Source organism: Micromonospora sp. NPDC023956 (assembly GCF_040639195.1).
Classification (GTDB): domain Bacteria; phylum Actinomycetota; class Actinomycetes; order Mycobacteriales; family Micromonosporaceae; genus Micromonospora.
The window spans coordinates 57,672-115,342 of record NZ_JBEZZN010000018.1 but is presented as its reverse complement, the minus strand read 5'-3'; the positions used below and the strand labels follow the sequence as shown (position 1 = coordinate 115,342).

Here is a 57,671-nt window from a genome sequence, read left to right as displayed (position 1 = left end):
CACCGCCCGGAACCCGGCCGGGGCGGTCGTCTCGACGGCCATGCCGACCTCGGCCCAGCCGCCCCAGTTCTGCGACAGCACCGGCGCGCGCCAGCCCAGCCCGGAGCGGGCGTAGGCGTCCAGGGCGTTGTTGGCCGCGCAGTAGTCGACCTGGCCGAAGCCACCGACCACGGCGGTGATCGACGAGCAGAGCACCACGAAGTCCAGCGGCAGGTCACCGAAGACCTGGGCCAGGGCGAGGGTACCGGCGACCTTCGGGGCGAGCACCCGCTCCGCCTCGGCCCGCTCCTTGACCTCGGCCATGCCCCCGCCGGGCAGACCGGCGGCGTGCACGATGCCGTCGATCCCGCCGTACGCCTGCTCGGCGGCGGCCCGGACCCGGCGCAGGTCGGCCGGGTCGGTGACGTCGGCGGCGAGGACGAGGACCTGCGCGCCGGCCGCCTCCATCCGGCGGATCGCCGCGATCGCCCGGCCGGCCCGGTCGTCGCCGTGCACGGCGAGGTGGTCGTCCCACGCCGCACGCGGCGGCAGGCCGGAACGGGCCAGCAGCACCAGCTTCGCGCGGGCCCGGCGGGCGAAGTCCTCGGCCAGGGTGATGCCGATGCCGCCGAGGCCGCCGGTGAGGAGGTACCGGCCGCCCTCGCGGAGCACCGTGCCGGCCCCGTCCGCTTCCAGGGTGACCTGCTCGTGGTCGGTGACCCAGCGGCGGGTGCCGCGCAGCGCCACCTCGGTGGGCGCACCGGTCGGGCGGCACAGCTCGGCGGCGAGCGCGGTGACGTCGGCGGCCGCCGGGTCCGCGTCGACCAGCCGCACGGTCAACCCGGGCAGCTCGACCGGGAGGACCCGGGCCAGGCCGACCAGGGTGGCGTGCTCCGGACGGGTCAGGTCGGGGCCGGTCACGTCGCCGATGCCGGCGGTGACCAGGTCGAGGGTGCGCGGGTGCTCCTCGGTGGTCGACCCGGCCCCGGCGAGCGCCTGCGCCAGGTGCAGGGCGTCGAAGAAGCCCCGGTCCAGGGCGGCGGAGGTGGCGGCGAGATCGGTGCCGGTCGGCTCGCCGTCCAGGGTGAGGGCGTGCACCAGCCGGTCGGGCAGGTCCGCACCGAGCGCGGCGACCAGCGCGTCGTGGTCGGCGCGGACGCCGGGCCGCAGCCGGAAGCCGTCGGCGGTGGCGGCGAAGTCGGCCCCCGCGCGCACCACGACCGGGTCGGCCCCGGTCGCCCGCAGCGCCGCGACCAGCGCCTCCCCGCGCGGGCCGTCCACCAGCACCAGGCAGCGACCGAGCGGTACGCGGCGCGGTTCCGGCGCGGCCTGCCGCCACACCGGGACGGCGAACCACTCCGGCAGCGGCCGGGGGCCGGCGGGCTCCGCCTCGGCGGCCGGCTGCACCGGGTCCGCGTCGATCCAGTAGCGCCTCCGCTCGAACGGGTACGTCGGCAGCGGCACCCGCCGGGCGGCCGGGTCGCCGTCGAGGCGCACCCCGACGCCGGTGCACCAGAGCGCGCCGGCGGTGGCGAGGAAGGTGGCCAGGTCACCGGTCTCCTCGGTCGGCCCCGGCAGGCTGCCCAGCGGGGTGAGCGCCCGCTGCGCCGGCGACGCCTTCGCGACCTGCATCCGGGCCAGGTTCGCCAGCTGCTTCCCGGGCCCGCACTCCACCAGCGACCAGAGGCCCTCGGCGAGCAGGGTGGCCACGCACGCGCCGAAGCGGACCGGCTGGCGCAGGTGCGCCGCCCAGTACGCCGGATCGGTGGCCTGCGCGTCGGTGATCCAGGTGCCGGTCACGTTGGACAGGAACGGCACGGTCGGCCGGCGCAGTTCCACCGTGGCCATCAGCGCGGTGAACTCGGCGAGGATCGGGTCCATCATCGGCGAGTGGAAGGCGTGCGAGGTGCGCAGCGGCTTGCACTTGCCCCGCCGGGTCTCGGCGTACGCGGCGACCGCCTCGGTGGGGCCGGCGACCACGCAGGTGCCGGGGCCGTTGACGGTGGCGACGGCCAGCCCCTCGGGAAGGTCCTCGGCGACCACCGACTCGTCCAGGCTGACCGCGAGCATCGCGCCGGCGGGCAGCGACTGCATCAGCCGGCCCCGGGCGGCGACCACGCGCAGCGCGTCGGGGAGGGTGAGCACCCCGGCCACGGTGGCGGCGGCGTACTCGCCGATCGAGTGGCCGATCATCGCCGCCGGCCGGACCCCGGCGCGCTGCCAGAGCTGGGCCAGGGCGTACTCGACGACGAACAGGGCCGGCTGGGTGTACCGGGTCTCGGTGAGCTTCTCCGCCGCCGCCGGGTCCCGGCCGACGATCAGGTCGCGCAGGTCCAGGCCCAGCTCCGGGCGGAGCAGGTCGGCGCACTCGTCCACCACGGCGGCGAAGGCCGGCTCCTCGGCGTACAGCTGTGCGCCCATGCCCGCGTACTGGGCACCCTGGCCGGAGAGGAGGAACGCCACCCGGGGCGGGGCGCCGTCGGCCACCCCGCCCTGCCGGCGGCGCGGGGTCCGCAGGGCGGTCACCGCGTCGGGCAGGTCGGTGGCGACCACGGTGGCCCGGTGGGCGTACTGCTGCCGGCCGACGCGCAGGGTGTGCGCGACGTCGGCGAGCAGTTCCGGGCCGCCGCCGGTGGTGTGCGCCAGGTGGTCGGCGAGCCGGGCGAGGGCGGTGTCCAGCGCGGTCGGGGTCTTCGCCGAGACGTGCAGCAGGTGGGCCGGGCGGGTCCGCCGGTCGGCCCGGTACGCCGCCGGGGCCTCCTGGAGCACCACGTGGGCGTTGGTGCCGCCGATGCCGAACGAGCTGACCCCGGCCCGGCGCGGACCGGCGTCGTCGTCCCACTTGGTGAGGGTGTTGGTCACGTAGAACGGCGTGTCGGCGAAGTCGATCGCCGGGTTCGGGGTGTCGTAGTTGATGGTCGGCGGGATCAGCCCGTGCTCCATGGCCAGCACCGTCTTGATCACGCTTACGATGCCGGAGGGCTGGCTGAGGTGGCCGATGTTGGACTTGACCGAGCCGATGCCGCACCAGCCGCGCTCGTCGGTGTCCCGGCCGTAGACGGCGGAGAGGGCGGCGACCTCGATCGGGTCGCCCATCGCGGTCCCGGTGCCGTGCGCCTCGACGTAGCTGATGGTGCGCGGGTCGACGCCGGCCAGCGCGACGGCCTGGGCGACCGCCTCCATCTGCCCGTCCACGCTGGGCGCGGTGAAGCCGACCTTGCCGGCCCCGTCGTTGTTGATCGCGTTGCCGAGCACCACCGCGCGGATGGTGTCGCCGTCGGCGACGGCGTCGGAGAGACGCTTGAGGACGGTGACCCCGACACCGCTGCCCCACACCGTGCCGTTGGCGCTCGCGTCGAACGGCCGGCACCGCCCGTCCGGCGAGGTGAAGCCCTCCATGCCCATGAAGCCGACGCCGTGCGGCAGTTCGACGTTGACCCCGCCGGCCAGGGCCGTGTCGCACTCGCCGTTGCGCAGCGACTCGCAGGCCAGGTGGAACGCGACCAGTGAGGTGGAGCAGGCGGTGTGCACGGTCAGGCTCGGCCCGCGCAGGTCCAGCCGGTACGACACGTTCGTCGCCACGTAGTTCGGCGAGTTGCCGGTGGCCACCGAGACGGCCGCGTGCACCGCCCCGCCGACCCGCTTGTTCCTCGACACGTGCCGTTGCAGGTAGAGGTTGCCGCCGGTGCCGGCGTAGACGCCGATCGTGCCCTCGTAACGGGCCGGGTCGTAACCGGCGTCCTGCAACGCGGTGTAGCAGGACTCCAGGAAGATCCGGTGCTGCGGGTCGGTGATCTCGGTCTCCCGGGCGGTCATGCCGAAGAGCCCGGCGTCGAACTCGTCGAACGCCTCCAGCACCGGGGCCTTCGGCACCCAGCTCGGGTCGTCGACCTCGTCGACGGTCGCGCCCCGGGCGAGCTGCTCCTCGCGGGTGAAGGTCGTCACCGACTCCACGCCGTCGACCAGGTTGCGCCAGAACTCGTGCACGTCCGCCGCGCCGGGCAGGCGGGCGGCCAGGCCGACGATCGCGATCGGCTCGACGCCGTCGTCCTCGCCGGGAAGGGCGGATGTGAGCGGATTGTCCATGAGTTCCTTCATTCCGCGACGCCGCCGGGGCGGCGGGGTGGGGTTCGACGGGTACGACTGCGCCTGGCGGCCGCGCGGAGCGCGGCCCGAGCCAGCTCCGGCCGGTCCACGGTGCCGTCGAGGTGGGCGGCGAGCGCCCGGATGGTGGGGTGACGGAAGAGGTCGAGCAGCGCCAGCGACCGTCCGGTGGCGGCGGTCAGCCGGGCGTGCACGGCGGCCAGGGCCAGCGAGTGTCCGCCGATGTCGAAGAAGTTGTCGGTCACCCCGACCCGGTCGCGCTCCAGCACCTCCCGCCAGACTCCGGCGATCAGCTCCTCGGTGTCGGTCAGCGCGTCCGGACCGGCGGGCAGCAGCCCGCGCGGCGGTTCGCCGGTGGCCACGGTCATCGCGCCGAGCCGCGCCACCCGGACGGCCGGCCGGGGCAGGTCGACGGCGACCGTGTCGACCGGTTCGTGCGCGGCGGCGGCCAGCGCGCCGACCAGGGCGGCCAGGTCGGCCAGGAGCCCGTCGATCCGGTCGGCGTCGAACAGGTCCGGGTTGTGCACCACCTCGACACCGAACCGCCCGTCCCGCTCCAGCACGTAGACGGTGACGTCGAACGGCGAGCCGGGCTTCTCCACCCGCACCGGTTCGCCGGTCAGCCCGGCCAGCGTCAGCCGGGGCTCGGCGAAGTTGAGCACGTTGAACAGCACCTGCACCAGCGGGGCGTGGGAGGTGTCCCGGGTGAGGCCGAGCGCCTCGACGATCCGGTCCAGCGGCGCGCCGGAGTGGGCGGTGGCCTCGTGCAGCTCGGTCGCGCAGCGGTCGACCAGCTCGGCGAAGTCCACCGACCCGCCGGTGCGGACCCGGACCGGCACGGTGTCGATCAGGAAGCCGATCACATCGTCGAAGGCGGCCAGCCGCCGGTCGGCGACCACCGCGCCCAGGACGTGATCGGCACCGCCGGTGAGCCGGCCGAGCAGGACGCCGAAGCCGGCCAGCAGCACCGCCGCGCTGGTGGTGCCCCGGGCCGCGGCGAGTGCCCGGACCGCCCGGTCCGCCTCGGCGGAGAGGGTCACCCCGGCCTCCGCGCCCAGGTAGGTCTGCACCGCCGGGCGGGGCCGGTCCCGGGGCAGCTCCAGCAGGGTCGGCGCGCCGCGCAGGTGGGCGGTCCACCAGGCCACGTCGGCCGCGCCGCGCCGCCGGTCCCGCTCGACCCGCCAGACCGCGTAGTCGGCGTACGAGACGGCCAGCGGCGGCAGGACGGGCACCGTACCGGCGACCGCCTGGGCGTACGCGGCGGCGAGATCGTCGTAGAGCACCCCCTCGGACCAGCCGTCGAAGACCGCGTGGTGCAGGGTGATCGCCACCACGTGCTCCCGCTCGCCGAGGCGGTACACGGTGACCTGCCAGGACGGGCCGGTGGCCAGGTCGAAGGAGTGCCCGGCCCCGACGGCGAGCATGGTGCGCAGCTCCGCCTCGACGTCGGCGGCCCCGGTCAGGTCCACCACCGGCACCGCCACGTCGGTCGGTTCGGCACACACCGCGTACGGCACCCCGGCGGTCTGCAGGATCCGCCAGCGCAGGACGTCGTGCCGCTCGGCGACCGCCCGCAGCGCCGCCCCCAGCGCGGCGGTGTCCAGCGGGCCGTGCAGCCGCTGCGCCAGCGCGATGTTGTACGGGGCGCTGGAGGAGGCGATCTGGTCGACGAACCAGAGCCGGCGCTGCGGTGCCGACAGGGTGGGCGGGTTGCCGGTGGTCAGCCCGTCGGACTCGGCCGGGGCGGCGGCGCGGACCGCGTCGACCAACCCGGCGAAGGTCCGGGCGGCGACCACGTCCCGGGCGTCGACCTGCCGGCCCAGCTCGGCGCGGAGCGCGGCGACCAGACGCATCGCGGCCACCGAGTTGCCGCCGGCGGCGAGGAAGTCGGTGTCCGGGCCGGGGGCCGCACCGAGCAGCCGCGCCCAGAGCCGGGCCACCGCCGCGCCGACCGGGTCGGCGGAGGCGGTCGGGTCGACGGTCGGGTCGGGACGGTCGGCGACGGCCCGCTCGCGCAGGGCGGCCCGGTCGAGCTTGCCGGTGGTCGGGCTGACCGGCAGCGTGGGCAGCCGCAGCAGCCGGGCCGGCCGCATGGCCGCGGTGAGGCGGTCGGCGGTCCAGTCCCGGATCTCCTCGTCGCCGGGGGCGTCGGCGGGGGTGAGGAAGGCGACCAGCTCGGTGCCGGACGGGCCGTCGACGGCCTCCACCGCCACCCGGTCGACCGCCGGGTGCCCGGCGAGCACCGCCTCGACCTCGCCCAGCTCGACGCGCTGCCCCCGGACCTTGACCTGCCGGTCGATCCGCCCCAGGTAGACCAGCCGGCCGTCCGGGCCCTGCCGGACCAGGTCGCCGGTGCGGTAGAGCCGCTCGCCGGGCAGCCCGGAGAAGGGGTCGGGGACGAAGGCCGCCCCGGTCAGCGCCGGCCGGTCGAGGTAGCCGTCGGCCAGGCCGGGCCCCCCGACGAGCAGTTCCCCGCTCTCGCCGGCCGCGACCGGGCGCAGCTCGGCGTCGACCACGTACACCCGGTGGTTGGCCAGCGGCAACCCGATCGGCACCGGGTCGGTCTCGTCGCCGGTGAGGTCGCCGGCCACCACCGCGACGGTCGCCTCGGTCGGACCGTAGGCGTTGACGAAGCGCCGCCCCGGCGACCAGCGGGCGGCCAACTCGGCCGGGACCGCCTCGGCGCCGCAGAGCACCGTCCGCCAGCCGGGCAGGGCGGCCGGGTCGAGCAGGGCCAGCACGGTCGGGGTGAGCAGCCCCCAGTTCACGTCGTGCGCGGCGGCGAAACGCTGCAACCGGAGCGGGTCGGCCCGGTCGTCCGCCCCGACCAGCTGCACCGCGCCGCCGTGCGCCAGCGGCACGAACAGGTCGATGACGGCCGCGTCGAAGCTGAGCGCGGCGCTGGCCAGGCTCCGGGTGCCGGCGTCGACGCCGGTGCGCGCCGCCCAGCCGGTGACGAACTCGACCAGACCCCGGTGGGTGACCCGGACGCCCTTCGGACGGCCGGTGGACCCGGAGGTGAACAGCACGTACGCGGTGTCGCCGGGGCGCGCCGGGCAGGGCGTGAGCGGGGCCGCACCGGGCAGCCCGAGAGTCTCCATGCCGACGACGTCGCCGAACTCCGCCTCGGCGGCGTCGCCGACCACGATCCGCACGCCCGCGTCCCGGGCGATCTCCCGCAGCCGCGCGCGGGGGCCGCCCGGATCCAGCGGCACGTACGCCGCACCGGCCAGCAGCACGCCGAGCACGGTGACCACCAGGTCGGGCCGGCGGGTGGCGCACACGCCGACCCGGCTGCCGGGACCGGCACCCCGGGCACGCAGCGCGGCGGCCACCCCGGCGGCCCGTTCCACCAGGTCGCGGTAGCTGAGCCGGTCGTCCCACTGGCGTACCGCCGTGGCGTCCGGGGTCCGGGCGGCCTGCTCCCGGACCAGGTCGGCGAGGGTCACCTCCGGCCAGGGCAACTCCGGCCCGTGGGCGGCGGCCGACTGTGGGGTGGAGGTCATCGGGGGGCTCCGGATCCGGTGTGGAGGGCTTCGTCGTCGACCACGTGCAGCCGCAGCTCGCTGAAGTAGCGTCGGCCGGCGCGGTCGGGCACCCACGCCTGCTCGGGGGTGGGCAGCATCTCGCTCAGGGTCACCGACACCGCGTCGCCGCCCTGGCCCCGGGCGGTACGCAGCATGGAGCAGAACGTCGAGGCGTAGAACGGGCTGCTCAGGTCGAGGAAGCAGGGCTTGGTCTCGGTGCCGAGCTTCACGTACACCTGCTCGGGCAGGCCCAGCTCGCGTCGCCACCGCCGGACGGCGAGGAACCGCTCGCGTTCGCCGGTGACGTCGGCCAGCCCGGTCCCGCCCAGCGTGGTCCGCCAGGTCTCCCGGGCCACCACCAGCCGGTCCAGGGTGATCCGGGGCGTGTGCGGGGCGGCGGCCACCAGCTTGAAGCCGTCCACGGCGTGCATGGTCAGCGGGCCGGCGAAGACCTCGTCGAGGGTCCACGCCCGGCCGTCGGGGGTGACGGCGACCAGCTCCCCGTCGCGGTCGACGACGGTCAGGTCCACGGTGGGCAGCACCCGGTCCGGGTCGGCACCGGCGGCGGGGGCGAAGGCCAACTGGCGGTCGGCGGGGCCGACCAGGCTCTCCGCGACCCGGCTGGTCCGGCGCGGCCACTCGTCCGGCACCAGCAGCCGGACCCGCCGGCCGCCCAGGTCCTCGTCGAGGGCGGCGCGCAGCCGCGCCACGTCCGGGTGGGACGGGGTGAACACCTCGCAGTCGAACGAGGCCCAGGCGGCGTGCAGCTCGCCGAGGACCACGGTGTACTCGCCCCGGGCCAACGCCTCGGCGTCCGGGGCACAGATCTGGAGGTCGGGGCTGTGCAGCCGGGCGTTGGCCCAGGTCGGTGCGGCGGCCGGGAAGACCTCGGCCACCCGGTCGGCGAGCCCGGCCACCCCGACGTCGAGCCGGCGGGTGCCGGCCGGCAGCGCGTCCAGCCCGAACAGCCCGGCCCAGCGGCGGGCGAACTCGGCGGCCACCGCGTCGACCGGGCGCTCGCCGGTCCCCCAGAACAGGCCCTGGGCCAGGAACCACAGGTCGGCCAGGGACACCGGGGCGCCGCCCGCGTCGGCGCGCAGCTCCTCGTACAGCTGCCGGAAGGCGTCGGCGTAGGCGCGCCGCAGCGCCTCGACCAGCCACCGGGCCGCCTGGAGCAGCACGGCCATCGGGGCGGCGATCTCCCGCAGCAACGGACCGCCGACCACCACGTCGAGGTCCCGGCTGGTGTCCTCGTAGCAGAGGGTGCGGCCGGCGTACATCTGCCCGTCCCGGCGGCGGGGCGACTGCCCGGTCAGTTCGGTGAAGAGGGCGTCCAGCCCGGCCAGGGCACCCCGGAGCCGGTCCGGGTCGCCGGCCGCGGCGGCCACCGCCTCCCGGCCGGCGCGCAGCCGGTCCAGGCCGGCTCGGGCCCGGGTACGCACCGCCTCGTCGCCGATGGCGTCGATCCGCTCCCCGAGCACCTGCTCGGCGGCCGGACTGACCGGCAGCAGCGCGTCCCAGGTGATCAGTTCCCGTTCCACGAACCGCTCCAGCAGGGCGTACCCGTCGTCGGGTCGCCGCAGGCCGAGGTCGGGGTCGGCGACCACGTGCGCCGCGGGACGCCGACCGTCGCAGGCGGCCAGCAGCGCCGCCTCCACGGTGGAGAGTTCCAGCGGCGGGCGACCGGGCCGGCGCACCGTCCGGCCGTCCAGGCCGAGGTGGGCGGCGAGCATCGGCGGCCACCAGCGCCGCACGGCCGGGTCCCGGCCGAGCGCGTCGGCGTACGCGGCCACCGCCCAGGACTCGAAGGCCACCCAGCGGCGCCGGGTCAGCTGCGCGCCGGGGCGCGCGGTCAGCGGCGTCGTGGCGGCCGGGTCGACGGTCACCCAGCAGCTCGGCCCGAAGAACCCGACCGTCTCGTTCTTGCCGCAGTAGCGCTGCCAGTAGCGCAGCAGGGCCTTCTCCCGGTCCCGCCGCCGGACGTTGCGCGGGGCGTCCGGGGCGGCCGCGACCAGCCCGTCGAGGGCGGTGAGGACGTTCGGGTTCTGCCAGGTGACCGCTTCACGCAGCAGCGGGTCGGCGGCGATGCGCCGCAGCGTGTCGCCACCGTCGCGCAGCGCCTCGGCGAACGCGGTGTCGAAGGGGTCGGCCGGGCCGCCGTCGAGCAGGTCGTCGGCGGCAGCGGCGGCCTTCGGGGCGGCGAGCACGGTCAGCCCGTCGGCCGGGAACCCGGTGGTCCGCAGCAACGCGTCCCGCCAGACCGACCAGCCCGTGCCGTCCAGTGGCACCCGGTGCCCGCCCGGCCCGGACGACGGACCGGGCGCGGGCGCCGACGGCGGACCCGGCGCGGCGGCCGGCGGTGTCGACGCGGCGGCCGGCGCACCCGAGGCGGCGGTCGGCGACGTGGACGCGATCGGGTCGGCCTGCGCCGTCGGGGTGACGGGCGGACTCGGGGCGGTGAGCGCCGCGTGCAGATCGGCCCGGATCACCGCCAGTACGTCGGCGAGCCGGTCGTGCAGGAAGAAGTGCCCACCGTCGACGTCGTGCAGGGTGAAGCCGGCGGCGGTGTGCGACGCCCAGGCCGCGCTGTGCTCCCGGGTCACCGCCAGGTCGGTCCGGCCGCTGAACACCACGATCGGCACCGGCAGCGGCTCCTCCGGGGTGTACCGGTAGTCGTCCACCCGGCTGAAGTCGGCCCGGAGCAGGGGCAGCAGCAGCTCGACCAGCTCCGGGTGTTCGAGGATCTCCTCGGGCAGGCCGCCACCGGTGCGCAGCCGGGCCAGCAGTTCCTCGTCGTCGACCCGGGAGAGCCCGTCGAAGTGGCTGGTGTCGGTGACGTGCGGGGCACGGGCACCCCCGACGTAGAGCCGGACCGGCAGCCTCCGGCCGGTACGGCGCAGCTGGCGCACCACGTCGAAGCCGAGCCGTCCGCCCATCGAGTGCCCGTAGATGGCGTACGGCCGGTCGGCCCGCGCGGCGATGGCCTCGGCGACCTCCGCGACGTCGAAGTCCGGGTCCTCGGCGATCCGCGCCTCCCGGCCGGGCAGTTGCACCGGTTGGACCTCGACGTCCTCGCCGACGGCGTCCCGCCAGCGGCGGAACGCGCTGGCCCCGGCCCCGGCGTAGGGCAGGCAGAACAGTTGCACCGGCGCGTGGGGACGACGTCCGGTGGAGGCGAACCAGGTCACCGCTGGCCTTTCTGAGGAGGGTCGATCCAGTACCGGCGCCGCTGGAACGGGTAGGTGGGCAGACCGGTGCGCCGGCCACCGCCGTCGGGGTGCAGCGCCGTCCAGTCGACGTCCCCGCCGGCCAGCCACCCGGCGGCCCGGTCGAGCAGTTCCGCCGGTGCACCGGCCACCCGGTCGCCGGTGGCGAGCAGGTGCTCCAGCGCGGCCACCGCGTCGGCCGGGTCGGTCGCCGCGACCAGCGCCCGGCAGCCGAACGCCCGCCGCCCGGCGGCCAGCGTCCAGGCCACGTCCGCCAGCGGCGCGGCGGTGCCGGCCAGGTGGGTCCGCAGCCGGGTGAGGGCCGCCCGCAACGCCTCGGGGGTACGCGCGGACAGCGGCAAGAGGTACGCCCCGCCGGACGGTTCGTCGGCCGGCTCGTCGGGCGGCGGCTGTTCCACCACGACGTGCGCGTTGGTGCCGCCGAGGCCGAACGAGCTGACCCCGGCCACCCGGCGCGGGGCCGACGGCCAGTCGCCGGCCTTCGTCGGCACGTAGAACGGACCGGCGGCCAGGTCGATCTCCGGGTGGGCACGGGTGAAGTGCAGGTTGGGCGGGATCACCCCGTGCTGCACGGCGAGCACCGTCTTGATCAGCGAGGCGATGCCGGCGGCGGCGTCGAGGTGACCGATGTTGGTCTTGACCGAGCCGAGCGCGCAGGTTTCGGCGGGGGCCGCGCCGGAGTAGACCTCGTGCAGCGCGGCGACCTCGATGGCGTCGCCCAACGCGGTGCCGCTGCCGTGCGCCTCGACGAGCCGGACCTCGCCCGGGGCGACCTCGGCGGCGGCCAGGGCGTTGGCCACGGCGGCGGCCTGCCCGGCCGGTCCGGGCACGGCGAACCCGGCCCGGTCGGCCCCGTCGTTGGTGACCGCCCAGCCGGGCAGGATCGCGTAGATCCGGTCCCCGTCGGCCTGGGCGTCGGCGAGCCGGCGGAGCACGACCGCCCCGGCCCCGGAGCCGAACCCGGAGCCGGCGGCGGCCTCGTCGAAGGCCCGGCACCGGCCGTCCGGGGAGGCCAGCCCGCCGGCCCGGTGCCGTGGCCAGGTGACGGTGACCCCGCCGGCCAGCGCGACGTCGCACTGGTAGTCGGCGAGGCTCTGCGCGGCAAGGCAGACCGCCACCAGCGAGCTGGAGCAGGCGCTCTGGGTGGCCACCGCCGGGCCGGTCAGCCCCAGCCGGTACGCGACCTGTCCGGGCAGGTGGTCGGTGAACTGCCGGCCGACCAGCCGGGTCTCCCAGTCGTCCGGGTCGACGTCGCCGACCACCGCCGGGTTGTCCATCAGGTGAAAGAGGAAGTAGCGGTTCACGGAGGTGGCCGCGTACACGCCGATCGGGCCGGGGAACCGGGACGGGTCGCAGCCGGCGTCCTCGAGGGCCTCCCAGGCGGTCTCCAGGAAGATCCGGTGCTGCGGGTCGGTGCGGGCCGCCTCGTCCGGGCCGAAGGAGAAGAAGTCCGCGTCGAACTCGTCCACCCCGGCCAGCCGCCCGGTGGCGCGCACGTGCCGGGGGTCGGCGCGCAGCCGGGGGCCGATGCCGAGGGCGGCCAGTTCGTCGTCGGTGTGGTCGTGGACCGCGTCCACCCCGGCACAGATGTTCCACCAGAAGGTGGCCACGTCGGGCGCGCCGGGGAACCGGCCGGCCAGGCCGACCACGGCGATCTCGTCGCCGGTGGGTTCCCGGACGCCGACCGGCGGCGCGGACGGGGCCGCCAGGACACCCACCCGCTCCGGGATGGGCGAGTCCAGCAGCCGGGCCTGCGCGGCCACCGTGGGATGCGCGAACAGCCGGGGCATCGGCAGCCGCACGCCGAAGCGTTCGGCCAGCCGTTCCTGGACCAGACCGAGCAGGAGGGACTGCCCGCCCAGGTCGAAGAAGCTGTCGGTGCGGCCGACCGCCGTCCGACCGAGCACCGCGCACCAGATGTCGTGCACCGTCCGCTCGGTCGGGGTGGCCGGCTCCTCCCCCGTCGGCACGGCGACCGGCGGGTCGGGCAGCGCACGCTCGTCGACCTTGCCGGTCACGGTGAGCGGGAACGCCTCGACCACGACGACCGCCCGGGGCAGCGCGTACTCCGGCAGCCGCCGGGCCAGCGCCGCGCGCAGGGCCGCCGGGTCCAGCGGCCCGCCGACCGGGGTGGCGTACGCGAGCAACTCGCCGTCCCGGGCGATGGCGCGGGCGGCGGCCACCCCCGGCTGGTCGGCGAGGTGCGCCTCGACCTCGGTCAGCTCGACCCGGTGCCCGCGCACCTTGACCTGCCGGTCCAGTCGGCCGAGACAGACCAGCTCCCCGCCGGGCAGCCGCTCGCCCAGGTCACCGGTGCGGTACGTGGGCGTCCCCGCCGGGTCGACGCCGAACCGGTCGCTGTCGAGGTTGAGGTAGCCGGGTGCCAGGTACGCGCTGCGGACCTCGATCTCGCCGTCGGCGGTGAGGTCGACGGCGTACCCGGGCAGGGCGGCGCCGATCGGCAACGGGCCGCTGCGGGTGCCGTCCACTCCGGCGAGCGGGAGCGCGTACCGGGCGGCGAAGGTCATCTCGGTGGCGCCGTACCCGTTGACCAGCACGCAGTCGGCGGCGAACCGGTCCCGGCCCCGGGCCGCGTCGGTCCAGGTGGCCTGCTCGCCGCCGAGCAGCACCACCCGCACGTGGTCGAGCCGGCGGTCGCCGAGGGTGTCCAGCAGGAAGCGGTAGACGGTGGGGGTGGAGTGGTAGACGGTCACCCGGTGCCGGACCAGCTCGTCGACGGCGTGGGCCAGCCCGTGCCGGCGCAGCTCGACCGGGACCACCGCCGCGCCGGTGAGCAGCGCCGGCCAGAGGTCCGGGATGGCGGCGTCGAAACTGAACGAGGCGAGCAGGCTGAGCCGGTCGGCGGGGTCGAGGGCCAGGGCGGCGATCTGGTTCTCCACCACGTGCCGCAGGTTGCGGTGGGTCTGCCCGACGGCCTTGGGCACCCCGGTCGAGCCCGAGGTGAACAGCACGTACGCCACCGCGTCCGGGTCGACCGGCACCGGCGCCAGTGGCGCCGGGGCGGGCACGTCGGCGACCAGCACCCGCGTCCCGGGGCGGGCCTGGCTCAACCGGCGCGCGAGTGCTTCTCCAGCGGTGTCGGTGAGGATGGTCCCGACGTCGGCGGCGGCGAGCATGTGCCGCAGCCGGTCCTCGGGGAAACCCGGGTCCAGCGGCACGTACGCGCAGCCGGCGGCGAGCGTGCCGAGCATGGCGGCGATGGTGGGCACGCCGTGCGCGGTGAGCAGGGCGACCCGCTGGCCGGTACGGACCGGGGCGGCGGCGAGCACGGCGGCGTACCCGCCGGCCAGTCCGTGCAGCGTGGCGTAGGTAACCGGCCGTTCGCCGAGCACGGCCGGCCGGTCGGGGTGCCGCGCCGCGACGTCGGTGAAACGGTGGGCGATCGTGGACTGCGGCATGTCAGTACGCGACCGCCGTCCGCAGGCCCACCCGCACGCAGCGTCCGACGCCTGCCCTCATTGATCCCCCCAGGCTTTCCACAGTAGAAAGCAGCATAGGCCCGGCCCACCGAGCGGGAAGATCATCGATCAGGAGTTGAACCGAAGGTCCGACCCCAGGTCGGACGTCGGACATGAAGCGCCGTCCGATCAGCCCTCCGCAACCGGAACCTGTATGGCCCGAGGGGCCACCGGTCGGTCATCTTCCGCGGAATCAGGGGCGGTTCGGGAAAGCTTCCACCTGCTGGCCTGCTGGCCCGCCGGTTCTGCGGCCGGCCCGACCTTCCCCGGGGGGACGCGTCGGCGGCGGGGCCGGGTTCAGCATACGGTCTGTTGTGGATCGACGCCGCCCCGTCGATGTCGCCACCGGTGTCCTGCCCGTCCCCGACACGCGCGCCACCGCGGACCGCTACCGTGGGCGCCATGGCCAAGCCGACGCGCTGGGTGACCGAGACCGGGCCCGACCACTCCCACTGGTACGTCGACCGTTTCCGCCAGCTGGCCGCCGAGGGGGCGGACCTGGCCGGGGAGGCACGGCTGCTGGACGCCATGGTCCCACCCGGCGCGCGGATCCTCGACGCCGGCTGCGGCACCGGCCGGGTGGGTGCCGCGCTGGCCGACCGGGGGCACACCGTGGTCGGGGTCGACGCCGACCCGGTGCTGGTCGAGGCGGCCCGCACCGACCACCCGGGGCCGACCTGGCTGGTCGCCGACCTGGCCGAGTTGGACCTGCCCGGCGACCCGTTCGACGCGGCGGTGGTCGCGGGCAACGTGATGGCGTTCGTGGCCCCGGGCACGGAGCGGGACGTGCTCCGCCGCATCGCCGCGCACCTGCGCCCGGACGGGGTGCTGGTGATCGGGTTCGGCACCGGTCGGGGGTACCCGCTCGCCGACTTCGACGCCGACGCGTCCGCCGCCGGACTGCGCCGCGAGCACCGTTTCGCCACCTGGGACCTGCGCCCCTGGCGGGACGACGCCGACTTCGCGGTCACCGTGCTGCGCCGCCCGGCCGACTGAGTTCCCGTACCGCGCCCCGCCGCGCCGTGCCACCCCGGGCCGCCCGTCCGGGAGGCGCCGCGCGGACGCCCTGGCCGCGCCGCCGCCCGCGCCACGCGGATGCCGTCAAGCGGGCGCGGCGACCACCCGCGCCGCCTCCGGGTCCAGAGGGCTACCGGCGGGCACCAGGCTGACCAGGCCGGCGGGCAGGCGTACCGGCCGGACGCCGGGGTAGCCGAGCATGCCCAGCACCTCCGTCGAGGCCAGCACGTGCCGCCGGCCGAGGTCGGTGACGACGGAGACGGCACCACCGGTCGCCCCGGGTGCGGCGACCGACTCGACGACCGCAGCCCGGCCCGGCTCGACCACCACGTGGTCGGCGACCACGCCCGTCGCCGGGTCGGATCCCCCGCCGACGGGCACCGCCCCCTGCTCGGGCACGGTCGCACCCACGCGTACCTCGCGGACGCCACCGTCGTCACCGACCTGCCCACAGATCGCGCCCGGGTCGGGGCGGGCCAGTCGGGGTGGACTGGTCGGCGGGGCGGTGGGGCCGGCCGGCACGAGGTCGGGCAGCTTCGGCAGGCGCGCGAAGCGGCCGAGGGTCAACGGCCGCGGATCGCCCTGCCCGGTCCGGGCCAGCAGGAGACTCGCCTGCAACTCGGTGATGCCGGCGACCCCGTCCCGGTCGACGACCACGTACTGACGACCGCCGCCGGAGTTGGCGACCAGGTGGACGTCGCCGATGTCGGCACCGGCCACCGCGTCGGACGGCTCGCCCAGGCCGGGCAGGTCCAGCGGGGCCAGGTCCGGACCGGCCGGCAGGCTGTCGAGCAGCGCCGGGGCCACCGGTACGGCGCGCTGCCGGGTGGCGGCCAGCGCGGCCAGCACCCGGTTCACGTCGCGCAGCCGGTGCCGGTGCCGGTGCCAGACCAGGTGCAGGCTGCCGTCCGGGTGCCGCAGCAGCACCGCGTCGTCGCCGAGCGGCCGACCCTGCCGGGCGGCGACGCCGACCAGCAGTACCGAGCGGGGTGGTGTCGGGTCCGCGCCGGTCACCGAGCAGACCGTCCAGGGCGCGGTGGTCAGTCGGCCGACGGCCGGCAGCGAGTCCGGCGCGTCGGGGATGCCCAGCGGCAGCCCGCGCGGCACCCCCTCGATGGAACGTCGGGAGACCAGCACCGTCTTCGCCCGCTCGGCGCCGATGATCAGCAGCGCCGAGGCGTAGTTCGACACCGGGTGGAGTTTGCCGTCCCGGTAGACGAAACGGGCGCCGGACTCCTTCTCGACGACCACGGCCCGCTCGTCGCGCCAACCGGACCCGCCGCCGGTGACCAGGCCGTAGAGCGCGGCCCCACCGAGCGCGATCACCGCCACCAACACGCTGGCCAGCGCCGCGCCGGCCGGGCGGCGGAACGGCGAGACCGCCGGGTCGGTCTCCCGCAGCACCAGGGCGGCGACCGCCCGTTGGACGGTGAACTGGTACGAGTGGAGCTGGTCCTGCCGCGACGGCATGCGGTCCCTTCCCGGTGTTCGGCCGGGTCACAGGATAGTGGTCGGGCCGTCACCCCGGGTGCCGGGCCGAGCCGGTGCGGCGACAGGGCGGACCGCCGGCCGGGAATAGTGTCGCGACGAGCGGGAAGGCAGGGCGACGCCCTGTCCGTCACCCGAAGGAGGCCCCGCCATGCGGACCCTGCTCGCCGTGGTGGGAGTGGTCGCCGCCGTCCTCGTCCTGCTCGGCATCCTCCTGGAGGCGCTCCGCTGGCTCCTCGTGGTGGGAGCGGTGGCGCTGCTCGCGGTGCTCGTCCTCGCCCTGCTCAAGGGCCGCCGGGTGACGGCCCGACACCGGTCCGGCCCCGAGCGGTAGCGGTCGTCCGGCTGCCGCCCGTCCCCGGGCCGCCGCGATTCAGCCGACCGGCGCGCCGCCGGCGACCCCGTCCCCGTCGATCTCGGTGAGCACCCGTTCCTGCACGGCCCGTGCCTGCGGCCCGCTCGGCGGCACACCACCGGCGCGGGCCGCGATGGACCGCTCGACCACCTCGGTGCACCATCCCGCGTCCGCGAGCCGGCGGCCGGCCGCGACCTTCGACAGCCACACCCCGTCGCGGAAGCGCACCAGGGAGCGGCAGGCGCCGAGCACCGCGTCCTCGGCCCCGGGAGCCGGCCGGTCCCCGTCGGGCGTGGGCAGCGACAGCCACCACCGCAGCGCCTCGACCAGCAGTCGGCGCAGGTCGGCCGGGGCGGGATCGGCGAACACCTCGGCGGCCGGCGGCCCGAACAGCGTCCGGCCGTGCTGGTGCAGGATGCTGCGGTCGAGTCCGTACCAGAAGAGGCCGTCGGCGGCCGGCCGGTCCGGGCCGTTCACGCCGGCCCGGAACGGTATCCCCCGCCCGGTGTTCAACTCCACCTCGTAGCCGGGTTCCGGGGTGCCGGACCGGGCGACCGCCTCCCGGTAGAGCACCAGTTCCAGGCCACGGGCCGGGCAGGGCAGGGCCTCGTGCCGCAACCGCGCCACCAGCCGGCGACCGCGCTCCGGCCCCGGCGCGTGCGCGCAGAGCAGAGCCACGTCCACGTCACTGCGACCCGGCTGGTACGCGTCGAGCGCGACCGACCCGGCGGCGTACGCGCCGACCAGGTTGTCGCCCAGCACCTCCCGGGCGACGTCGACCAGGTCCCGGAGATAGGTCCGCACGTCGGAGTCCACGCCGCATTCTCCCGCCCGGCCGCCCTCCGGCCCGCACGCGCCCACCCCCGGGGCTGCGCGCACGGAAGGTAGGGGCAAGAATACGGACCGACGTGAATGTCTTCGACCGCCGGCCCACGGCACCACCGGCGCGCACCACCGTTCGTACCGAGCAGGAGAGCCGGGAGGCGTGATGGACACGAACTGGTCGGTCCGGCTGGACCCGGAGACCCGCACGCTCGGTTCCCGGGCCGCGAGCCGGCTGCGGGAGTTGATCCGGGACGGGGTCCTCGCCCCCGGCACCCGGCTGCCGGCGGAACCGGAGCTGGCCCGCCGGCTCGGGGTGAGCCGTCCGACCCTGCGCGCGGCCGTCACCGAGTTGATCGGGGATCTGCTCCTGGTACGGCGGCGGGGCGTCGGCACGTTCGTCTCGGCGGCGCCCCGACCGGCGCACGGCCTGGAACGACTCACCGGCACCGGCCGGGACATCGCGCTGCGCGGGCAGCGGCCCGGCACGACCGGACTGCGCGTCCGGCACGTCCTCGCCAACCCGGCGCTCGCCGCGGCGCTGTGCGTCGAGCCGGGGGTCCCGGTCGTGCAGCTGACCCGGACCCGCACGGCCGACGGCGTCCCGGTGGCGCACTGCGCCGACTGGGTGCCGACGGATCTGCTGCCGGAACCCGGTGCGCTCGACGCGTTCGGGGCGGAGGAGTCGCTGCACGACCGGCTCGCCGCGCTCGGGCTGCCACTGCGGCAGGCGGTGACGCGGCTGGTGCCGGTGGTCCCGGACGCCGACCTGCGGGACCGGCTCGACCTCGCCTCGGACGCTCCGCTGCTCCTGCTCGAGCAGCGGCACTTCCCGGTCGCACCGGGCGACCGGGTGGCGCTGTTCAGCCGGCACTGGTACGACACCGCCCGGATCGACCTCCAGCTCGTCCGCCGGGGCTGACCGCCGCCCGGTGCGGACCGGCGGTCGCCGCCGTCGGACGGGCGGGCAGGGCCCGGCGGCGGTCAGCCCACCAGCGAGGGCTCGCGGATCGCCACCGGCCGGTCGTCCACCGGGTCGGGGCCGACGGCGGACCGGCTCGGCAGGGAGAGCCGGATGACCTTCCACCACGCCGAAGCCACCTGCCGGGGCAGCGACCCGGTGGTGTACGACAGTCCGTACCGCCGGAAGACCTCCCGCACCTCGGGGGCGATCTCCTGGTAACGGTTGCTGGGCAGGTCGGGGAAAATGTGGTGCTCGATCTGGTGGGAGAGGTTGCCGGCCATCAGGTGCAGCAGCCGACTGCCGCTGATGTTGCCCGACCCGAGCATCTGCCGCAGGTACCACTCGCCCTTCGTCTCCCCCTCGATGGAGGTCTTCTCGAAGGTCTCCACCCCGCTCGGGAAGTGTCCGCACATGATCACCGAATGGCTCCACACGTTGCGGATCACGTTCGCGGTGAAGGTGGCGGCGAGGGTGCTGAGGAAGGAGGGGCCGGAGAGGATCGGCAGCAGGACGTAGTCCTTGAGCGCCTGGCGGCGGATCTTGCGCAGGACCGCCCGGCCGCGCCGGCGGAACACCGGGTCGCGGGTGGTCTTCTCCTGGAGGTGCCGGCCCAGCTCCATGTCGTACGCGGCGATGCCGTACTCGAAGAAGCAGGCGTTGATCAGGTTCCACAGCGGCTGGCCGAGGTGCATCGGCCGCCAGGGCTGGTCCTCGTCGACCCGCATGATGCCGTAGCCGAGGTCGTTGTCCCGGCCGACGACGTTGGTGTACTTGTGGTGCAGCTCGTTGTGCGACTGTTTCCACTGCTCGGCCGGGGAGACGTGGTCCCAGTCCCAGCTGGTCGAGTGGATCTTCGGATCCCGCATCCAGTCCCACTGGCCGTGCAGGACGTTGTGGCCGATCTCCATGTTGTCCAGGATCTTGGCCACGGCCAGGCCGGCGGTGCCCAGCACCCAGGCGGGCGGGAAGAACGAGAAGAGCAGCACCGCCCGGCTACCCAGATCCAGCTTGCGCTGGGTGGCGATGAGCCGACGGATGTACGCCGCGTCACGCTCGCCCCGGCTGGCGATCACCCGGTCCCGGATCGCGTCGAGTTCGGCGGCGAGCGCCTCGATGTCCGCCGCGGTGAGATGCGCGATCGGGTTGTGCGGCTTCTTCTGGATAACGGTCATGTCCGCGACTCCTGTCGTCAGAGGTCGATGTCACAGGGGCCGGCCGCCGCCGACACGCAGGTCTGGACGAGCACGCCGTCGCCGGGCAGGGCGGTGGTGAGTTCCCCGGTTCGCAGGTCCCGTACCGCCCCCTGGCGCAGGGGCAGGACGCAGCCGTAGCAGATACCCATCCGGCAGCCCGAGGGCATCAGCAGCCCGGCCTCCTCCCCCGCGTCGAGCAGCGCGCGGGCCCCGTCGGCCTGGACGGTGACCCCGGCGCGGCTGAAGGTCACCGGGCCGCCCTCGCCGGCGGTGATCACGGTCGGACGGAACCGCTCGGTGTGCAGCCGGTCGGCGGCACCGCCCCCGGCCCAGTGCGCCTCGAGGGCGTCGAGCAGGCCGACCGGCCCGCAGGCCCAGGTCTGCCGGTCGAGGTGGTCGGGCACCAGGTCGGCGAGGTGGGCCACGTCGAGCAGTCCGTCGGTGTCGGTGTGCCGCTCGACCAGGCGCAGTGCGCCCCGGGCGGCGAGGCCGCGCAGCTCGGGGCCGAAGATCACGTCGGTCGGGGTCGGCGCGGAGTGCAGCACGACCACGTCGGCCCCGGCCAGCGCGCCGGAGCGGAGCATGCCCATGACCGGGGTGACGCCGCTGCCGGCGGTGACGAACAGGACCCGGTCCGGCACCGGTCGGGGCAGCACGAAGTCGCCCTGCGCCTGGTCGAGCTGGACGATGGTCCCCGGCCGGATCCGGCGGACGAGGTGGTTGCTGACCCGGCCGTCGGGGATCGCCTTGACGGTGACGGCGATCGGGGCGTTGCCCCCGCGCGGCGGCGAGGTGAGCGAGTACGCCCGCCACTGGCGCACGCCGTCGACGTCCACGCCGAGTCGGACGTACTGGCCGGGCAGGTGGCCACGCCAGCTCCGGCCGGGGCGGATCACGACGGTCGCCGCGTCCGGCGTCTCCGGGCGGACGTCGAGGATCCGGCCCCGCAGGTCGGTCCCGGCGCGCAGCGGCGCGACCAGGTCGAGGTAGTCCCCGGGCAGCACCGGGGTGGTGACCGCGCCGACGAGCCGCAGGAGCCGGTCCCGGAGGGGAACCCGGGTGGGTCGGTGCGGAACAGTGGTGGTCATATAACCATGGTGGGCGCACCGTACGTACAAAAGCTTGGCTCGCTGAGGTAAAACAACCTCACCTTCTTGTGCGGAGGGAACAAGAAATGTCGGAATCCTCCCGGGCTACCCGCGAGGCGGCCCGGCTCGCCCTGGACGAGCAGGTGGCCCGGGAGTTGCAGGACCGACTGCCGCTGCTGGCCGAGCGCACGGTGACCGCGATCACCGCCGAGGTGCCCAGCTACTCCGGCACGCTCACCGGCCAGATGCGCGACAAGATCTCCAACGCCGTGCAGATCGCCCTGGGCACCTTCCTCAACCTGATCGAGTACGCCCAGGGCACCGACCCGAGCACCCCCCTGGCCCCGGCACTGGACGCCGCGTACGCCCTCGGCAGCGGCGAGGCGCGCTCCGGTCGCAGCATGGACGCCCTGCTGTCGGCGTACCGGATCGGGGCCCGGGTCGCCTGGCGGGAGATGTCCACCACGACGGTCCGCAGCGGGCTGCCCGCGGCGACCGTGGCCGAGTTCGCCGAGCTGCTCTTCGCGTACATCGACGAACTCTCCGCCGCCAGCGTGGCCGGGCACGCCGACGAACTGGCCAGCGCGGGGCGCGCCCGACGGCGCAACCTGGAGCGGCTGGCGCAGCACCTGCTGGCCGGCGCGCCCGAGGAGGTGCTGCTGCCCAGTGCCGAACGGGCGGACTGGCCACCGCCGCAGACCCTCACCGCCGTCCTGGTCCCCCGGACCAGCCTGCGGGTACCCCTGTCCGTGCTCAGCCCGCACACCCTCGAGGCCGGCGAGGACCTGCCCGGGGCGGTGCCGGGTGCGGAGACCGGCGTGCTGCTCGTACCGGACATGCACGGTGCCCGGCGACGACAGCTGACCCGGGTGCTGCACGGCCGCCGCGCGGTCCTGGGGCCGGCCCGCCCCTGGCACCGGGTGGCGGTGTCGTTCCGGCGGGCCTGCCGCCTGCTCGCCCTGGGGGTCGACCCGCCCGAGGACGGCGCGCCGCTGGACACCGAACAGCACCTGGCCGAGCTGGTGCTCGGCATGGACCCGGAAGGACTGGCCGACCTGCGGGACCGGGTGCTGGAGCCGCTGGCGTCGCTACCCCCGGCCACCGCGCACCGGCTCGCCGAGACGCTGCGGTCGTGGTTACTGCGCCACGGCCGGCGGGAGGACGTCGCGGCCGACCTCTTCGTCCACCCGCAGACCGTCCGGTACCGGATGGGCCAACTGCGGGAACTGTACGGGGACCGGCTCACCGACCCGGCCACGGTGCTGGAGCTGACCCTGGCGTTGGCCTTCCCGGAGCGCCCCGCGCCCGCCGGGGACTGAACCCGGCAGCCGACCGAGGACATCGACGGACGTTGACGCGAAGGCGGTCGGATCGTATCGTGACCCAGTAGGAAAGCGCTTTCCAGCCCTTCCCGCCGCGCCCCGGATCCGGCAACCGTCCCGCCGGAATCCGCCGGCCGTCCGGCGGGCGGGCGGCACCGCGTCCCCGCCCACCTCACCGGTGGCGCGCGCCACGACAGGTCCGCGCGCCCGGAAAGCAGAGCGACCGATGACCACCCACCCCACCGTCCCCGCCGCCGGTTCCCGCCGGTGGTCCCGACCCACCGCCCTCCTCCTGGCCGGCGCGCTGGCGATCCCCCTCGGCGGCGGCCCGGCCGCCCCGGCCGCCGCCCGCGTCGACGCCGGCAGCGCCCCCGGCGTCACCTGCACCGGCTCCCCCGACGGCTTCGCCTCCGTCAACGCCTTCGGCCAGAACGGCACCACCGGCGGCGCGGGCGGCGCGACCGTCACCGTCACCACCGCCGCGCAACTGGCCACCGCCGCCGGACAGGCCGGACCGCTGATCATCCGAGTCTCCGGCCGCATCCAGGTCAGCGACATGGTCACCGTGGTAGCCAACAAGAGCATCATCGGCGTGGGCAGCACCGCCGAGATCACCGGCGGCGGCCTGCAACTGGGCTCGACCACCCGGCCCGGCAACAACGTCATCATCCGCAACATCCGGTTCACCGACGCCGAGGACGACTCGATCAGCGTCACCAACAAGGCCCACCACGTGTGGATCGACCACAACGACCTGTCCGACGGTTACGACGGCCTGCTCGACATCAAGCGCGAGTCGGACTTCGTCACCGTCTCCTGGAACCGGTTCCACCAGCACAGCAAGGCGTCGCTGGTCGGGCACTCGGACACCTACCCCGCCGACCGGGGCAAGCTGCGGGTCACCTACCACCACAACTTCTTCGACGGCACCGACCAGCGGCACCCGCGCGTCCGGTTCGCCGAGCCGGTGCACATCTACAACAACTACTACCGGAACAACGCCCTCTACGGCATCGCCTCGACCGAGGACGCCGGCCTGATGGTCGAGGGGAACTACTTCGAGAACGTCGCCCACCCGATCCACGTCGGCTACGCCGACAGCGCACCGGGACGGGTGGTCGAGCGGAACAACCTGTACGTCAACTCGGGCCCGCCGGAGACCGCCGGCACCGTGGTCGAGCCGCGCACCTACTACCCGTACACCGTGGACTCCCCCGCCAGCGTGCCCGCGACGGTCTCCGCCGGGGTAGGCGTCGGCCGGGTCTGCCCGTAGGGCCGCCCCACCGCCCGGACCCCCGCTCCGGCCGCCCGTCCCCAGCCGGGCGGCCGGAGCGGGATCGCGCGCCGCCGTACGATGACCCGCCCGTCCGGTCGGCTCGCGGCACCGGTTCTCCTGCCCTGAGCAGAATCGCTCGCCCTCCGGCCCGCGCCCCGGGCAGGCTCGCTCCCATGGCGGCGGGATTCAGCGGTGAGGTGGCCACCTACTACGCGCGGCACCGGCGCGGCTACCCATCCGAGGTGCTCGACGCCGTGGTGGGGGCGTTCGGCCTCGGCGACGGCGACACGGTGGTCGACCTCGGCTGCGGCACCGGTCAGCTCAGTGTGCCCCTCGCCGCCCGGGTGGGGACCGTCCTCGGCGTAGACCCGGAGCCGGACATGCTGGCCCTGGCCCGGCGGGCCGCCCTCGACGCCGGAAGAGCCAACGCGGCGTGGCTGCTCGGCGCGGACGGCGACCTGCCCACGCTGGGTCGACTGCTCGGCGACCGGACGATCGGCGCGCTGACGGTCGCCGTCGCCATTCACTTCATGGACCGGGACACGCTGTTCCGCTCCGCCCGAGGGCTGCTGCGTCCCGGCGGGGGCATCGCCGTGGTCACCAACGGCACGCCGCTGTGGCTACAGGACACCGAGTGGTCCCGGGCGCTGCGCGGATGCCTGGAACGGCTGCTCGGGCACCCGGTCACCGCGACGTGCCAGACCGACGAGGCCGGTCGCCGACGCAACCGGGACGCCCTCGTCGCCGCCGGTTACCGGGTCAGGGAGTCGTCGGTGCGGTACGACGCGCCGCTCCGCCTCGACGACATGGTCGGCGGCGTCTTCTCCGCGCTGCCGGCCGACCGGCTGCCCGGTCCACCGGAGCGGGCCGCGTTCGCCGCCGAGGTCCACGCGGCCCTCGGCGGGCGTGTGGTGGTCACCGAGCGGGTCGACGTCCGGCTCCAGTTCGGGTGGCCCGGTTGACGCCCGGCCCGGACGCGGCCGGGCAGCGGAACGTCGACGCGGCTCGTGGCGCGCCGCCGAAGGGGCGGGGCGGTCCGTCGGGCAGCCTGCGCGCGGGAAACCGGGGCGCGAACCCACGACCGATCGAGGTTGAGGGCATGGGAGCGCTCCCGTATCATCCGTTACGCGGCTGTTAACGCTAACAAGACTGGTCCCGCGAGGGGCCCGGAGCCGCCATCCGGTCAGGAGGGTGCTTCATGGTCAGATCCAGAACGACCCGTGTCGGCCTGGTGTCGGCCGGCGTCGCGTTGCTGGCGTCGGCGACGGTGGTCGCGGCGATGCCGGCCGGCGCCGCGGCGGCGGGCTGTTCGGTGAACTACGCCCTGACGTCGCAGTGGCCGGGCGGCTTCGGTGCCGACGTCACCATCACCAATCTCGGCGACCCGCTCTCCGGCTGGACGCTGACCTGGTCCTACGGCGCCGGCCAGACCGTCACCCAGGCCTGGAACGCGACGCTGACCCAGAGCGGCGCCGCCGTCACCGCCAGGAACGTCGCCCACAACGGGACCATCGCGACCAACGGCACCGCCTCGTTCGGCTTCACCGGCTCGTGGAGCGGCAGCAACCCCGCTCCCACCAGCTTCGCGTTGAACGGGGTGAGCTGCACCGGCGGCACGGCGCCGACCACGTCGCCACCCCCCACCACGCCACCCCCCGCCGGGTCGCCGGACATCACGGTGAACAGCGCCACCAGGTACCAGACCATCGACGGTTTCGGGGCCGCGACACCGATCTGGGGTGGCACCTGGTCCACGGCCGAGACGCAGACCCTGGTCGGGCTGGGCGCCAACCAGCTGGGTCTGTCGATCGTGCGGACCGGTGTCTCACCGGTCTCCGGTGAGTGGCCGACCCAGGTGAACGCCCTGAGAACGGCGAAGTCGTACGGGTCGGGGGTGAAGATCCTGGCGTCACCGTGGACGGCGCCGGCGGCGTGGAAGACGAACAACAGCCGGACCAACGGCGGCAAGCTGAAGACCGACTACTACGACGACTACGCCAACCACCTGAACAGTTACGTCCAGTACATGCGCGGCCAGGGCGTGCCGATCGACGTCACCTCGGTGCAGAACGAGCCGGACTGGCACCCGGACTACGACTCGATGGACTGGAGCGGCACCGAGCTGCGGACCTTCGTCCGGGACCAGGGCGCGAAGGTGCAGAACACCAAGCTGATGGTCGCCGAGGCGGTGAACCTGAACTACAGCTACAGCGATCCGACCCTGAACGACGGGAGCGCCCGGAACAACATCGGTTACGTCGGTGGTCACCTGTACGGCACCGAGGCCGCCGGCCGGTTGAAGCCGTACTCCCTGGCCGACCAGCACCACAAGCCGGTGTGGATGACCGAGTGGAACCTGCACGCCGCCGACGGCAACGGCTCCAACATCTGGGGCAACCCGGGTAACCAGGCGGTCTGGAACGAGACGCTCGACGACATCATGCGCACGGTGCACCGGTCGATGGAATCGAACTGGAGCGCCTACGTCTGGTGGTACGGCAAGCGCTACTACTCCTTCATCGGCGACGGCGAGGCGGCCTACGGCACCACCGCGGGCACGCCGCTGAAGCGCGGGTACGCGTTCTCCCAGTACGCCAAGTACGTCCGCCCCGGCTACCAGCGGGTCGCCCTGACGAAGAGTGCCAAGGCCTCGCCGCTGGAGGTGACCGCCTACCAGGGAGACGGGAAGATCACGCTGGTGATCCTCAACCGGTCGACCAGCCCGGTCGACGACGCGGTGATCCAGGCACCCCAGCACGTCGTCCGGGCGGAGCACTACCTGACCTCGCAGCACGCCAACGCGGCCAGCCAGCCGACCAGCGTGAACGGAGGTCAGGTCACCGTCGACGTCGGCGCTCGCAGCATCTCCACGGTGGTGTTCACCCTCTGAGGATCCGCACCGGGTCCGAATCCACTCCGGCTCCCGCACACGACCGTCCGGCTGCCGGAGTGGATTCGGGCCGGGTCTGCGCTCGCACCGGTCGGCATAGACTGCGCCGGTGACGGGAACGGTCCCGAACGGCGCGCGGCGCGGGAACCGCCAGGACGAGCCGACGTTGGCGGTGATCGCCCGACTGGCCGGCGTGTCGGCGCCGACAGTGTCGAGGGTGCTCAACGGTCGCCCTGGCGTGTCGTCGGTGACCCGTCGACAGGTGGAGTCGCTGCTGCGCGAGCACGGCTACCGTCGGCCGAGCACGATGGAACCGGCGCCCAGCGTGGAGGTCGTGTTCTACGGGCTGGAGAGCTTTCTCGCCGTCTCGATCCTCCGTGGGGTGGAGGAGGTCGTCCGCCGGCGGGACCTCGCGGTGGGGTTCACGGAGGTGCGGGGTCGGGCGTCGGTGGAACGGTCCTGGACCGATCAGCTCCTGGCCCGCCGGCCGGTCGGAGTGATCGCCGCGCATTCGTACTTCACCCCGCAGGAGTATGCCGCGCTCGCGGCCGGTGGGATCCCGCTCGTGGCGCTCGACCCGTCCGGGGTGCCGCCGGCCGGCGTTCCCGCAGTGGGGTCCACGAACTGGAGCGGTGGGATCGCGGCCACCCGGCACCTGCTCGAACTGGGTCACCGGCGCATCGCGGTCATCGGTGGGCCGGTCCGGTCCCTGATCGCGCGGGCCCGACTGGACGCCTGCCGGGCGGCGCTGGACACTGCCGGGGCGCCGCCGGACGCCCGGTTCCTCCGCACCGGACGGTTCTCCTTCGAGGACGGTTTCGACCTCGGGCGCAGCCTGCTGAGCCTCGCCGATCCGCCGACAGCCGTGCTCTGCGGCAACGACCTCCAGGCACTCGGCGTGTACGAGGCTGCCCGACAGGCCGGTCTGGCGATCCCGGACGACCTGAGCGTGGTCGGGTTCGACGACCTGGAGTGCGCCCGGTGGTGCGGTCCGCCGATGACGACGGTGCGGCAGCCGTTCGACGAGATGGGTGCCACCGCCGCGAGGCTGGTCCTGGCGTTGGCCGCCGGCGCGACTCCCCCGCATCCGCGCGTCGAGCTGCCGACCACCCTCGTGGTCCGCGGCAGCACCGCTCCACCCGCCCGCCCCTGAGGGCCTCCCCGCCGCTGGACCCTCGCCATCGGGAACCACGCCCGTCGCCTGCCCCGACCAGCGCCGCCCGCGACACCATCGGGTCTCGGGGCGACTTCCGGTAGCCGCCGCCACCTGCGTGAGCAGGGAAAACCCCACCGAGCGTGCGACGAACCTCGATGCGAACCCGGTCGCGCGGCTTGCCAACGCAATCGTTTCGTTCGATACTCGAAACGCTTGCAGAGCCGATCGGAGCAAGGACGACGGGCAGTCCTCGCATCGACCCCCCGCGCACCCGGTGCAGGTGACACGGGACCAACGGGTTCGGCACCTCGCGTCCGCCGACCCGGCCCCGGCACCCCCGTGCCGGCATCTCCGACTGCGTCAACCGTCTCCAGGTGATCCGACCCAGAATGTTAACGCTAACAATGACGGGCCCGTCAGCGCGCCCCGGAGAGGACGTCCACGATGAGAAGATCCCGCCTGTCGGTCTGGGCAGCCGGTGCCACCGCGGCACTGCTGGCCGCCGTATCGATCTCGACCGGATCCGCCAGCGCCGAATCCAACGGCGGGGTACGGGTGATGCCGCTCGGCGACTCGATCACCGACGGATTCAACGTGCCCGGCGGGTACCGGATCGACCTGTGGCAGAAGCTCGTCGCCGACGGCCACCGGATCGACTTCGTCGGCTCACAGTTCAACGGGCCGGCCAGCCTCGCCGACCACGACCACGAGGGCCACTCCGGTTGGACCATCGCGCAGATCGACGCCAACGTCGTGAACTGGCTCCGGGCGACCACCCCCCGAACCGTGCTGCTGCACATCGGCACCAACGACATGTACGGCGACACCAGCGGCGCGCCGTCCCGCCTCTCCGCCCTGATCGACCGCATCACCACGACCGCGCCGAACGCGGACGTGTTCGTCGCGACGATCATCCCCCGAGCCGACCGGGACGCTCAGGTCCGGGCGTACAACGCGACGATCCCCGGGATCGTGCAGAGCAAGGCGGCCGCCGGACGTCGGGTGCACCTGGTGGACATGTTCAGCGCGCTGACCCTCGGCGACCTGGCCGACGGCGTACACCCGAACGCGACCGGCTACCGCAAGATGGCCGCCGTCTGGCACACCGCCCTGCGCGCCGTACCCGGGAGCATCGGCGGCGGCACGCCGCCGACGACCAGCCCGCCGCCGAGCACCCCGCCGCCCTCCGCGGGATGCCGGGTCACGTACGCGGCCAACGCCTGGAACACCGGTCTCACCGCGACGGTCACGGTCGCCAACACCGGTTCCGCCACGGTCGACGGCTGGACCCTGGCCTTCACGTTGCCGGGTGGGCAGGCCATCACCAGCGGCTGGAACGCCTCCTACGCCCCGACGAGCGGTGCGGTGACCGCGCGCAACGTCTCCTACAACGGCACCATCGCCCCGAACGCCTCGGTCGAGATCGGCTGGCAGGCCACCCACACCGGCGACGCCGGCCGGCCGCCGTCGTTCACGTTGAACGGCGCCGTCTGCTCGATCGGCTGACCCCGCGAGACGGTCACGGCACCGGCCCGGCTCCGTCACCCGCACCACCCCGTCCCGGCACCCACCACCAACGAACGGAAGCGACACCATGAGAAACGCGAAGTGGAAGGCGACGTCACGCGTCGCACTCGCGCTGACCGGTACCGCGGCTCTCGCCGCCGGAATGGCGATGCTGGTGACCGCTCCGGCCAGCGCCGGCACCACGCTCGGGGCATCGGCGGCCGAGAAGGGCCGGTACTTCGGCACGGCGGTCGCGGCCCACAAACTCAGCGACAACACGTACGTGACGATCCTGAACCGGGAGTTCACCAGCGTCACGGCGGAGAACGAGATGAAGTGGGACGCCACCGAGCCCTCCCGGGGCACCTTCACCTTTACCAACGGCGACCGGATCGTCAACCACGCCCGCCAGCGCGGCATGGCGGTACGCGGCCATGCCCTGCTCTGGCACGCCCAACAGCCCGGCTGGGCGCAGAGCCTCTCCGGCAGCGCCCTGCGCGCCGCCGCCATGAACCACGTCACCCAGGTCGCCACCTACTACCGCGGCAAGATCCACTCCTGGGACGTGGTCAACGAGGCCTTCGCCGACGGCAGCAGCGGCGGACGCCGTGACTCGAACCTCCAGCGGACCGGAAACGACTGGATCGAGGTCGCCTTCCGCACCGCCCGCGCCGCCGACCCGAACGCCAAGCTCTGCTACAACGACTACAACACCGACGGGATCAACGCCAAGTCGACCGGCATCTACAACATGGTGCGCGACTTCAAGGCCCGCGGCGTGCCCATCGACTGTGTCGGCCTCCAGTCCCACCTGAGCAACTCGGTGCCCAGCGACTACCAGGCCAACATCCAGCGCTTCGCCGACCTCGGCGTCGACGTGCAGATCACCGAACTGGACATCTCCGGCTCCAACCAGGCCAACGTCTACGCCAGCGTCACCCGGGCCTGCCTCGCCGTGTCGCGCTGCACCGGCATCACGGTGTGGGGCATCCGGGACAGCGACTCCTGGCGTACCGGGCAGAACCCGCTGCTCTTCGACGGCTCCGGCAACAAGAAGCCGGCGTACACCAGCACCCTCGACGCCCTCAACGGCGGCGGCACGACCGTCCCCACCACGCCGCCGACCACCCCACCCAGCACGCCCCCGGCCACCACGCCGCCGCCGACCAGCGGACCCGGGGGCTGCACCGCCACGGTGTCGCTCGACACCTGGACCGACGGCTTCGTGGCGACGGTGACCGTGACCGCCGGCGCGTCGGCCATCACCTCCTGGCGGGTGACGATCCCCCTGCCCTCCGGCGCGACGGTCACCAATTCCTGGAGCGCCACCACCACCGGCACGACCGGTACCACACAGTGGACGAACGTCAGCTACAACGGCACCGTCGCCGCCGGCCAGTCGACCGGCTTCGGCTTCCAGGGCACCGGCACCGTCACCGGCCTCAACCCGACCTGCACGGCCGGCTGAACCGGGACCGGACGCGGTGCGGGTGGAGGGTGGTCGTCGCCCTCCGCCCGCACCGCCCGTTCACTCGGCCGGCGGCGGCATCGGCGGCCCGCTGCGGCGAGCGCCGCCGGAGGGGCCGTCGGGGGAACCGATCACCGAGTCGAGCCAGCACAGCTGCCGCCGGGTGTGCACGGCCTCGCCGCCCTCGTGACCGTTGAACGGGTAGGTGTGCAGTTCGCGTGCGGGTGGGCTCGGCCGGCCGGCCCCGGCGCCGTACTGGTTGTAGGCGGCGAAGCCGGTGCTCGGCGGGCAGACGTCGTCGCGCAGGCCGATGCCGAAGTGCGCCGGTGCGGTCGCCCGGCGGGCGAAGGTGACACCGTCCACGTAGGAGAGGGTGCGGCGGACCGCCTGCTCCGCCTCCCGGTGCACGGCCAGGTACCGGACGATCTCGCCGTACGGCGCGACGTCCGTGAGTTCGATGGCCCGCTGGACGTCACAGAGGAACGGCGCGGTGGTCAGCAGCGCCGCGAGGCCCCCGACCAGGCCGGCCACCGCCAGGGCGAGGCCGCCACCCTGGCTGTTCCCGGCGACGACGACCCGGGCCGGGTCCACCCCCGGCAGGGCCCGGACCGCGTCGACCGCCCGGACCGCGTCGGTGATCAGACGGCGGTAGTGGTAGTCCTCCGGAGCGAGGATCCCCCGGGTGGCGGGCGACGGACCGCCGGGTGCGCCGTGCCGGTCGGGAGTGTCGCCGCCGGCGTACTGACCGCCCTGGCCCCGGTTGTCCATCAGCAGGTGCGCGTACCCGGCCACCGGCCAGAGCAGCCGCTCGTGCGGCAGACTCCGCCCCCGTCCGTAGCCGGCGTACTCCACCACCGCGGGCAGTGCCGCGTCCGTCCCGGCCGGGCGGGTGTACCAGGCGCGCACCGGGTCACCGCCGAAGCCCGCGAACGTGACGTCCCAGGAGTCGACCAGGCGTAGGCCGGTCCGCTCCGGCCGCACGTCGACGAGCACCGGCCGGTCGGCGGCCCCGGCGAGGGTACGCCGCCAGAAGTCGTCGAAGTCGTCGGGCTCGGCGACGGTGGGCGCGTACCGCCGCAGCTGGTCGAGCGGGAGGTCGAACGGGGACATGGCTCCTCGCAGGGGTCGGCGCCCGCGCCACGACCTGCCGACCCGGCCGGCGGTGGTGACGATGGCGGTCGGGGCGGACCGGACAGGTGGCAGGGCGGGCGCCGGAGACGACGACCCCGCCGGAAATTCCGAAACTTTTCGGAGAACGCGGCACGCCGGACGAGCACCCCTTTGGGCCCTTGACGCCGGTCAATCGATACATTTAAGTTTCCGAGAAGGTGCCGACAATTTATCAAAACTTTCGGAGCGGCTCAACGTCGCAACGCACTCGGTCCGGGCGGATCCGGGATGTGCCCGGGGCTAAGGGGTCTGGTATGAGAAGTCAGCTGCCCGTCGACGACGGCCCGGCGCCGCACGGCGTCGCCCCGTGGCGAGATCCACGGCTGTCACCGACCGAGCGGGCCGACGCGCTCATCCCGCTGATGTCGCTCGAGGAGAAACTCGCCCAGCTCGTCGGCGTCTGGGTCGGTGCGCAGGACTCCGGGGAGGGGGTCGCCCCGCACCAGTCCGACATGATCGACGGGGCGGTCCCCTGGGACACCCTCGTCCAGCACGGCCTGGGCCAGCTCACCCGGCCGTTCGGCACCGCTCCGGTCGACCCGGTCCTCGGCGCGCGGTCGCTGGCCGCCTCCCAGGCGCAGATCGTGGCGGCGAGCCGGTTCGGCATCCCGGCGCAGGTGCACGAGGAGTGCCTGACCGGGTTCGCCGCCTGGCGGGCCACCGTCTACCCGACCCCGCTGAGCTGGGGTGCGTCCTTCGACCCGGAGCTGGTCGAGGAGATGGCCGGCCGGATCGGGCGGTCGATGCGCGCCGCCGGCGTACATCAGGGCCTGGCCCCGGTCCTCGACGTCACCCGGGACTACCGGTGGGGGCGGACCGAGGAGACCATCGGGGAGGATCCGTACCTGGTCGGTACGACCGGCGCGGCGTACGTGCGGGGGCTGGAGCGGGCCGGCATCGTCGCCACGGTGAAGCACTTCGCCGGGTACTCCGCCTCCCGGGGTGGGCGCAACCTGGCCCCGGTGTCGATGGGGCCCCGGGAGTTGGCCGACACCATCCTGCCCCCGTTCGAGATGGCCCTGCGGCTGGGCGGGGCCCGCTCGGTGATGCACTCGTACGCCGAGATCGACGGTCTGCCGGTCGCCGCCGACGAGGGGCTGCTGACCGGGCTGCTCCGCGACGGGTGGGGGTTCACCGGCACCGTGGTCGCGGACTACTTCGCGGTGCGCTTCCTCCAGACGCTGCACCGGGTCGCCGGCCACGCCGGCGAGGCCGCCGGGCTGGCCCTGCGGGCCGGGATCGACGTCGAGCTGCCCACCGTCGACACCTTCGGCGCCCCGCTGCTGGCGGCGGTCCGATCCGGCGCGGTGGACGAGGCGCTGGTCGACCGCGCGCTGCGCCGGGTGCTGACCCAGAAGGCCGAACTCGGCCTGCTCGACGAGGACTGGGCGGAGCTGCCGGACGACGTCGACCAGCTCCGCCTGGACGACGAGGCCGGCCGGGACGTCGCCGTACGGCTGGCCCGGGAGTCGGTCGTCCTGCTGCGCAACACCGGAGTGCTACCGATCGCCGGCAGTGGCCGGGTCGCGCTGGTCGGACCGGTCGCGGACGACCCGCTGGCGATGCTCGGCTGCTACTCCTTCCCCAACCACGTCGGGGTCCAGTACCCGGAGCACGGGCTCGGTCTGGAGATCCCCTCACTCCGCGACGAACTCGCCCGACTCGTCCCGCGACTCACCCACGAACCGGGCTGCACGGTCAGCGGCGACGACACGTCGGGCATCGCGGCGGCCGTCGCGGCGGCCACCGCGGCCGACGTCTGCGTGCTCGCCGTCGGGGACCGGTCGGGGATGTTCGGCCGGGGCACCTCCGGCGAGGGCTGCGACGCCAGCGACCTGCGGCTGCCCGGCGTGCAGGGCGAGCTGGTCCGGGCCGTGCTCGGCACCGGCACCCCGGTCGTCCTGGTGCTGATGACCGGGCGGCCGTACGCGCTCGGCGCCGAGTTCGACAGCGCAGCCGCCGTGGTACAGGCCTTCTTCCTCGGTCAGCGGGGCGGACAGGCGCTCGCCGAGGTGCTCACCGGAGCGGTGAACCCGTCCGGTCGGCTACCGGTCAGCGTGCCCCGTGACGCCGGCGGCCTGCCGGCCACCTACCTGTCGCCGCCGCTGGGTCGCCCCTCGGAGGTGTCGTCGGTCGATCCCACCCCGGCGTACCCGTTCGGCCACGGGCTGAGCTACACCACGTTCGAGTGGTCCGACGCCGGCCTCGTCGGGGCGACCGGTGCGCTTCCCGAACGCGCCGGCGAGCCTTCCCCCGGTGTCGTCGGACCCGTTGCCGCACCGACGAGGTGGGCGGTCGACGGCGAGGTCACCGCGCGGATCACCATCCGCAACACCGGATCCCGGGCCGGCACCGAGGTGGTCCAGCTCTACCTGCACGACCCGGTCGCGCAGACCACCAGACCGGTGGTCCGGCTGATCGGCTACACCCGGGTACCGCTGGAACCGGGCGCGACCGCGCAGGTGACCTTCGGCGTACCGGCCGACGTGGCGTCGTTCACCGGGCTCGGCGGACAGCGCATCGTCGAGTCCGGCGACGTCGAACTACGGTTCGGCCGCTCCAGCGCCGAGACGACCGCGACGCTGGCCCTGCGCCTGACCGGCACCACCCGTCAGGTCGGTCCCGGGCGGGAGCTGCTGACCTCGGTACGGGTCGAGCCCGCGCCGGCGGTCCGGGACGCCGGCTAGGAGCGCACGGATGACGTCCGAGATCCTGTCACCGTCGCCGGAGACCCGGCACCGCACCTCGGCGGGGAGCCGCTCCGACCCGCCCGCGCGCCGCCGGGGCCGGAGCTGGCGTCGGGCCCTGCGCCGGGACTGGCAGCTCTACTCGCTGGCCGTCCTGCCGCTGCTGTTCTTCCTGGTCTTCCGATACCTGCCGATGGCCGGCAACGTCATCGCCTTCCGCCGGTTCCGCCCCGGCGGCAACGTGTTCGGCGAGTACTGGGTGGGCCTGCGGTACTTCACCATGTTCCTCAACGACCCGACCTTCTGGGAGGTGTTCACCAACACCCTGGTGCTGGGGACGTTGACGCTGCTGTTCTGCTTCCCCCTGCCGATCGTGCTGGCGCTGCTGCTCAACGAGGTCCGCACCGGCCGGGTCAGGCGCTTCGTCCAGTCCGTCTCCTACCTGCCGCACTTCCTGTCCATCGTGATCGTGGCGGCCATGGTGATGCAGTTGTTCTCCGTGGACGGCACGGTGAACCAGATCGTCCGTGGCGTGGGCGGCGATCCGGTGTCGTTCCTGCAACAGCCGGAGTGGTTCCGGAGCATCTACGTCTCGTCGGAGGTCTGGCAGACGGTCGGCTGGGGCACGATCCTCTACCTCGCCGCCCTCACCACCATCGACGACAACCTCTACGAGGCGGCCCGGATCGACGGGGCCGGCCGGTGGCGACAGACCTGGCACGTGACGCTGCCCGGCATCCGGCCGACCATGGTGACGCTGCTGATCCTCAACATCGGCACCTTCATGGCGGTCGGCTTCGAGAAGATCCTGCTGCTCTACAACCCGTTGACGTACCCGACCGCCGACGTGGTCTCCACGTACCTGTACCGGATGGGCTTCGAGTCCAGCAACTTCAGCTACGCCGCCGCCATCGGCCTCTTCGAGGCGGTGATCGGCCTGGTCCTGGTCCTGTCGGCCAACACGATCTCCCGGCGCACGGTGGGGACGAGCCTGTGGTGAGCATCGGCAGCAACGCGGCCGGGCCGCAGGTCGACGCGGCCGGGCCGGGGCGCGACGGAAGCAGGCCGAGGACCGGTGGCCGGCGCGGGATCCGCCCCACCCGGGGCTACCGGATCTTCCAGGTGGTCAACGCGATCGTGCTGACCGGCGTGGTGATCGTGACGCTCTACCCGTTCGTCACCATCGTGGCCCGCTCGCTCAGCGAGGAGGCGTACATCATCGCCGGGCAGGTCAACCTCGTGCCCCGGGGGTTCGACCTGACCGCGTACCGGCTGGTGATGTCCGACGCGATGTTCTGGACCAACTACCGCAACACCGTGGTCTACACGGTGGTGGCCACCAGCATCTCGATCGTGCTGACCACCTGCTACGCGTACGTGCTGTCGAAACCGCAGCTCAAGGGGCGGGGCGCGCTGGTCGGCATCGCGGTGTTCACGATGTTCTTCTCCGGCGGGCTGATCCCCAACTACGTGCTGATCACCAGCCTGGGCATGAAGAACAGCATCTGGGCGGTGGTGATCCCGAACGCCATCAACGTGTTCAACCTGCTGGTGATGAAGGCGTTCTTCGAGAGCCTGCCGACCGAGTTGGAGGAGGCGGCGGCGGTCGACGGGCTGAACACGTACGGGACGCTGTGGCGGATCGTGCTGCCGCTGTCGAAGGCCGTCATCGCCACGATGGTGCTCTTCTACGCGGTGTCCTTCTGGAACTCGTGGTTCACCGCCTTCCTCTACCTGGACCAGCAGGAGCTGCTCCCGGTCACCGTCTACCTGCGCAACCTGATCGCCGGGGCGACCGGCGCGCAGTCGGCCGGCGGCGTCGCCGATGCCGACGCGATGCAGGCCGCGGCCACCCTGCAATCCGTGACCATCGTGCTCACCACCCTCCCCATCCTGGCGGTCTATCCCTTCATCCAGCGGTACTTCGTGTCCGGCGTGATGCTCGGCGCGGTCAAGGGCTAGCCCGACGCGGCAGTCCGCACCGTCGCACCTCCCCCACCACCACAGCGAAAGGACGGCCATGCCGCAGAACACGTGGCGCCGGGTGGCGATAGCCACCGTCGGTCTGCTCACCCTCGGCCTCGTCGGCTGCTCGGAGGAGAAGTCCGACTCCACGGACCTCTCCGGAAAACGGGCCGGCGCCATGGCCGAGTACGGCGTCGGGGACCAGTTCAGGGCGACCGAACCGCTCTCCTTCTCCGTCCTCTACAACAACCACACGTTCTATCCGCTCCAGAAGGACTGGCTGTTCTGGTCGGAGCTGACCAAGCGGACCAACGTGACGTTCGAGCCGGTCGCCGTGCCGCTCAGCGACTACGAGCAGAAGCGCAGCCTGCTCGTCGGCGCCGGGGACGCCCCGTTGATCATCCCGAAGACCTACCACCCGGCGGAGAACGCGTTCGTCTCCTCCGGGGCGATCCTGCCGGTGAGCGACTACCTCGACCTGATGCCCCACTTCAAGGACAAGATGACGAGGTGGAACTTCGCCCCGGAGATCGACGCGCTGCGCCAGGCGGACGGCAAGTTCTACCTGCTCCCCGGGCTCGAGGAGAAGCCGACCCAGGACTACTCGCTGCTGGTCCGGACCGACATCCTCGACGAGCTCGACCTCGAGGTCCCGAAGACCTGGGACGAGGTGTACACCATGCTGAAGGCGATGAAGGCGAGGTACCCCGCCTCGTACCCGTTCTCCGACCGGTGGGGCAAGCCCACCCCGGGCGGCGCCCTGATGAACGTCCTCGGCGCGTCCTTCGGCACCCAGGCGGGCTGGAACTACCAGCACGCCACCTGGTTGCCGAACGAGCAGAAGTTCGTCTACACCGGCGCCAGTGAGCAGTACAAGCAGATGCTGCAGTACCTCAACAAGCTGGTGGCCGAAGGGCTGCTCGACCCGGAGAGCTTCACCCAGAGCGACGACAGCGCCCGGCAGAAGCTCGCCAACGGCAAGTCCTTCGTGATCAGCGGCAACGCGCAGACCCTGGTCAACGAGAACCGGCCGGACCTGGCGAAGGTGCTCCCGAAGGCCCGGCTCGCCAAGATCCCGCTGCCGGTCGGCCCGGCCGGGGAGATCAACCCCGCCAGCCGGACGTCCAGCGGCGGCATCATGATCTCCACGAAGGCCCGGGACAGCAAGAACTTCGTGGCCATGATGCAGTTCGTCGACTGGCTCTGGTATTCCGACGCCGGTCAGGAGTTCGCCCGGTGGGGGGTCGAGGGAACGACCTGGAGCAGGGACGCCGACGGCAGGCGGACCCTCGCCCCGGACGTCAACGTGGTCGGTCTGAACCCCACGGCGACCAAACACCTCCAGAAGGACTTCGGCTTCTACAACGGAGTCTTCGCCTACGGGGGCAATCTCGAACTGGTGCAGTCGTTCTTCTCCCCGGAGGAGTTGGCACTCCAGAAGGTGATGAGCGCGCGACCGCCGATCACGGTCGCACCGCCGGCGCCGCTCACCGACGAGGAGCGCGAACAGGCGTCGCTCTGGGAGACCCCGCTCAAGGACGCCGTCACCCAGAACTCGCTGCAATTCGTCCTCGGTCAGCGCCCGTTCACCGAGTGGGACGCCTACGTCGCCGAGCTGAAGGCCAAGAACTCCGAACAACACGTCGCGCTGATCAACAAGGCCCACCAGCGCTACCGGACGGAGAACGGCTGACCAACCGGTCCGGCCGGACCCACCACGGGGCCCGGCCGGACCGGCGGGGCCCGACGGCGACGACCAGAGGACGACGATGCGGATCACCGTTCCCGACCAGCCGACCGCCCGGCTGACCGACGCCTGGCGCACCTGTGTCGGCTCCGGCCGGTTCGAACTGGCCCTGCGACGTGACTACCAGGACTCGCTGGCCCTCGTCCAGCGGGACATCGGCTTCCGGCACATCAGGGGGCACGGGCTGCTCAGCGACGGCGTCGGCGTGCACCGCCCGTACGAGTACCGGGGCATCCGCCGGGTACGGCACGCCTTCGGCTACGTCGACCAGGTGATCGACGCCTGCCTCGAACTCGGCATCCGGCCCTTCGTGGAGCTGGGTTTCATGCCCTCGACCCTCGCCTCCGGCGACCAGACGGTCTTCTGGTGGCGGGGCAACGTCACCCCGCCCGAATCCTGGTCGGAGTGGGCGGAGCTGGTCCGCGCCACGGTGGCCCACCTGGTCGACCGGTACGGGCTCGACGAGGTGCGCGGCTGGCCGATCGAGGTGTGGAACGAACCCAACCTGACGAACTTCTGGGCCGGCGCCGACCGGGACGCCTACCACCGGCTCTACGAGGTCTCCGCGCACGCGGTCAAGGAGGTCGACGCCGCCCTCCAGGTCGGCGGCCCGGCCATCTCCCCCGGCGCGGACGAGTGGCTGGTGCCGTTCGCCGAGTTCGTCACCGACCGGGCGGTGCCGGTGGACTTCGTCAGCCGGCACGCCTACACCTCCGGCCCGGCCCAGCACGTACCGTTCGGCACCCATCAGACCCTGGCCCCGGCGGCGGAGCTGCTGGCCCAGTTCGCCGCGCCACGCCGGCACCTGCGGGACACCGCGCTGGACGGGCTGCCGGTGCACATCACCGAATTTAACTCCTCCTACCGGCCGGACAACCCGGTCCACGACACCGCGTTCCACGCCGCCTACCTCGCCCCGGTGCTGGCCGGCGGCGGTGACCTGGTCGACTCCTTCGCGTACTGGACGTTCAGCGACATGTTCGAGGAGGAGGGGGTACCGACCGCGCTGTTCCACGGCGGATTCGGCCTGCTCACCCATCGTCAGATCAAGAAACCCACCTACCACCTGTACGCCTTCATGGCCCGCCTCGGCGCCGAGATCCTGGCGCGCGGGCCGGACCACCTGGTCACCCGGGACACCGACGGGCGGGTCGCGGTGCTGGCCTGGGCGCCGGTGGACGTCACCGGTCGGGAGCCGGTACCCGACCGGCACCCCCTGGCGCTGTCGATCCCGCTCGGCCCGCCCGGCACCACCTCGGCGTTCCTGCTCCGCTCCTCGGTCGGCGAGGAGGCCGGCAACGCCCGGGCGGCCTGGGCCGAGCTGGGCCGCCCCCGCTCGCCCCGCCCCCGGCAGCTCGACGCGCTGCGGGAAGCCGCCGAGCCGGCCCGTACCCACCGCGCCCTGCCGGTCACGGCCGGGCGGGTCGCGCTCGACCTCGTCCTGTCCCGGCACGAGGTGACCCTCGTCGAGCTGACGCCGGTACGGGACGAGACCCCGCCATGGTGGGACGAGGACCGACTGCTCGGTGCGCCGGCCGGGGTGGATCCGGCGGCCGAGCCGGAGGGCCGGCCGTGAGCGGGGTGGCGCCCGGCGTGCGGCAGTTCGGCGCCGGGCCGCTGTCCCGGGCCGCCGCGCTCGTGCACACCCTGCTCGTCGTCGAGCTGCTGCTGGTGGCCACCACCCTGCCCGGCCTGGTCCCGCTGGCCCTGCTCGGCCGGGACGCCAGCAACCTGCCGCTGGTGGCGGTCTGTCTGGTCCCGGTCGGCCCGGCGCTCTCCGCCGCCCTGTACACCCTGTGTCACCAGCGCCTCGACCTGACCGACCTCCAGCCGGCCACCGTCTTCTGGCGGGGGTACCGGACGAACCTGGGGGGTGTACTCCGGCTCTGGGTGCCGGTGCTGCTCTGGCTGACCGTCCTCGCGGTGAGCCTCGCCAACCGCGCCGCCGTCGGCCTCCCGCCCTGGTGGACGGTGCTGCTGGTGCTGGTCGCGGTGGGGGTCACCCTCGGCGGAGCCAACGCGCTGATGATCGTCACCCTGTTCCGCTTCCGGACCCGTGACGTGCTCCGGCTGGCCCTGCACTTCCTCGTCCGCACCCCCGGCGTCCCGATCGGCACCGCCGTCCTGCTGGTCGCCGCCGCCGGGATCACCGCGGTCTTCTCCGACGCGGTGCTCGCGCTGCTCGGCTCGGTCCTGGTCCTGGCGCTGCTGCGGATCGGGGCTCCGATGATCGACACGATCCGGAGGGACTTCACGGCATGAGCAGGTGTGGCGGGCGAAGGAACAGGCGCGACGCGTGCGTGCCGCCGGTCGGCACCGAGCGGGGCGGAGCGCCGGCATGAGCCCGCCCGTCACCGCGCACGCCGCCTGGCTGCCCCCGGAGGCGTTCCGCCCGCTCGGTTCGCGCCGCGTCCTGGTGCACGGCGCCGGCGGCCTCGTCGACACCGTCTTCGACGAGGTGGCACGGGCCTGCGCCGCGTATGGGGGGCGGGCCCGGCGCAGCGGCGACCCGGCCGGTGACCCGGTGGCCGGCGGAGCCGGGGCCGGGCCGGCGGACGCCGCCGTCGACCTGGTGCTCGCGCTGCGCGGAACCGGTCACCTGCCGGCGCCGGCAGCGCGGGCGGCGCGGGTCGACGGTGCGCCCGGCGACGAAGGGTTCCTGCTGACCATGTCGGGTGGTGTACCGGTCGTCCTGGCCGACGCACCGGCCGGCCTGCTCTACGGCCTCTTCCACCTGGTCCGCCTCGGTGAGTCGGCCTTCGACGCCGCCCTCCCGACGCGGTGGCACCGGCCGGCGATGCCCCTGCGGATGCTCGACCACTGGGACAACGTCGACGTGCACCCGGTGATGGGGCAGGTCGAGCGGGGCTACGCCGGTGGCTCGATCTTCTGGCGGGCCGGCGCGGCGCGGCGTGACCTGGCCCGGCTCCGGGACTACGCGCGGCTGCTCGCCGCCAGTGGCGTCAACGCGATCTCCGTCAACAACGTGAACGTCCACGGGACCGAGGCCCGGCTGCTCACCGACCGGCTCGGCGACGTGGCCGAGATCGCCGACGTGCTGCGGCCGTACGGCATCCGGGTGCACCTCGCGGTCACCTTCGCCGCCCCCGTCGTCCTCGGTGGGCTGCCCACCGCCGACCCGCTCGACGAGCGGGTGCGGGGCTGGTGGGCGGCGGTCACCCGGCAGGTGTACGCGCGCATCCCGGACTTCGGCGGGTACCTGGTGAAGGCGGATTCCGAGGGACAGCCGGGGCCGTTCAGCTACGGGCGCAGCCACGCCGACGGGGCGAACCTGCTCGCCGACGCCCTCGCCCCGCACGGCGGTCTGGTGCACTGGCGCGCGTTCGTCTACAACCACCACCAGGACTGGCGCGACCGCTCGACCGACCGGGCCCGCGCCGCCCACGACCACTTCGCCCCGCTCGACGGACGGTTCCGGGACAACGTCGTCCTCCAGGTGAAGTCCGGCCCGATCGACTTCCAGGCACGCGAACCGGTCTCCCCGGTCCTCGCGGCGATGCCGGCGACCCGGCTGGCCGTCGAGTTCCAGGTCACCCAGGAGTACACCGGCCAGCAGCGGCACGTCTGCTACCTCGGACCGGCCTGGAGCGAGGTCCTACGGTTCGCGCCCTGGGGCCCGGGGCGGCGGACGGTCGCCGACGTCGCCGCCGGCGAGCCGGGTGCGCCCGGGGGCGGCCTGGTCGCCGTCGCCAACGTCGGCGACGACCCGTTCTGGACCGGACACCCCCTGGCCCAGGCCAACCTGTACGCCTTCGGCCGGCTCGCCTGGGATCCCGAACTGGACCCGCTGGCCATCCTGGACGAGTGGATCAGCCTGACCTTCCCGCCGACGACGACCGGCGACCCGGAGCTGGTCCACGAGACGCTGCACGCGATGATGGACGACTCCTGGCGCGGCTACGAGCGTTACACCGCGCCGCTCGGCGTCGGATTCATGGTCCGCCCCGGCGACCACTACGGCCCCGACGTCGACGGGTACGAGTACAGCCGGTGGGGCACCTACCACTTCGCCGACCGGGACGGCGTGGGCGTGGACCGGACCCGGGCGACCGGCACCGGCTTCACCGGCCAGTACCCGCCGCCCTGGTCGGCGGTGTACGAGTCGGCCCACCGGTGCCCCGACGAGCTGCTGCTCTTCTTCCACCACGTCCCCTACCGGCACGTCCTGCGCAGCGGATCCACCGTCATCCAGCACATCTACGACACCCACTTCGCCGGGGTCGAGCAGGTTCGGGCGATGCGGGACCGATGGCGGCTCCTCGACGGCCTGATCGACGGCGCCGTACACGGGCGGGTCACCGAACGCCTCGACGAGCAGGTGCGCAGCGCCACCGAATGGCGGGACCAGATCAACACCTACTTCTTCCGCAAGTCCGGCATCCCGGACGAACGGCGACGCCGCATCTACTGAGAGCGGCGCAACAGCTCGCAGCCGGTCGCGGCTTCGGAATCGCCCCGGTCGCCCCTCCCCCGTTCCGGTTCACGGTCCGGCTGACTACTTGAGCTGGCCGGCGGTCAGACCCGACTGGACATGGCGTTGGAAGGCGACGTACACCAGCAGCACCGGCACCACGGCGATGCTGAGGCCGGCGAAGAGCTGGGCGTAGTCGCCCGCGTAACCCTGACTGACCGACAGCGCGGCGAGGCCCTGGGCCAGCATCCACTTCGAGTCGTCGCCCTGGAGCAGCACCTGCGGCAGCAGGAACTGGTTCCAGTGGCTGAGGAAGTTGAAGATGGCGACGCTGATCATCCCCGGCCGGGCCATCGGCAGCATCACCCGGAAGAACAACCGGAAGTGGCCGCAGCCGTCGACCAGCGCCGCCTCCGCCACCGACGTGGGCAGGGTGCGGAAGAACGCGGTGAGGAAGAAGACCGTGAACGGCAGGGAGTACGCGGCGTAGACCAGGACCAGCCCCGTCCAGGTGCCGAACAGCCCGGCGTTGCGCACGACGAAGAAGAGCGGCACCAGCGCCAGGAAGACCGGGAACATCAGGCCGCCGACGAACAGGTAGTACGCGAGCTGACGGCCCCGGAACTCGTACCGGGCGAAGACGTACGCGGCGGTGGCGCCCATCAGCATGGTGAGGGCGACCGAGCCGGTGACGACGATCGTGCTGTTCAGGAAGTACCGGCCGATGTGCGCGGAGGTCCACGCCCGGGTCCAGTTGTCGAGGCGCAGCTCGCCGGGCAGGCCCCACGGGTCGGCCAGGATCTCCGCGTTGCTCTTGAACGAGCTGAGGAACATCCACAGCAGCGGGAGCACGGTCAGCGCGCCCCAGAGCAGCAGGAAGCCGTGCGAGAGGGCGTTCACCACGCCCAGGTCGCGGCGCACCGCCCGGTCTGCGCCGCCGGCCCGGCCCCGACCGGCGACGACGTCGGCGGACTTGTCGATCGTGGTCATGACAGTTCGATCCGTTCCCGCCGGCTGACCCGCAGCGCCAGTACGGCCACCGACAGGGTCAGGAAGAACATCACCACACCGATCGCCGAGGCGTAGCCGAACTTGGTCTCGCTGCCGAACGCGGTGTCGTACAGCCGCACGCCGATGACGTCGGAGGAGAAGTTGGGGCCGCCGTTGGTCATCAGCTGCACCAGGATGAAGCCGTCCAGCGCGGCGATGGCCAGGTAGATCCAGGCGACCTGCACGGTGTCCCACAGCAGCGGGATGGTGATCCGGCGCAGCGTCGTCCAGCGCGACGCGCCGTCGAGCAGCACCGCCTCGTAGATCTCCCGTGGGATCGCCGACATGGCGGCGCCGAAGAGCACCACGTAGAACCCGACGTTGGCCCAGATCATCACCGCGAGCACACACCAGAACGCGGTACGCGGATCGCCGAGCCAGGGCGGCGCGGGCAGCCCGACCGCGCGCAGGATGCCGTTGAGCAGCCCGGCGTTGGGCTGGTAGACCTCCTTCCACAGCGCCGCGATGATCACCACCGAGAGCACCTGCGGGAAGAAGTAGACGGTGCGGTAGAGCGCGCTGCCGCGTGCCCCGGTGACCCCGGCCCGGCCCTTGCGCCCGCCCATGCTGAGCATGGTGGCGAAGAACAGGCCGAGCCCGATGGTCAGCACCGGCACCAGGGCGAGCAGGACCGCGTTGTTCTTCAACGCGTTCCAGACGTAGTCGTCGTGCCACATGGCCCGGAAGTTGGCCAGGCCCACCGGGTTGGCCTCGGCCGAGTAGCCGAGCCAGTCGGTGGTGGAGATCTGGAACGCCTGTAGGTACGGCGAGACGACGAAGACGACGTACAGCAGCAGCGGCGGCACCAGGAAGGTGACGATCAGCGGGTACTTGCCGTGTTTCATGGGGCCTACTCTCCGGCGGGGGCCGGGCGGGGGCTGCCCCGCCCGGCCGGGGATGTCACGCCGCCCGCTTGTACTTCTTGATCGAGCTGTCCTGGGCGATCGAGTCGGCACCCTTCTGGCACTGGTCCAGGAACTCCGCCGGGCCGATGCGCCCGCTGAAGAACTCGCCGCACGCGGCGTCGACCAGGTTGCGTTCCAGCTTGCGGTAGTAGTTGTTGTAGACCCAGTTGAAGCCGTTGGCCCCGGACGCCTCCAGCGCCTTGACCACGGTGGTGAGGCCGAACGGCAGTTCCACGCCCTCGGTGGCCCCGGCCACCACGGTCAGGCTGGCGACCTTCTTCGTGAAGTCCTGGGCGCCCTTCTTCGACAGCATGGTCCGGAAGTACTCCAGGCCACCCGCGACGTTCTTCGCCTTGGCCGGCACCATGAACGGCTCGCCGGCGGTGCCGCGGACCGCCTCGAAGGGCAGCTTGTCGCCGCTGCCGAGGCTCGGCGTCGGCGCCACGGTCATGTTGAACCCGGCCGGGGTGACGGACTTCTGCTCGCTCTCCAGCCACGAGCCGCACGAGATGAACGCGGCCTTGCCCTGGCACCACGCGGTCTGCGACTGGACGTGGTCCAGCCCCGGCGTGCCGTCGAGGATGTACCGGTCCTTGACGATCTGGTGCCAGGCGTCGGCGGACGCCTTCATCGCGTCGGACTTCCAGGCGTTGGGCTCCAGGTTGTCGATCGCGGTGGCCACCGAGGGACCGCCGAACTTGATCGCCGTGGAGATCACCGGCCAGCTCATGTAGCGGGGGTGCTTGCCCGCGTACGTCCAGGGCGCGATGCCGGCGGCCTTGATCTTCTTGCACAGGGCGATGTGCTCGTCCCAGTTCTTCGCGTACTCCCAGCCACGGTCGGCGAAGAGCTTGGTGGAGTGCCAGATGCCGTAGACGGTGTAGGTGTAGTTCATCACCAGGAACCGGCCGTCGTACGAGCCGACCTCCACCGCGCCCGGCAGCAGCGTCTCCTGGACGGTCTTGCCGGGAATGTCGAGGCTCGGGGCCGAGAGCAGCTCGCCGAGATCGGCGAGGGCGTTCTGGGAGACCAGACCGTTGAAGTCGATCTGGCCCGCACCGGAGTTGTTGACCACGTCCGGCGGGGTACCGTCGACGAAGCGCGGCTGGAGGGTCTTGCTGATCTCCTGGGTGGCCGAGTGCTTGATCGTCGCCTTCGGGTACCGCTCGGTGTACATGGCCTCGTGGGCCTTGGCGTAGTCCTCGCCGAACCCACCGTCGAAGATCACGACCTCCAGCGGGGCGTCCTCCTTGACGCCCAGCGGGTTCTGCTCGCTCTTGGTGCCCTTGTACACCTCGGTGTCGCCCTTGTCGCCACCGCCGGAGGTGGCGCAGCCGGCGAGCAGGCCGGCGGCGGGGGTGGCCAGCAGGCCGGCGGCGGCGCTGCGCCGCAGGATGTCACGCCTGTTCATGCTCTCTCCTCGAATCGGTACTGGCGGCCGCCGGATTCCGGGGGATGACGGCCGCCGCGCGAGGGGCGGGGGAGCCTGTCGCTAGTCTTCACTTCTTCAGATGCTGCTGAAGAATTTCTACGGCAGGACCGCCCCGACTTCAAGACCCACGGCCTCGGCGTTCCTTCTTCTCGTCCCGCCACCACGTGACGGCGACGGACTACAGCTGGATGGCGAACGTCGCCACGACGCCGTTGTGGTCGGATTTCGTGCCGTCGACGATGCTGTAGTCGGTCATCCACATGACCTGGTGCTCCGGCAGGCGCTTCCAGAAGTAGACGTAGTCGATGTGCCGATTCGACGTGTGCGTCCCGGTGCCCTTCTCCCCGTAGAGGTTGTAGACGGAGCGCAGGTTCGGCAGGGAGTTGGCCTCGAAGACCTTCCACGGGAACTTCTCGTACCCGTACGCCCGGTCGGCGCTGAAGTCGACGTTGAAGTCGCCACTGACGATGACCTGGCCGTCGTCCTTCTTGGTGGCGGCCAGGTTCTTGATGCTCTGGATCTGCTCCTCGGCGCACCGGGTGCGCGGCAGGTCCTCCGGCCGACCGTTGTTCTCGATGCTGGCGTTCAGGTGCACGTTGATGTGGGTGACGTTCCGGCCACTCGCCTTGTGCCGGTACGTGACCCAGTTGTTGTAGCGGGCGGGCGGCACCTCCCCCGGCCCGTTGGTGTCGCACACGAAAACGGACCTCTTGTCGAGCACGTCGAACATGCTCTTCCTGGCCAACAGGGCCTCCTGCGCGGCACTCGTCGGCTCGGGCGCGTAGAACCACCAGCCGTTCGCGGCGGCCCAGTCCTGGAGATAGGCCTTCCGGTCCCCCACCTCGTTGAGGCCGACCAGGTCCGCCTTCGAGGTGATCAGCCGTAGGTCGGAGAGGAAGTCGGCCTGGCTGAGTCCGTGGTAGATGTTCAACGTCGCCGTGGAGAAGACCGCGTTCGCCGCCGCGGCGGGAGCTGCCGGCAGCAGGCCGGTCACCAGCGCGATCGTACTGACCAGGACGGCCGCACTCCGGGCCGACCATCGTCTGCTACCCACCATGGTGATTCCTTCTTGTCCGGTGACGCCGACTCGAGGGTGGCCGGCGGAGAAGGTAATTACCGCGATGGTAGTCGATATCGAAGCTTCTCTACAGGAACCGGCCGGTGCTTCCGGACCTACCGGGTCACCGACCGGGGCCCGACGACGACCGTGCGGGCCGGGCGGAAAGGAAGGGTGCGGCGGATGACGGCGAGGCACCCCGCCGGACGGCTCGGCGGCGGCGTCGCGCTCGGTGGCTGACCGTCGCGTACGCTGACAGCCGTAACAGCCGCCCTGGTCCCCGGTGGTGTCCCTGACCCCAGGCACACCATCAGGAGCCCTGGATGCCTGTTCCGTCGACGCACGGCATGCCGGTCCCGGAAACGGTCACTGATCTCGTCAGGCGAATCGCCGCCCGCGACCAGGCCGCCTTCGGTCGGTTCTACCGCCGTCTCGTCCGCGACATCTTCACCCAACTGTCCGACAGCCTGGGCAGCCCGGCGCTCGCGGTGGCCGTGACGCGCGCGGTCTTCGTGGAGGTGTGGCGGCTCGCGCCGACGTCCGCCTCCTCCGACCTCGACGGGCTCGCCTGGGTGACCGACATCGTCGCCCGCCGCGCCGCGGAACAGCTCCATCACTCCAGGCAGATCACGCCCCGGCTGCCGAGCTGATTCGGGTGCCTCTCCCACCGACTCGTCGAGCGGAGACTCCGGTGCGGCGTCGTTCCGCGATCCGACCGGCCGTCGCGTCCGGGCGAATCCTGCCGACTGGTCGGTGCGAGCCTGCCGAGGACCGTGGCGTCGGTCCGGAAGCGTACGGTGGGGCGTCGCCCGGGACCCCGGTCAGCTACACGTGTCTGTCCGTCTCGGACGATCTGGTGGGAGCCAATCATGGACGAGCGATTCGACGGGGGCAGCTCCCGCCGCCGGGCCGCTCGGCCCTGTTCGGGGTCACCGTACCTGCCGGGGGCGGCCGGGTCCGACGAGAACTCCCCGCTCGTGCCCGGTACGGCGGACCGGTGAGCACCGAGCGCAGGCTGCGGCTGTGGGCCCTGGTCGTCGCCGAGGCACGGGGGGGCACCGTCGCGGTCGAGCACGTCTGCGCCGTGTCGGTGGCGGTGACCGGCGTCGACTCCGCCGCCGTCGCGGTGTCACTGCGCGACACCCCACGGGAGACACTGGCTGTCAGTGACCTGGTTGCCTCGAACCTGGAGGAGCTGACCCTCACGCTGGGTGAGGGGCCGTCCGTGGACGCGATCAGCGGCGGTCCCGCGCTGGTCGCGGACCTGGCGGGGTCACACTGCCGGGCCCGCTGGCCAGCATTCGCGACGGCAGCCATGGCCGTCGGGATCCACGCGGTGTTCGCGCTGCCACTGCACATCGGCGGGATCCGTCTCGGCGTGCTGGACCTCTACCGCGCGCGGGCCGGGAGACTCGACGACGGGCAACTGGCCGACGCTCTGGTGCTGGCTGACATGGCGTGCGCGATACTGCTCGACGACCCGCCGGAGAGACGTCCGGACCAAGACGATCATTGGCCCGAGCAGTCGGGCCTGCGGCATCCCGAGGTGCATCAGGCGACCGGGATGATCAGTGTCCAGATGGGAGTGCCCATGACCGTGGCGCTCGTCCGACTGCGTGCGTTCGCTTACGCACACGACCGGCGCCTACGGGACGTCGCCAGTGACGTGGTCGCCCGACGCCTGCGCTTCGACCCGGACCCGCCGCAGGGCGACACATGACCAGGGCGGGGCCGATCGCGGTCGCGCCGGGACCCTGCCCCGTCCTGCGCCGGGGCGAGGGCGGAGCTATGGTGTGGTGAAGGTGGGTGACATGGCCGAGAGCCAGTTAACGGACGTCTTCGTGGAGATGGCCGACACGCTCGTCGATGACTTCGACGTGCTCGATTTCCTGCACGTTCTCACTGGACGGTGCGTCGAGTTGCTGGGCGTCTCCGCAGCGGGACTGCTCCTGACCGACCAGCAGGGCGCCCTCCAGGTGGTGGCCGCGTCCTCGGAGCGGACCAGGCTGCTGGAGCTGTTTCAGCTGCAGACCGACCAGGGCCCCTGTGTCGACTGTTTCCGCACCGGCCGTCCCGTGTCGGTGGCCGACCTGCCCGGTACGGACCGGTGGCCGACGTTCACCGCCGCCGCGGCCGAGGTCGGCTTCGCCGCGGTACACGCCATGCCCATGCGCCTGCGGTCCGAGGTGATCGGGGCGCTGAACCTGTTCGACGTCCAACCGGGCACCCTCGACGAGAACAAGCTGCGGATCGGCCAGGCACTCGCCGACGTGGCGACCATCGGGCTGCTCCAGCAACGCGCCATCTACCGCGGCGAGCTCCTCACCGAGCAACTCCAGACCGCGCTCAACAGCCGGGTCCTGATCGAACAGGCGAAGGGCGTCCTCGCCGAACGCCTTCAGATCGACGTTGGTGAGGCCTTCGCGTTACTGCGCGACAGCGCCCGCAGTCGCAATCGGCGAATGCCCGAGATGGCCCAGGCGATCATCGACGGCTCCGAGCAGTTCGCCCCGCGAGTGGTCGCCAACCAGCCGCGCTGATCGCCGGCTCCTGGCGGGTGCGGCGGCGCGGGTACGGACCATCCCCCATGGCGGGCGTGTAGCACCCAGCCCGGCAGCGGCCCATGTCGGGGAGCAGTGACCGGCTGCCTCGATCGGCGAGGGAGCTGGGCACGACCCGTCGGCGGGCGACAGACCGTGCCCAGCCGCTGTTCCTAGGTGAGCCAGGTGTTGCGGCGCACCAGCGCGGTCGCCGCCCACCTGCGGCCGAAGCCCCAGGTGCGTCCCGCGCCCAGCAGGGCCAGGACGACCAGGACGGCGGCGTAGACCAGGTGGTCGTCCAGGAACGGGTTGCTGGCCGGCGGCAGGACCGCGGTCCACATCAGCACGGTCAGCAGCGCACCGGCGGCGGCGGCGATCCGCATGCCGACGCCGAGGAGCAGGGCGGCGCCGATACCGAGCAGGGCTGCCATGAACAGCACGTCCGCGACGGGGCTGCCGGCGATCGAGTGGTAGAAACCGGTGAACGGCCCGGTGGCGGCCGTGCCGAGAAACCCGGCGGTGGGGCTTCCGCCGTCCAGCCATGCGTTCTCGGAGCCGGTGCTGCGGCCGAGGCCGAACAGCTTGTCCAGGAACGCCCACAGGAAGATCCAGCCCAGCGCGAGACGAAGGCCGGCCAGCAGGTACCGCGCCGCAGTGGCCGGTCGCCCGGTCACCCCGTACGCGGAGTCTGGCGCCCCGGTGGAACCGGGGCTGGCATGCCAGGCGGTACCGAGCTGACGCCCGGTATTTGGTACCGGCCGCCCGTTGGTGGTCACGGGGGTGTTCGGGGCAGATGTTCCGTGCCCCTTGGCGATGTCGACCATCGCGCTCACATTCCTTCGGGGTGCTCATGACGCATGTTCCGCGGCGCGTGGAGCGCGGCCACGGATGGTGCGGCCGGGGTCCCGGGCGGCACCCTCACCGTACGCGCATTCCGTCCGGTCGGCTGGGCGGCGGCGCCCCGCTCACCCCGGGGTCGCGGTCACGACCCGCGTTGGTGCTGACCGGTCAGGTCGGCGAGTTCCCGCACCGCCGTCTGGTACTGGGACTGTGTGTGGTACGGCCAGTGCCGCTCGATCGGTGGCGGCACGGTGTCCGCCGGGTCGACGGTCACGCTACGAGGGTCGCGGAGGCGGACGTCGACCGCGTCGGCCGCCGGGGTGTCGCACGGCGGTCGGGCGCCCCGGTGGTGGTCGAAGAGGGTGCCACCGATGGGGTCGGTGTCCCGCCAGAGGTTGCGCCACCGCCAGTCGAGCCGTTCGCCCAGCTCGCAGAGCGTCTGGTGGCCGAGGTAGGCCGGGTAGAGGCGGGCGTAGATGCGGTACAGGGGGCAGCCGTGGGTCAACAGCGCGACACCGCGCAGGGCGGTCGGCGGTAGTTGCAGGATGGTGGCTGCGGCCAGGACCGAGCCGTGGCTGTGCCCAGAGATGACCACCGTGCCCCGCTCGGCGAGCGCGGACACCCGCTTGGCCAGTTCGGGCACCGCCCGGGCGGCGTAGCAGGGCGGCGCGAACGGGTGGACCGTACGCGGCCAGAAGGTCCCCAGGTCCCACAGGACTGCCACGACGCGGCGGGTCTCCACCGACCGGTACGAGCGGAAGCCGAGAATCATCAGACCGATCACGAGCAGGCTGATGACCCAGATTCCGGCGTCGGTGACGTACACGGCGAGGGGCGAGGTCCCGGGCTGCCCGCTGAGCTTGGCGGCGAGTTGGCTGGGACCGATTCCGATCAGGTCGAGGACGATCGTGGCCAGGCCCAGCGAGGAGATCATGAAGAAGGCGACCAGCATCGGGCCCAGTTCCTCGGTCACGTGGGATCTGGCGATGGCCTCCCGCACGGCACGGAGCCGGGGTACGGCGTCCGTGGGCACATCCGGGTAGTCCTGCTCGGTGATGTGCTCGGCCAGGTCACGTCGCCGCCGTCGGCTGAGCAGAAGCGTGGCGGTGGCGGCCACGGCGACGATCAGGAGCGTGGTGAGTCCGGCCAGTGCGACCCACCAGTAGGCGACCGGCGGTTCCAGGGGGCCGACAGCCTGTGGGTTCGGCCGGATCGGGTCGGGAACGTGGCCCCGGTCGAGATAGTCGGCGACCCGGAAGACCAGGGTGGCGGTGAAGGCCCCGGCGACGCTCACCGCCGCCGCCGCCACGATGGGCGTGCCGAGCCCGCGCAGGAAGGGGCGGGCCCCGGCCGGGGCCGCCCGTTGGCGCACGAACGTGACGACGGCGAGGACGACGAGCAGGACGCCCTGCGTCGCGACCAGGCCGGCGGCGCTGCCCTCGTAGCCGGGCAACTGTCCCTGTACGGGCCGCGCCGCGTGCGTGAGGACGGCGTAGCCAAGGCTCAGCACGGTCACCCCGACGGTGGCCGCCCACAGGGGGCGCAGGAGACGGAGTGCCGCCGCTCGGCTGGCCGGCACGGGCAGGCAGAGCAGCACCGAGCAAGCCCCCACCAGGGCAACCGCAGCGCCGAACAGCAACCCGCCCACCGGCCCCGTCCCGGCGTGCGAGACACCCGCGAGCAGGCTGGCGTCGAGCATGCCGGCGCCGATCCCGACGTGGACCTGACGGAGCCAGGCCGAGATCCGTTCGTCGTCCCAGAACCCCGGGGTACCGAGACTCCCGGTCATCTCCGAGGTCTCCGGTCGCGTGGGCGACCGGCCGAAGCCCTCGAACGCCCGTGCAGAGCGGGCCCCGAGGGCCCAGATCACGCGCAGCGCAAGCAGCGGGACGAGCGACAGCAGGGCCAGTCGGGGACCCGTCGGCAGCACCACGAGCCAGGACAGGTAGGGGCGGCCCGCGCGACACCGGTCGTACGGCACGCACTGCCAGCCCACCAGATTCAGCGTGACGCCGATGATCGAGAGCATGAAGGCAGCGGTCAGGGTGCCGCCGAGCAGGCGGCACAACGCACCGAGCAGGCCGAACCGGTCGGTCGGCGTCGGACGCAGCCAGACCGCGAGGTTGCCCAGCATGAACGGCAACAGCAGCAGCATCGAGGCGGTACGCACCGCCGCACCGGCGGTCAGAGCACCCCACCGGTACGCCTCCACGACGACGCCGGAGGTGGCACCACCGGCATCACCGGTGCCCGGCCGGGGCCGGTAGAAGCCGGCGTGCCGGTCCCCGGCCACCCGCACCACGATCGGATGATCGAGGATCTTCTCCGCCGTCGCGCCGGACACCCCGTGTACCCGCAACTCGACGGCCTCGCCGAAAGGTGCCCTATCCACGCGGTCAGGGTGACAAACAAGCGGGGGCCACGCTGCCGAATCGGTCGATCCGCCCCGTCCTGGCCGGCGCGTGTGACTGCGGCCCGTGCGGCGGGGTCAGCGGTTCCGGGTGTGCGGCGCCCACCCGGTCAGGTCGCGTCCGCCGCGCAGCAGGAGCAGCCCGGCCGACAGCCGCACCGGTCGCCCGCGTCGGCGCCATCCGCCGCGTCGTCGACGAGCGCGGCGGTGGGTGCGCAGCAGGCGTCGCCACGCCAGGCCTCCCGGCCTTCCTTGACCGCCACGGCGGCGATGACCAGGGCGGCGACCGGGTCGGCCCACGACCACCCGAACAGGCTGTTCAGCCCCAGGCCCACGAGGAGGACGGCAGACAGGTAGGTGCAGAGCAGGGTCTGCTTGGAGTCGGCAACCGCCGAACGGGAGTTGAGCTCCCGGCCGGCACGGCGCTGGGCGTACGACAGCACCGGCATGGTCGCCAGCGACAGCGCGGCCAGCACCAGCCCGATGCTGGAGTGCTCGGCCTCGGCGCCGCCGACCAGGGCCCGCACCGACTCCACCGTCACGTACGCCGCCAGGGCGAAGAACGAGACCGCGATGATCCGCAGAGCGACCTTCTCCCGGGACTCCGGGTCGCGGCCGGCGAACTGCCACGCCACCGCTGCCGCCGACGACACCTCGATCACCGAGTCCAGACCGAAGCCGATCAGCGCGGTCGACGACGCGATCGTGCCGGCGGTGATCGCCACCACCGCCTCGACGACGTTGTAGGTGATCGTCGCGGCGACCAGCAACCGGACCCGCCGGGTCAGCAGCTGACGGCGCGCCGCGGACGGCCCCGCCGGTGTCGCTTCGACCAGCGGCAGGTTCATCAGCAGCAGCCCTTCTCGTCGGAATCCGGGCAGGCGGCCGGGTCGACCGCCAGCACCAGGCCCAACAGGTCCCCGAGCGCGTGCGCCAGGCGCGCGTCGGCCAGTTCGTACCGGGTGCGCCGCCCCTCCGGCACGGCGGCGACCAGGCCGCACCCGCGCAGGCACGACAGGTGGTTCGACAGGTTCTGCCGGGTCGTGCCGAGCAACTCGGCCAGCTCCGCCGGGTATCCCGGCCCGTCACGCAGGGCCAGCAGCAGCCGCGCCCGGGTCGGATCCGACAGGGCGTGGCCGAACCGCGCCAGCACCTGCCCGTACGTCAACGTCTCCACACCGAGAATAGTACAGCCAACGATGTACTATTCACGATGCTCGGCACCGCAGGCCTACCGCACACCCGGTTGCCGACCCGGTACACCGGAGGTTTACGGGAGGATGACAGCCGCGCGAGGCCACAGGCGGAGGAGGGCGGCTCCGCCAGCCTGAGCGCCGGGCGCCGCCGTCGGCCTCAGCCAGCAGTCCCGGAGGCCTGGTAACCGGCGCGCGGAGCCCGTACCGCCGGGCCGTTGCCCGCTCCGGGGCGGAAGTCGCGCGCCGCGCCGGCAACCATCTCGTCGGGATCGCGACCGAGCGCCTGCCGGATGTGCGGCGGGACCACCTCCGACCTCGCCATCGCCATCCGGACCTGCACCGAGCGGTCGTCAAGCAGGCGTCGCAGATCCGCCTCGTCCAGCTCCAGCGCAAGCACCAGCGCGACGCGGACGTCCACCACGGGATCCTGGGCAAGTACGCTGCGCTGGGCGGTGGTGGTCCGCGGGTTGCGGGCGAGCCCCTTGCGTACCCGCGCGGTGCGGTCGGCCATCAGAGCGGTGATCACGTCGGGGTCATGGGTGTGGGTGGCGAGTCGTTCCCGTACCTCGGGTGAGACGTCGTCGACCAACCGCGCGGCCAGCTCGGGCTCCAGCTCGCGGCTTTCCGCGAGGAGACCGCGTAGCTCCTTGTCGGAGGCCTCCAGCATCACCTGGCGAATCGACTCGTCGCAGGCCGGGTTGCCGGCGACCGCCCACCGGACCCACCGGTCGGCGTCCTTGACGAGTCGCAGGAGATTGGCGACCGAGGTCGAGGGGTTCCTCGCCACCGCCTCCCGGACATGACGATCATGGTCCCGGGTCAGCGGTCGCAGTGCCTGCGCGGGCGCGTCGGTGCGGTTCGCGACCGCCTTACGGACCACGGCCGACGGGTCGGACGCCAGGTCGATGAGGGTCAGCTGGGGCGTTGCGGGATCCTGCGCCAAGGCGAGCCGCGCATCGACGCCGTCACCCGTCGCCGCGGCGGCACCTGACCCACTGTGACGGTTGGGCCCGCCGACGTCCTGCTGTTTCCCCATGGGCGACATCATGTCACGGACAGTCCGGGGAGCCGCGAGCCCCGACCAGCACACGGTGATCGGAGCCTGGCCATGGCCCGGTCGATGTGGGACCGGCTACCAGATGATCGTCCTGCCCCGGGTCGCGCCTCATCCTCTGTAGCTTGGCGAGCATGGCCCCGATCCGCACTCTCGCGTGGCGTACCCCGGTCCGCGATGTTCAGGTCACCGCCGGCTCTCAGACCAACTGCAGCGGCTTCGCCCGCGCGGTGGCGGACTTCGAGCCGCAGCCAGACCCTTCGGACGGCTTCGCCTTCCTGGTCGCGCTCGAGGAGCGGCCCGGCACGTTCCACGACGACGAGCTGGCCGCGTGGTGCTGTGAGCACGTCGAGTCGGGCGTCCGAGCGGAGCTGGCGGAGCAATTCGGCGGAATGCTGCCCCCGGTGCGGGTGGTGCTACGGCGGGTGTTGCAGCACCCGGTCGACTCCAAGGAGGCACGTAACCAGGAGGCTGGCCGGCGCCTGGTGCTCCGCGCGCTGGAGACGCTGGAGTCCCCGTCCTCGTCGCGAGGCTCCCACTGATCCTGACGCGGTTGGCCCGCTGCCCACTCCCGCGATGCCGGAGCCCTGCCGGTCGAGGCCGCCGAGACGGGCGACGGCGAGGCTCGCCGCGAGCCAGCCCGACACATTCCCTCAGTCAGCGATTGATGTGGTCGGCGCAGAACGCCGAATTGTCCGGGCGCGGTGGCCGCGCCCAAGCGGCCACCCTACCGTCGGCGTCTCCCCCCGCCGGTCGACATCCAGGCGGCGGTGACCGTGCTAGGCCGCCGCGATACCGCCCGCGACGGTGGTCATCTCCACGCCGCATTTGTGGCGGATCCACCCCGATCTCACCAACACCAACCTGACCCTCGCCGACCTAGCCGGCGCGTACCTGCCCATGGCGAATCTGTACGACGCGGACCTGACCGGCGCGGACCTGGAAAGCGCGAACCTGACCGGCGCGGACCTGGCTGGCGCCCGGACCGATGACCGCACCCGGATGCCTGCGGGAGTGCCCCGGCCAGCGCCGTGTGATTGACGCGCCTGCCGGACCGGCTACACCGGTAACCACCAAAGAGCGCTGGGGCGGTCTGGGCCGTGTCGTCGATGTTGGGGGGCCCGAGTGGCGGCGCCACAGCAGTGCCCGCCGCAGCGGCGGTGACCGCGTGCCGCAGCGGCACCTTGGCCGCGGTGAAGATCGCCGACAGCAACACGGCCGCGTCGTCTACCGTGCTCGCTGGCCCGCGGCCGGGACCCTACTCCCGAGGTCACCCTGGTGACTTGCGCCGTCGGGCAACCATCCCGCCACCCTGGACACGGTTACCGACGTCAGGTCGGGGGCAGCGACTGGCGGTAGAACCCGGCCGGGTTCGAGATCTGTGCTACGGTTGCCCAGTTGCAGTTTTGATTTCCGTAGACGTTCTCGACGCCTGTTGGGGTTATCTGAAACCCTTGCAGGCGTTTTTTCGTTTGTCGTGTCGGTTCCGGCGCGGGTGATCAACGCGGCGGCGTAAGGGTCCGCGCAGTGCGGTCTCTAACAGCCTGCGAAGGAGCAGACATGGCTACAGGTACCGTGAAGTGGTTCAACGGCGACAAGGGCTTTGGTTTCATCGCCCAGGACGGCGGCGGCGCTGACGTCTTCGCCCACTTCTCCGGGATCTCGGCGAGCGGCTTCCGCAGCCTCGACGAGAACCAGCGGGTGGAGTTCGACATCACCCAGGGCCAGCGGGGCCTGCAGGCGGAGAACATCCGCTCACTCTGATCCGCAAGGTGCGAACGGCGGCCCGACTGGTTCAGCGGGCCGCCGTTCGGCGTCTCCCCCACGCTACCGGGACACGCGCGCCGATCTCACCGCCGCCACTGGCGCGCGCATCGCTGCGGTCGTGCGTGCGACGTGGTCGTCAACCGACGACGGCGGCAGCGGCGCCCACCCGCAGAGCGATCCCGCTCTTCTCGATCGCGATGGCCACGACCGGGCCCCGCAACGGTGTACTCCACGTCAACCTGTCCACGTCTTCGGTCAGGTGCTCTGAAGTGACCCCTATCGGCCGGACACCTCGATGTCTGTCAGGGACTCATGGTGGATCTTCTCGTAGGTGTCGGCCTTCCACCACCCACCGCCTGGAGTACGTGCCACAACCTTCCACGCGGTCTGATGAAGACCATGATGCCCGGGCTGCCCTAGGGGCAGCGCGACGGCCAGAGCCCCCTGCAGAAGCCGCAGCCCGGGTCAGAACGGCTGGGTGCCGCCGCTGGCGCGAAGTTCGCCCTCGCTCTTCACGTCGATGATGTAGGCCGAACCGTCCGAGCCCTTGCAGCGGAT

The 57,671-nt window shown here is 73.0% G+C and carries 42 protein-coding genes (2 of these 42 cut by a window edge); 23 read left to right on the top strand and 19 right to left on the bottom strand.

Going from position 1 to position 57,671, the window contains the following annotated elements; genetic code table 11:
• The 4 genes in view from AB0F58_RS26535 to AB0F58_RS26520 are tightly spaced (at most 8 nt apart) and all read right to left on the bottom strand, a layout consistent with a single transcriptional unit that may run on beyond the window.
• A protein-coding gene (locus tag AB0F58_RS26535; protein WP_357148333.1) for an SDR family NAD(P)-dependent oxidoreductase crosses the window boundary here: on the bottom strand, positions 1-4,065 show its 5' portion. The gene continues 1,410 nt to the left of window position 1, outside the view; 4,065 of the gene's 5,475 nt are visible here — the first part of the coding sequence; the start codon lies at positions 4,063-4,065; its stop codon lies beyond the left edge, outside the window.
• Positions 4,066-4,073: 8 nt separating this feature from the next.
• Positions 4,074-7,589 (bottom strand): amino acid adenylation domain-containing protein, encoded by a 3,516-nt coding sequence (locus tag AB0F58_RS26530; RefSeq protein WP_357148331.1) that lies wholly within the window; start codon positions 7,587-7,589, stop codon positions 4,074-4,076.
• Positions 7,586-10,798 (bottom strand): thioesterase domain-containing protein, encoded by a 3,213-nt coding sequence (locus tag AB0F58_RS26525; protein WP_357148328.1) that lies wholly within the window; start codon positions 10,796-10,798, stop codon positions 7,586-7,588. Before AB0F58_RS26525 ends, AB0F58_RS26530 begins: the two co-directional genes overlap by 4 nt.
• Complete coding sequence (locus tag AB0F58_RS26520) at positions 10,795-14,256, bottom strand: AMP-binding protein (protein WP_357148325.1); 3,462 nt, start codon at positions 14,254-14,256, stop codon at positions 10,795-10,797. The genes AB0F58_RS26525 and AB0F58_RS26520 overlap by 4 nt, the downstream gene beginning before the upstream one ends.
• Before the next feature lie 462 nt (positions 14,257-14,718).
• Between AB0F58_RS26520 and AB0F58_RS26515 the strand changes: the two genes are divergently transcribed.
• On the top strand, positions 14,719-15,312 hold the full coding sequence (locus tag AB0F58_RS26515; protein WP_357148322.1) for a class I SAM-dependent methyltransferase: 594 nt from the start codon (positions 14,719-14,721) through the stop codon (positions 15,310-15,312).
• Positions 15,313-15,417: 105 nt separating this feature from the next.
• On the opposite strand, the gene eccB is transcribed toward AB0F58_RS26515, so the two are convergent.
• On the bottom strand, positions 15,418-16,803 hold the full coding sequence (eccB, locus tag AB0F58_RS26510; RefSeq protein WP_357148319.1) for a type VII secretion protein EccB: 1,386 nt from the start codon (positions 16,801-16,803) through the stop codon (positions 15,418-15,420).
• A gap of 169 nt (positions 16,804-16,972) precedes the next feature.
• On the opposite strand from eccB, the gene AB0F58_RS26505 reads away from it, so the two are divergent.
• Complete coding sequence (locus AB0F58_RS26505; RefSeq protein ID WP_357148316.1) at positions 16,973-17,155, top strand: hypothetical protein; 183 nt, start codon at positions 16,973-16,975, stop codon at positions 17,153-17,155.
• 39 nt (positions 17,156-17,194) lie between these two features.
• Here AB0F58_RS26505 and AB0F58_RS26500 read toward each other — a convergent pair whose 3' ends face one another.
• Entirely contained in the window at positions 17,195-17,992 is a 798-nt protein-coding gene (locus AB0F58_RS26500) for a nucleotidyltransferase domain-containing protein (RefSeq protein WP_357148314.1), read from the bottom strand.
• 172 nt (positions 17,993-18,164) lie between these two features.
• On the opposite strand from AB0F58_RS26500, the gene AB0F58_RS26495 reads away from it, so the two are divergent.
• The gene (locus AB0F58_RS26495) at positions 18,165-18,920 is read left to right on the top strand and encodes a GntR family transcriptional regulator (protein WP_357148311.1); all 756 of its coding nucleotides are present in this window, start codon (positions 18,165-18,167) and stop codon (positions 18,918-18,920) included.
• A 62-nt stretch (positions 18,921-18,982) separates the two neighbouring features.
• Here AB0F58_RS26495 and AB0F58_RS26490 read toward each other — a convergent pair whose 3' ends face one another.
• Both AB0F58_RS26490 and AB0F58_RS26485 read right to left on the bottom strand, forming a co-directional pair.
• On the bottom strand, positions 18,983-20,134 hold the full coding sequence (locus AB0F58_RS26490; protein WP_357148307.1) for an acyl-CoA desaturase: 1,152 nt from the start codon (positions 20,132-20,134) through the stop codon (positions 18,983-18,985).
• A gap of 17 nt (positions 20,135-20,151) precedes the next feature.
• Positions 20,152-21,243, bottom strand: coding sequence for a ferredoxin reductase (locus AB0F58_RS26485; protein WP_357148304.1), 1,092 nt, complete (start codon positions 21,241-21,243; stop codon positions 20,152-20,154).
• Between the two features lie 86 nt (positions 21,244-21,329).
• On the opposite strand from AB0F58_RS26485, the gene AB0F58_RS26480 reads away from it, so the two are divergent.
• The 7 genes from AB0F58_RS26480 (at position 21,330) to AB0F58_RS26450 (ending at position 30,861) form a co-directional block, all read left to right on the top strand.
• A complete protein-coding gene (locus AB0F58_RS26480) occupies positions 21,330-22,562 on the top strand; it encodes a helix-turn-helix domain-containing protein (RefSeq protein WP_357148301.1) in 1,233 nt (410 codons plus the stop codon).
• 229 nt (positions 22,563-22,791) lie between these two features.
• Complete coding sequence (locus AB0F58_RS26475) at positions 22,792-23,838, top strand: pectate lyase (RefSeq protein ID WP_357148298.1); 1,047 nt, start codon at positions 22,792-22,794, stop codon at positions 23,836-23,838.
• A 176-nt stretch (positions 23,839-24,014) separates the two neighbouring features.
• Positions 24,015-24,803: a class I SAM-dependent methyltransferase gene (locus AB0F58_RS26470; RefSeq protein WP_357148296.1), complete on the top strand. Its 789-nt coding sequence runs from the start codon at positions 24,015-24,017 to the stop codon at positions 24,801-24,803.
• Positions 24,804-25,039: 236 nt separating this feature from the next.
• On the top strand, positions 25,040-26,731 hold the full coding sequence (locus AB0F58_RS26465) for a cellulose binding domain-containing protein (RefSeq protein WP_357148293.1): 1,692 nt from the start codon (positions 25,040-25,042) through the stop codon (positions 26,729-26,731).
• Between the two features lie 109 nt (positions 26,732-26,840).
• Entirely contained in the window at positions 26,841-27,884 is a 1,044-nt protein-coding gene (locus AB0F58_RS26460) for a substrate-binding domain-containing protein (protein WP_357148291.1), read from the top strand.
• Positions 27,885-28,331: 447 nt separating this feature from the next.
• Entirely contained in the window at positions 28,332-29,393 is a 1,062-nt protein-coding gene (locus AB0F58_RS26455; RefSeq protein WP_357148288.1) for a cellulose binding domain-containing protein, read from the top strand.
• A 163-nt stretch (positions 29,394-29,556) separates the two neighbouring features.
• The gene (locus tag AB0F58_RS26450) at positions 29,557-30,861 is read left to right on the top strand and encodes an endo-1,4-beta-xylanase (RefSeq protein ID WP_357148355.1); all 1,305 of its coding nucleotides are present in this window, start codon (positions 29,557-29,559) and stop codon (positions 30,859-30,861) included.
• Between the two features lie 60 nt (positions 30,862-30,921).
• On the opposite strand, the gene AB0F58_RS26445 is transcribed toward AB0F58_RS26450, so the two are convergent.
• Positions 30,922-31,971: an acetylxylan esterase gene (locus tag AB0F58_RS26445; protein ID WP_357148285.1), complete on the bottom strand. Its 1,050-nt coding sequence runs from the start codon at positions 31,969-31,971 to the stop codon at positions 30,922-30,924.
• Between the two features lie 314 nt (positions 31,972-32,285).
• On the opposite strand from AB0F58_RS26445, the gene AB0F58_RS26440 reads away from it, so the two are divergent.
• The 7 genes from AB0F58_RS26440 to AB0F58_RS26410 all read left to right on the top strand — a co-directional run bounded on the left by AB0F58_RS26440 (position 32,286) and on the right by AB0F58_RS26410 (position 42,862).
• Positions 32,286-34,718 (top strand): glycoside hydrolase family 3 N-terminal domain-containing protein, encoded by a 2,433-nt coding sequence (locus AB0F58_RS26440; protein ID WP_357148282.1) that lies wholly within the window; start codon positions 32,286-32,288, stop codon positions 34,716-34,718.
• Between the two features lie 10 nt (positions 34,719-34,728).
• A complete protein-coding gene (locus AB0F58_RS26435) occupies positions 34,729-35,718 on the top strand; it encodes an ABC transporter permease subunit (protein ID WP_357148279.1) in 990 nt (329 codons plus the stop codon).
• Entirely contained in the window at positions 35,715-36,680 is a 966-nt protein-coding gene (locus AB0F58_RS26430) for a carbohydrate ABC transporter permease (RefSeq protein WP_357148276.1), read from the top strand. Before AB0F58_RS26435 ends, AB0F58_RS26430 begins: the two co-directional genes overlap by 4 nt.
• 58 nt (positions 36,681-36,738) lie before the next feature.
• The gene (locus tag AB0F58_RS26425; protein WP_357148273.1) at positions 36,739-38,376 is read left to right on the top strand and encodes an extracellular solute-binding protein; all 1,638 of its coding nucleotides are present in this window, start codon (positions 36,739-36,741) and stop codon (positions 38,374-38,376) included.
• Positions 38,377-38,452: 76 nt separating this feature from the next.
• Positions 38,453-40,006: a xylan 1,4-beta-xylosidase gene (locus tag AB0F58_RS26420; protein ID WP_357148270.1), complete on the top strand. Its 1,554-nt coding sequence runs from the start codon at positions 38,453-38,455 to the stop codon at positions 40,004-40,006.
• Complete coding sequence (locus AB0F58_RS26415) at positions 40,003-40,692, top strand: DUF624 domain-containing protein (RefSeq protein ID WP_357148267.1); 690 nt, start codon at positions 40,003-40,005, stop codon at positions 40,690-40,692. The genes AB0F58_RS26420 and AB0F58_RS26415 overlap by 4 nt, the downstream gene beginning before the upstream one ends.
• Before the next feature lie 76 nt (positions 40,693-40,768).
• Positions 40,769-42,862, top strand: a complete 2,094-nt coding sequence (locus AB0F58_RS26410; protein WP_357148264.1) for an alpha-glucuronidase — start codon at positions 40,769-40,771, stop codon at positions 42,860-42,862.
• 84 nt (positions 42,863-42,946) lie between these two features.
• Here the strand turns inward: AB0F58_RS26410 and AB0F58_RS26405 are convergent, their stop codons facing one another.
• The 4 genes from AB0F58_RS26405 to AB0F58_RS26390 form a co-directional block, all read right to left on the bottom strand.
• Entirely contained in the window at positions 42,947-43,852 is a 906-nt protein-coding gene (locus AB0F58_RS26405; RefSeq protein ID WP_357148261.1) for a carbohydrate ABC transporter permease, read from the bottom strand.
• Entirely contained in the window at positions 43,849-44,757 is a 909-nt protein-coding gene (locus tag AB0F58_RS26400; RefSeq protein WP_357148258.1) for a sugar ABC transporter permease, read from the bottom strand. Before AB0F58_RS26400 ends, AB0F58_RS26405 begins: the two co-directional genes overlap by 4 nt.
• A gap of 55 nt (positions 44,758-44,812) precedes the next feature.
• Positions 44,813-46,228 carry an N-acetylglucosamine/diacetylchitobiose ABC transporter substrate-binding protein gene (ngcE, locus tag AB0F58_RS26395; protein WP_357148255.1) on the bottom strand — a complete coding sequence of 472 codons (1,416 nt, stop codon included), beginning with the start codon at positions 46,226-46,228 and terminating at the stop codon, positions 44,813-44,815.
• Between the two features lie 199 nt (positions 46,229-46,427).
• Complete coding sequence (locus tag AB0F58_RS26390; protein WP_357148252.1) at positions 46,428-47,243, bottom strand: endonuclease/exonuclease/phosphatase family protein; 816 nt, start codon at positions 47,241-47,243, stop codon at positions 46,428-46,430.
• Between the two features lie 386 nt (positions 47,244-47,629).
• On the opposite strand from AB0F58_RS26390, the gene AB0F58_RS26385 reads away from it, so the two are divergent.
• From AB0F58_RS26385 to AB0F58_RS26375, 3 genes are all read left to right on the top strand, one after another.
• Positions 47,630-47,956: a hypothetical protein gene (locus AB0F58_RS26385; RefSeq protein ID WP_357148249.1), complete on the top strand. Its 327-nt coding sequence runs from the start codon at positions 47,630-47,632 to the stop codon at positions 47,954-47,956.
• Positions 47,957-48,303: 347 nt separating this feature from the next.
• Entirely contained in the window at positions 48,304-49,026 is a 723-nt protein-coding gene (locus AB0F58_RS26380) for a GAF and ANTAR domain-containing protein (RefSeq protein ID WP_357148247.1), read from the top strand.
• 91 nt (positions 49,027-49,117) lie between these two features.
• Positions 49,118-49,846: a GAF and ANTAR domain-containing protein gene (locus tag AB0F58_RS26375; RefSeq protein ID WP_357148245.1), complete on the top strand. Its 729-nt coding sequence runs from the start codon at positions 49,118-49,120 to the stop codon at positions 49,844-49,846.
• A 173-nt stretch (positions 49,847-50,019) separates the two neighbouring features.
• On the opposite strand, the gene AB0F58_RS26370 is transcribed toward AB0F58_RS26375, so the two are convergent.
• The 5 genes from AB0F58_RS26370 to AB0F58_RS26350 all read right to left on the bottom strand — a co-directional run bounded on the left by AB0F58_RS26370 (position 50,020) and on the right by AB0F58_RS26350 (position 55,328).
• A complete protein-coding gene (locus AB0F58_RS26370; protein ID WP_357148242.1) occupies positions 50,020-50,670 on the bottom strand; it encodes a hypothetical protein in 651 nt (216 codons plus the stop codon).
• Between the two features lie 158 nt (positions 50,671-50,828).
• Positions 50,829-53,078 carry a hypothetical protein gene (locus AB0F58_RS26365; protein WP_357148239.1) on the bottom strand — a complete coding sequence of 750 codons (2,250 nt, stop codon included), beginning with the start codon at positions 53,076-53,078 and terminating at the stop codon, positions 50,829-50,831.
• Positions 53,079-53,206: 128 nt separating this feature from the next.
• The gene (locus tag AB0F58_RS26360; RefSeq protein WP_357148236.1) at positions 53,207-53,944 is read right to left on the bottom strand and encodes a cation transporter; all 738 of its coding nucleotides are present in this window, start codon (positions 53,942-53,944) and stop codon (positions 53,207-53,209) included.
• Positions 53,944-54,273 carry a metalloregulator ArsR/SmtB family transcription factor gene (locus tag AB0F58_RS26355; protein ID WP_357148234.1) on the bottom strand — a complete coding sequence of 110 codons (330 nt, stop codon included), beginning with the start codon at positions 54,271-54,273 and terminating at the stop codon, positions 53,944-53,946. Before AB0F58_RS26355 ends, AB0F58_RS26360 begins: the two co-directional genes overlap by 1 nt.
• 176 nt (positions 54,274-54,449) lie before the next feature.
• Complete coding sequence (locus tag AB0F58_RS26350; protein ID WP_357148231.1) at positions 54,450-55,328, bottom strand: hypothetical protein; 879 nt, start codon at positions 55,326-55,328, stop codon at positions 54,450-54,452.
• A gap of 152 nt (positions 55,329-55,480) precedes the next feature.
• On the opposite strand from AB0F58_RS26350, the gene AB0F58_RS26345 reads away from it, so the two are divergent.
• The 3 genes from AB0F58_RS26345 to AB0F58_RS26335 all read left to right on the top strand — a co-directional run bounded on the left by AB0F58_RS26345 (position 55,481) and on the right by AB0F58_RS26335 (position 57,110).
• Entirely contained in the window at positions 55,481-55,888 is a 408-nt protein-coding gene (locus AB0F58_RS26345) for a hypothetical protein (protein WP_357148228.1), read from the top strand.
• Between the two features lie 265 nt (positions 55,889-56,153).
• Positions 56,154-56,387 (top strand): pentapeptide repeat-containing protein, encoded by a 234-nt coding sequence (locus AB0F58_RS26340; protein ID WP_357148226.1) that lies wholly within the window; start codon positions 56,154-56,156, stop codon positions 56,385-56,387.
• Between the two features lie 519 nt (positions 56,388-56,906).
• Positions 56,907-57,110 (top strand): cold-shock protein, encoded by a 204-nt coding sequence (locus tag AB0F58_RS26335; protein ID WP_088983346.1) that lies wholly within the window; start codon positions 56,907-56,909, stop codon positions 57,108-57,110.
• Between the two features lie 468 nt (positions 57,111-57,578).
• Here AB0F58_RS26335 and AB0F58_RS26330 read toward each other — a convergent pair whose 3' ends face one another.
• On the bottom strand, positions 57,579-57,671 hold the 3' end of the coding sequence (locus AB0F58_RS26330) for a hypothetical protein (protein WP_357148222.1). Its footprint extends 174 nt past the window's final position; the window shows 93 of its 267 coding nt (coding positions 175-267); its start codon lies off the right edge, out of view; it ends in the stop codon at positions 57,579-57,581.

Excerpts from the sequence above, each read along its gene's own strand:
- AB0F58_RS26485 (WP_357148304.1), bottom strand. The coding sequence starts at position 21,243 with ATGACCACCACTGTTCCGCACCGACCCACCCGGGTTCCCCTCCGGGAC.
- AB0F58_RS26435 (WP_357148279.1), top strand. The coding sequence starts at position 34,729 with ATGACGTCCGAGATCCTGTCACCGTCGCCGGAGACCCGGCACCGCACC.
- AB0F58_RS26440 (WP_357148282.1), top strand. The coding sequence starts at position 32,286 with ATGAGAAGTCAGCTGCCCGTCGACGACGGCCCGGCGCCGCACGGCGTC.
- AB0F58_RS26520 (WP_357148325.1), bottom strand. The coding sequence starts at position 14,256 with ATGCCGCAGTCCACGATCGCCCACCGTTTCACCGACGTCGCGGCGCGG.
- AB0F58_RS26490 (WP_357148307.1), bottom strand. The coding sequence starts at position 20,134 with ATGACCGTTATCCAGAAGAAGCCGCACAACCCGATCGCGCATCTCACC.
- AB0F58_RS26470 (WP_357148296.1), top strand. The coding sequence starts at position 24,015 with ATGGCGGCGGGATTCAGCGGTGAGGTGGCCACCTACTACGCGCGGCAC.
- AB0F58_RS26455 (WP_357148288.1), top strand. The coding sequence starts at position 28,332 with ATGAGAAGATCCCGCCTGTCGGTCTGGGCAGCCGGTGCCACCGCGGCA.
- AB0F58_RS26445 (WP_357148285.1), bottom strand. The coding sequence starts at position 31,971 with ATGTCCCCGTTCGACCTCCCGCTCGACCAGCTGCGGCGGTACGCGCCC.
- AB0F58_RS26505 (WP_357148316.1), top strand. The coding sequence starts at position 16,973 with ATGCGGACCCTGCTCGCCGTGGTGGGAGTGGTCGCCGCCGTCCTCGTC.
- AB0F58_RS26345 (WP_357148228.1), top strand. The coding sequence starts at position 55,481 with ATGGCCCCGATCCGCACTCTCGCGTGGCGTACCCCGGTCCGCGATGTT.
- AB0F58_RS26420 (WP_357148270.1), top strand. The coding sequence starts at position 38,453 with ATGCGGATCACCGTTCCCGACCAGCCGACCGCCCGGCTGACCGACGCC.
- AB0F58_RS26480 (WP_357148301.1), top strand. The coding sequence starts at position 21,330 with ATGTCGGAATCCTCCCGGGCTACCCGCGAGGCGGCCCGGCTCGCCCTG.
- AB0F58_RS26495 (WP_357148311.1), top strand. The coding sequence starts at position 18,165 with ATGGACACGAACTGGTCGGTCCGGCTGGACCCGGAGACCCGCACGCTC.
- AB0F58_RS26400 (WP_357148258.1), bottom strand. The coding sequence starts at position 44,757 with ATGAAACACGGCAAGTACCCGCTGATCGTCACCTTCCTGGTGCCGCCG.
- AB0F58_RS26465 (WP_357148293.1), top strand. The coding sequence starts at position 25,040 with ATGGTCAGATCCAGAACGACCCGTGTCGGCCTGGTGTCGGCCGGCGTC.
- AB0F58_RS26370 (WP_357148242.1), bottom strand. The coding sequence starts at position 50,670 with ATGGTCGACATCGCCAAGGGGCACGGAACATCTGCCCCGAACACCCCC.
- AB0F58_RS26410 (WP_357148264.1), top strand. The coding sequence starts at position 40,769 with ATGAGCCCGCCCGTCACCGCGCACGCCGCCTGGCTGCCCCCGGAGGCG.
- AB0F58_RS26530 (WP_357148331.1), bottom strand. The coding sequence starts at position 7,589 with ATGACCTCCACCCCACAGTCGGCCGCCGCCCACGGGCCGGAGTTGCCC.
- AB0F58_RS26385 (WP_357148249.1), top strand. The coding sequence starts at position 47,630 with ATGCCTGTTCCGTCGACGCACGGCATGCCGGTCCCGGAAACGGTCACT.
- ngcE (WP_357148255.1), bottom strand. The coding sequence starts at position 46,228 with ATGAACAGGCGTGACATCCTGCGGCGCAGCGCCGCCGCCGGCCTGCTG.
- AB0F58_RS26515 (WP_357148322.1), top strand. The coding sequence starts at position 14,719 with ATGGCCAAGCCGACGCGCTGGGTGACCGAGACCGGGCCCGACCACTCC.
- eccB (WP_357148319.1), bottom strand. The coding sequence starts at position 16,803 with ATGCCGTCGCGGCAGGACCAGCTCCACTCGTACCAGTTCACCGTCCAA.
- AB0F58_RS26360 (WP_357148236.1), bottom strand. The coding sequence starts at position 53,944 with ATGAACCTGCCGCTGGTCGAAGCGACACCGGCGGGGCCGTCCGCGGCG.
- AB0F58_RS26425 (WP_357148273.1), top strand. The coding sequence starts at position 36,739 with ATGCCGCAGAACACGTGGCGCCGGGTGGCGATAGCCACCGTCGGTCTG.
- AB0F58_RS26450 (WP_357148355.1), top strand. The coding sequence starts at position 29,557 with ATGGCGATGCTGGTGACCGCTCCGGCCAGCGCCGGCACCACGCTCGGG.
- AB0F58_RS26475 (WP_357148298.1), top strand. The coding sequence starts at position 22,792 with ATGACCACCCACCCCACCGTCCCCGCCGCCGGTTCCCGCCGGTGGTCC.
- AB0F58_RS26405 (WP_357148261.1), bottom strand. The coding sequence starts at position 43,852 with ATGACCACGATCGACAAGTCCGCCGACGTCGTCGCCGGTCGGGGCCGG.
- AB0F58_RS26335 (WP_088983346.1), top strand. The coding sequence starts at position 56,907 with ATGGCTACAGGTACCGTGAAGTGGTTCAACGGCGACAAGGGCTTTGGT.
- AB0F58_RS26350 (WP_357148231.1), bottom strand. The coding sequence starts at position 55,328 with ATGGGGAAACAGCAGGACGTCGGCGGGCCCAACCGTCACAGTGGGTCA.
- AB0F58_RS26375 (WP_357148245.1), top strand. The coding sequence starts at position 49,118 with ATGGCCGAGAGCCAGTTAACGGACGTCTTCGTGGAGATGGCCGACACG.